The sequence below is a fragment of the Streptomyces meridianus genome (genome assembly GCF_023703325.1).
Taxonomy (GTDB): Bacteria; Actinomycetota; Actinomycetes; order Streptomycetales; family Streptomycetaceae; genus Streptomyces; species Streptomyces meridianus.
The window spans coordinates 1-57,671 of the sequence record NZ_JAMQGM010000045.1 but is presented as its reverse complement, the minus strand read 5'-3'; the positions used below and the strand labels follow the sequence as shown (position 1 = coordinate 57,671).

Sequence of the window (57,671 nt, the reverse complement as noted above, 5' to 3'; positions counted from 1 at the left end):
AGTTCACGCCGTCCGAGGAGGAGCAGCGGCAGTTCGAACGTCTGGAGCGGCTGCTGACGGAGAGTGCCCGTGCGAACGGCAAGAAGTCGGGCGGCGACATCGTCGCGATGCTGCTGAAGAAGCGCTTCCTTTCGAGCCCGTGGTCGTTCGCCCGCACGCTGGAGCTGTACGAGGGCGCCGATGGCGGCGACCGCCAGCTGCGAGTGGATGACGAGGACGAGTACTACACGGAGGTTCTTGGTAGCAGCCAGTCCGACGAGGAGGAAGGTGCGGCCGAGCACCCCGAGTTCACCGCGCTCCGCCACTCCAAGGGCTCGGACCCGCTGGTCACCGCCACGAAGAGCGAGATCGCCTCGCTCGTCGAGTGGGGGCGGGGGTACGAGCACAAGCCGGACTCCCGGTTGGAAGAGCTGCTGTCCTTCCTCAACACGGTCTGCCGCCCGGACGGCCGCCTCTGGACCAACGAACGGGTCGTGGTGTTCACCGAGTACGCCGCCACCCTGGAATGGATCGAGCGCATCCTGCGCCAGCGCGGCTACGACGGCGTTCTCGAGGTCATCCAGGGTTCGACCCCGACCGAGGAGCGGGAGAAGATCCGCGCCAGGTTCACCGAGAGCCCCGACAAGCACCCGGTGCGTGTCCTGCTCGCCACCGACTCCGCGGGCGAGGGCATCGACCTCCAGACCCACTGCCACCGCCTCGTCAACTTCGACATCCCCTTCAACCCGTCCCGCCTGGAGCAGCGCATCGGCAGAATCGACCGGTACGGGCAGACGCAGAACCCGGAGATCTTCCACTTCGTACCGGTCTCCAGCTCCACGACGTACGCCGCGGACATGAAGTTCATGGGAATCATCGCGACGAAGGTCGGGCAGGCCACCGAAGACCTCGGCAAGATCAACCAGGTCATCGACGCCGAGGTGCAGGAGCACTTCAGTCCCACTCGGACGACACGCAAGCCCCGACCGACGGCACCGGACGACGGCAACGAGGTGATCGCCCGGGCCCTGGCGGGCGGAATCGAGCTGAACCGCAAGCTGACCCAGCTGTCGGAGTCGTACGGCGCGTCCAAGGCCGCCATGCACCTCACGCCCGCCAACGCGCGCCGGGTGGTGGACACCGCACTCACCCTGACCTCCCAGCCCCCGCTGGACGAGATCGGCGACGACCGCACCGAGGCACAGGTCTTTGAGATCCCGAACCTCGGCCGCACCTGGCAGTCGGCACTGCGCGGCCTGGACACCCGCCTGGAACCGGGCGTGCTGCGTCCCATCACCTTCGACGACCAGGCCGCGCAGCAGCGCACCGACCTCGTCCACATTCACCTCGGACACGCCCTCATGCAGCGGGCCACCCGCACACTCCGCTCCGCCCTGTTCAGCACTGACTCCCCGGTGCACCGAGTCACCGCCGTCGTCACCCCCGACCTTCCCGAATCGTGTGTCGCCGCTGTCTCTCGGCTCGTCTTGGTCGGGCGTGGCGGGCTACGACTGCATGAGGAGGTCTTCCTCACCGGCGTGCGCTTGCGCGGTCAGGCGCTCGCCGAGGCCAAGGTCGAGCGGGTACTCGACGAAACGCTCGACTCTGCGGACCTGATCCTCGCTAACGATGAGGTACGCGCCCACCTCGCCGAACAGTGGAACGACGGGGCCCGACTGCGTACCCGCCTGGTGACCGCGATGGAACGCAAGAGCGCCGCTCGCCAGGAGAAGGTCACCGAGGCCCTCACACAGCGCAGGGACGCCGACATCAATCGCGCCCACGAGATCTTCGACGCGTTCCGGCTCAACCTGCGCGAGTCCCGTGACCGCCTGGAGCGGGAGATCCGCGCCGAGGAAGAGCTCCTTTTCACCGATGACCAGCAGAAACAGCGCCGCCGCGATCTGCACCACATGAACGAGCGCCTCGACAGCCTGGACGACGAGGAAGCACGCGAGATCGCCTCGATCCAGGAGCGCTACAGCGACATCCGGCCCTACGTGTCCGCCGCCGCGGTCGTGTTCGCTCTCACACCTGAAGACGCCAAGAACGGAATGGTCAAGGCATGAGCCGCAAGTACCCCCTGACCGCCGCCGAACTGCACCGCTCCTGGCTCGAACTCGTGGACACCGACGGCCCGTTCCTTGCCGTCCCCGCCCTGGAACGCGTCTACCCGCAAGGCATCCCCCAGCCCGACGCCAGCGCGCTCGACGCCATCAAGGACGCCAAACCCAGCTTCGAAAAGGCGTGGGAGAACTGGGACGAGCACCCCGATGACGAAGCCGCGCTCGCCCTGTATCGGGAAGCCCGCGACGCCTGGGTCGACCTCGTCCTGCGCCAGGGCCTACGCTGGGGCACCTCCTACACCGTGCCGGCCCCGGCCGCCGCCGATGTCCGCTCGCCCGACTACATTGTCACCGTGCGCGCTGACGGCGCTCTGATCCACGGTGACACCACCGGCGCCCTCGTCCTGGTCACCAACCCCACGGACTCCCTGCGCGACCCGCTCACCGACGGATGGTCGGCCAGCCCCATCGACCGCATGGAAGAGCTACTGCGCGCCTCTGACGTCCCCATTGGCATTGTCACCGATGGCCGTTGGTGGGCCATCGTCAGCGCGCGCCCGCAGACCATGGTCGCCTCCGGCATTGTCGACGCACAGACTTGGATCGAAGAGCCCCAGACCCGCAACGCCTACATCGAACTCCTCCAGCGCCGCCGTCTGGTCGGCGGTAAGCCGCAGGACCGACTGACGGAACTCTTCGGTGAGTCCGTCACCGCCGCCGAGAAGATCACCGAAGCGCTCGGCACCCAGGTCCGCCGTGCCGTCGAACTCGTCGTCCAGGCCCTTTCCGAAGGCGCTCTGGACGCACAACGACGCGGCGAACCCGACCCACTTCCCACGCAGCGGGGCGAGGTCTACGAGGCCGCTGTCACCGTCATGATGCGCGTCGTCTTCCTCCTCTTCGCAGAGGAGCGCGGACTGCTGCCGCAGAGCCGCCTCTTCGCCATGGGCTACGGCATCAGCGACGAACTCGACCTCCTCGATGCACGCGAGAAGGAGGAGAGCGAGCAGGCCCTTGACGCCACCTTCCTGACCTGGCACCGGCTTCTTGCCACCTCCCAGGCCCTGTACCGGGGCGCGACCTTCGAAGACCTCCGCCTGCCCGAGTACGGCGGCTCCCTCTTCGACCCCGCCCGCTTCTCCTTCCTCACCGCCTGCGACGCCCAGGACACCCTGGCCATCACAGTCAGCGACCGCGTCATGCTCGAAGTGCTGCGCGCCGTTCAGGTTGCCCAACTGCCCGGCGGTGCAAGGCGGATCTCCTTCCGCGACATCGACGTCGAGCAGATCGGCTACATCTATGAGGGTCTGCTGGGCTACTCCTGCGAACCAGTCAAAGAGACCATCGTCAGTTTGACCGGCAGCGCGGGGTCCGAACCCGAGATCCCCCTCGCCACCCTCGAAGAACTCGCCGAAGCGAACCGCACCGAGACCGCGCTGGGCGACGCAATCCTCGCCTGGGTCAAGCAGAACCAGCCGGCCGCAAAACCGTCCAGCAAGGCCGCCCTCATCAAGGCGCTGAAGGCGGGCGAGACGCTCGACGACGCCGAGATCGCCCTGCGCGACGTCACCGACGACCCCGAACTCCGCGAACGACTTCGCCCGTTCATCGGCATCATCCGCCGCGACTTGCGAGGTCGTCCCCTCGTCGTGGAACCCGGCGGCGTATTGCTGGTAGAGACTCCCTCGCGGGCCTCCGCAGGCGCCCACTACACGCCCCGGTCCCTTGCTGAGGAAGTTGTTCGGTACGCGCTGGAGCCTCTGGTCTACTCGCCCGGACCGCACCAGACTGCTGACCAGGACGAGTGGCACCCGATCGACTCCGACCAGATCCTCGACCTGCGCATCGCCGACATCGCCTGCGGCTCAGGGGCCTTTCTCGTCGCCGCGGCCCGGTACCTCGCCGACCGACTCGTTGAGGCATGGCAGCGACAAGGGCAAGCATACGGGTCGCCGCATGACATGCGCGTCCACGCCATAAGGACCGTCGTCGCCACCTGTCTGTACGGCGCCGACATCAACGGCATGGCCGTGGAAATGTGCAAGCTGTCGCTGTGGCTGGTTTCGCTCGACCCGAAGCTGCCGTTCTCCTTCGTCGACGACAAGGTGCTGCACGGCAACGCCCTGCTCGGCCTCACCGATGCCCGGCAGCTACGTGACCTCCACATCAACCCCGCAGCGGCCGGCGACCAACTCAGCGTGTTCGGCCTCAATGTGGACGACATCCTGGACAAGGCCACTCGCCTGCGCCGCCAGCTCGCCACCGAGGTCGATGACGGGGATCCACAGCGCTCGGCGGCGGCCAAGCGACGGCAGTGGCGCCGATACCAGGGACTGACGGCTCAGCTCGCTGACGTCGCGGATGGTGTGATCGCGGCTGGTCTGCGATTGGGCGGCAAGCCCGGGAAACAATTGAAGGCGGCGTACGAGGACCTGCACATCGCGGTGGAGAGGGCGTACCCCGCCGGAGGCGGGGAGCCGAACCGGACAATGCTCGACGGCATCCAGGAGGCCGGGCTCACGCCGACGGTGACGACGGATTACGAGCGGTGGAAGCCGCTGCACTGGATCCTGGCTGTGCCGGATGTGATGGAGCGGGGTGGCTTCGACGCAGTGGTCGGAAATCCGCCCTTCCTGGGCGGGCAGAAACTCACCGGCGCGTTGGGGACTAGTGTCCGTGACTGGTTCGTCAACACACTCGCGGGCGGGAAGAAGGGGAGTGCGGATCTGGTGGCGTATTTCTTCCTGCGCGCGCATGAGCTGCTGTTGCGGCGCGGCACCCTCGGGCTGATCGCGACGAATACCGTCGCTCAGGGGGACACTCGGCAGGTCGGCCTCGACCAGGTGGTCTCGAAGGGCTTCGCGATCACCCGCTCGATCCAGAGCCGGTCGTGGCCTGCAGCCAGCGCCAACCTCGAGTATGCGGCGGTGTGGGGTAGTCGGGCCGACATGAACTCGGCGGTGCCCCGAATCGTCGCCGAGATCGAGGGGGACATCGAGGTTGAGCGGATCTCCACGCTCCTCGAACCGGGAGGCCGGGTGGACGGCGATCCGAAGCGACTGGCAGAGAACATCGGGCTCTCTTTTCAGGGCTGTAACGTGCTGGGCATGGGCTTCGTGCTGGAACCCGACGAAGCCGCGGCGTGGATCGATGCCGATCCGATGAACAAGGACGTCTTGTTCCCTTACCTCAACGGTGAGGATCTCAACTCCCGCCCGGATAGCACGCCTTCACGCTGGGTCATTGACTTCAACAATAGATCGGAACAGCAGGCCCAGGAGTACGAGCTGCCGTATCAACGAGTGCTAGAACAAGTGAAGCCGGAGCGCGCTCGAAACAACCGGAAAGTCTATAGAGACTACTGGTGGCAGTTCTGCGAAAAGCGCCCTGCGATGCGGAAGGCGCTCACCCACGCTGACCTCGACGAGGTGCTGGTGATTGCGCGAGTCAGTAAGACTGTGATGCCTCTTCGTGTGCCAACACGACAGGTATTCCATGAAAAGCTAGTTGTGTTCGCCAAGGGGGCATTCGCAGATCTCGCGGTCTTGTCCAGTAGCCCGCATCAGCTGTGGACGATCAAATACGGGACCACGATGCGAGTTGACCCGACATACACACCATCGGCTGTCTTTGAAACCTTTCCACGCCCGGATGTGAGCGGACACCTTGCAGAAGTCGGCAAGATGCTCAACGCTGACCGCCGAGAGATCATGCTGCACCGCGGTCTCGGTCTCACCAAGCTCTACAATCTGGTCAACGACCCTGGCATTACCAATGCCGCCGACCCTGACGTTGCCCGCCTACGGGATATCCATGTAGAGCTCGACCGTGCCGTCATGGCCGCCTACGGGTGGGACGATGTCCCGCTGGACCACGGCTTCCACACTTACCGTCAGATGCAGCGCTGGACGGTGAGCCCTGCCGCCCGCGTGGAGATCCTCGACCGGCTCCTCGAAGAGAACCATCGTCGTGCCGCCGCGCAGGGCGTTGTCGGTTCCACCGGCAACAATGGGCCCATCGAGGAAAAGGAGGGCGACGAGTGAATACCCCCCGGCGTGATGGCGCTCAGGCCGTAGGGAGCGCAGGCACACCCGGCGCTGCTGAGGCCCCTGCCTATCGCCTTGCCCTCGAACCCGATGACCGCTCCTGGACAGTCCGCGAGAACCTCGTGGACATCCTGGAGCGTGAACTTCTCGGCCCTGCGAATGGGCCGACCGAGATCCTCGAAGGCGTGCCTGACTCGGCGTATCTGATCGGCCGGATCGCGCCCGTGCGTCTGACCACCGGCCACGACGACCCCGGCGAGGCCGGCTCTGCCGATGCCGCGACAGACGTCGGCGATGCCGTTGACGCAGCCGGGAGCCGGGGGGTGCCGCTCACGGCTGTCGATGACAGCAGCGCGAGTTCGGACGAGGACGCGGTCGAGGACCAGCCGCAGAAACGCGGCCTGATGATTCCGGCGTCGATGGGGCTGCGATTCCAGATCCCCGACGATCTGGACGAGTTCACGGTGACGGCCTCGTGGGGCACGTACGGGCCAGTCAAGGAGAAGCGCGGCGAAGCAGAAGGTGAATCCGCACAGGCTCTCCGGCGTTTCCAGCGGACCCCGCACGACATCGTCAAGACGATCAAGGTCGCCGGTCTCACACCGTCCCGTACGAGCGAGCTCGTGTTGAAGGACAAGGTCGTGCTCCGGGTGGATCGTCATGACGAGGCAGAGCGCGGCTGCCGCTTGATTGAGGTGGCGCTGTGCAATGACCGGGAGACTCCTCGGAAGATCCCGGTCGAGGCGTGGCTTTACCAGACCAAGTTGTCGGTGTCTGCCGGTGGTGCCGAGGTGTTTCTGCCGGTCAATGATGTACTCCTCGATCCGCGCGAGGAGTGGGACGACGAATTGCGCCGGCTGCGACTTCAATACCGCGACCGTCTGGAGTTCGCTCATGGCCGGACCTGCTCGGTGGACTGGAAGGTGGCCAAGGGTTCCCGTAGGGCGAGTGGGGTCTGGACGACGTGGCTGCCGGTCAGCGAGACGCCGCAGACGGCTGCCGAGGAGATCGGTACGGCTCTGCTGGACATGCGGAGCCTTCAAGAGGCGTCAATTGCCGACCTGCGGGACGGGCTTGAGCCGATCGTCAAGGGTTACGCGGCCTGGCTGGACGGCGAGGAGCGGCGGGCTGAGGCCCTACCGGAACATCTGCGCTCCGAAGGGCTGGAGGCGGTGGGTGATGCCCGTCGGGTGCAGCAGCAGCTTGAGAATGGCCTGGCGTTTCTGCTCGCGGACGCGGAGGCGTTGCGCTGCTTCCGCTTCATGAACCGGGTGATGGCCGATCAGCGTGTGCAGTCACAGGTCGTGGAGCGGCGGGCGAGTAAGCCCGAGGAGAGTATCGAGGCGGCTCGCGAGGCAGTCATCGCAGAAAAGCAGGCACGGGCGCATTCTTGGCGTACCTTCCAGCTCGCCTTTGTGCTCATGCAGCTGCCGTTGCTGTCTGATCCTGCGGCTGAGAAGCGGTCGGGGAATCTGGCCAAGGCACAGTTGCTGTTCTTCCCGACCGGTGGTGGAAAGACGGAGGCGTATCTGGGTCTTGCCGCCTTCACGTTCGCGATTCGTCGCCGGCAGGGTGTCGTGGATGCCTTCGACGGGCCGTTGGATGGACGGGCCGGCGTGGCGGTGCTCATGCGATACACGCTGCGCCTGCTCACAGCGCAGCAGTTCCAGCGTGCCACCACCCTGGTGTGCGCGGCGGAACTGGTCCGGCGCGAAGCCCCGGCGATATGGGGCGAGGAGCCTTTCCGTATCGGGCTGTGGGTTGGCACCGATGTCAGTCCGAAACGGTATGACGAGGCCGCCGAACAGCTCCAGAAGGCTCACGGCGGCCGCGGCTACCGGCTGACGGTGTTGCAGATCCAGCGCTGCCCGTGGTGCGGCACCCGGGTCGAGGCTCGTGATGTGCGCACGGAGCCCGCGCTGCGCCGGGTGTATGTGTATTGCGGTGACGAGCTGGCCGAGTGCCCGTTCTCCGACGGCGGCGAGGTCCCCGACGGACTGCCGGTCCTCACGGTCGACGAGGAGATCTACCGGCTCGCGCCGGCCTTCGTCATCGCCACGGTGGACAAGTTCGCGCGCCTGTCGCGTGAGGGCGAGGCGGCCTCGCTCTTCGGGCATGTCTCGCGACGCTGCGAGCGGCACGGCTTCGTCCACCCCGACTATCAGCAGTGCGACATCAAGGACGGCAGCAAGCACCCCAAGAAGGACCGCTATCCCGCGGCCCCCGTACATCCGGCCATGCGACTGCGGCCGCCGGATCTCGTCATCCAGGACGAACTGCACCTGATCACCGGTGCGCTTGGCACAACGGTGGGCCTGTTCGAAGTGGCCATCGATGTGATGAGCGACTGGCGGACGAAGGACGGGCGTCCGGTGCGTCCGCTGCTCGTAGCCTCCACAGCCACCGCGCGCAACGCGTCTGAACAGGTACGTGCGCTGTACGGGCGGGACGTCACCATTTTCCCGCCCCAGGTCCTGGACGCCGGGAACACTTTCTTCTCCAAGGAGATCCCCGTCTCCGAGGACAGGCCAGGCCGGCGCTACGTCGGGATCAGCACGACCGGGGTGCGTTTGACCACGGCGGAGATCCGGGTGTCCGAGGTTCTCATGGCCGGCGGGCAGCTGCTTCTTGACCTTTCCGGCAAGGCGGCGGACCCGTATATGACTCTGGTCGGCTACTTCAGCGCCACCCGTGAACTCGCGGGCATGGCCCGGTACATGAGCGACGACATTCAAACAGCGCTGGCCAAGGGCCGACCCTGGTCGAAGCTGTCCCGCCGGACCGGCACGAACTTCGGTTCCCTGAACGTCGCCGAGCTGACGTCGCGTGTGTCCAGCGCGGACATCACCGCGACACTGGACCAGATGGCGGCGTCCTTCGATCCGGGCTTCGACTCCACTGCGGGCAAGCGCAACCGGCGCGCGTTGAGGGAGGCGAAAAGGCCGGAGCCCACCCGGGAGGTCAATCCGTACGACGTGGTCCTGGCCACCTCCATGCTGCAGGTGGGTGTGGACGTGACCCGCCTGGGCCTGATGCTCGTGGTCGGGCAACCGAAGAACACCGCGGAGTACATTCAGGCCTCCTCGCGCGTCGGCCGGGATGCTGACCGGCCGGGGCTGGTGGTCGCGCTCGGGAACTGGGCGCGACCCAGGGACCTCGCCCACTTCGAGCAGTTCCGTCACTATCACGAGACGTTCTACAAGCAGGTCGAGGCATTGTCCGTGACCCCGTTCTCGGTGACATCGCTGGAGCGTGGTCTGGATGGCGTGCTGGTCAGCGCGGCCAGGGTCCTGCAGGCCGCCAAGGCCGGCCAAGGGCTGTCTCCGGAGGACGGGGCCGCCCGTATCGAGGCCGAGCAGCACTTCGCCGGCGAACTTATCGACGCCCTTGTAGAGAGGATCGTCAAGGTCGGCGACGAGGACGCTGCCAATCGGGCCCGTCTGCGCCTGGAGAACAGGCTCGACCAGTGGCTGAAGCGGCGTAAGCACCTCATGGAGGACCGCAAGTCGCTGGTGTACGAGCGGGTCAAGGACGAAAGTCGGCACGACGCGCTGATGATGAGCGCGGAGAACGCCAAGGCGGGTATCGACTCTCGAGATGCCGCACCGTTCATCGTGGCCAACTCCATGCGGGAGGTGCAGCCCGAGATCAACCTCTTGGTGAGCCCGATCAAGGAGCGACTGGTGTACCGCGCGCCCGACCATGCCCCTCAGTGGAAGCTGCCGGAGGACCAGTCGTGAGTAACGAGACACGCTTCGTCTACGACATCGCCCACGCCGTCGACCCGCTCGGTGACCTGGAGCAGGAGGCGGAGAAAGCCGCCAAGCACAACCGCGCCAAGGTCGGCTCGGCCCGACCCTCCTCACTCCTGTACACCTACGGGCCCGGCGCGATCATGGACCTGCCACAGTTCACGATCATGCCCACCGGCCTGGACGACTGGGACCGCATCTGGCGGCGCCGCGACTCCGCGCCACTACAGATCCACGCCCCACGGCTGCGTGATGTGGTCCGCATGATGCTGCGTTCCCCCGACGTGCAACTGCGGCCGTACCCCTGGCAGCCGAAGAAGCACAGCCGGTCCCCTGAGGGCAACGACCTCGGCGTCCCGTCCCGGATCTTCCCGCAGTGGCTGCGATGCACCGGCTGCGACATGCTCGGGCTACTCGCCCAGTTCGACTACCGCAACACCCACCCGTACCGCACCGACCTGGCCGTCTTCGAGCACGCCAAGTGCACGGGTCGCGCCGGCGTCGGCACGCGCAAGGCGATGCGACGCACCGCCATCCCGGCCCGTTATCTCCTGGCCTGCCCCGACGGACATCTGGACGAGTTCCCGTACGACCTGTGGGTGCACCGCGGGCAGCCATGCAGCAAGGCAGAACTGCCCGCCCTGAAGATGGTCGACCGTACAGCCGGCAAGGGCGCATCGGCCGTCATCCAGTGCGCGTCGTGCGACATGCGTCGCCCCATGAACGAGGCCCAAGGCGAAGCCGGCAAGGCGAAGCTGCCCCAATGCCGCGGACGCCACCCGCACCTGGATGCTTTCGAACCCAAGGGCTGCCCCAACGCGACCCGCCTGATGCTCGTCGGCGCCTCCAACCTGTGGTTCCCCGCCACACAGTCGATCATCGTCATGCCGGATTCCCCCGAGGAGAAGGCCAACGATCTGGCCGACCGCATCCGAACCACGCTCGGCGACAAACTCGCCAAGTACCGCGCCAACCTCGAACTCATCAGGGACTTGCTGGACGAGCGCGTCGACGTCACCCGTATCTCCGACCAAGACCTGGAACAAGTCCTCCAGGCCGCCTCCGCGCCGACCGACTCCCCGGAGGAGCAAGAGCAGAAGCTGCGCGACTGGGACCCGGTCGACCTCCTTGTGCCCGAGTGGCGCCACCTGGTGCGCGACATCTTCGGCAGCCGGGCGGAAGAACCAAAGAGCGGACTTACCCTCGCCACCCGCGAGCGAGGCAAAGACCTACGGCCGGAAATCACACGCGTTCTCGCGGTCGAACGTCTCCGCAAGGTGAACGCCCTGGTCGGCTTCACCCGGATTGACGACATGGATCGCGTCGGCGACCTGCCCCGCCGCCTGGCTCCGCTGACCCGCACGCCGCGGCCGGCCTGGACAGTCGCCACCGAGGACCGGGGCGAAGGCATCTTCCTCCAGCTCGACGAGAAGGCCGTCGCCGCATGGGAGAAGCGCGTCCTGGACGCCGACGTGTGGAAGTCTCACCGCGAGGCACACCGAAGAAACTTCGAGCGCCGCTTCTCCGAGACCGCCGGCCAGGTCGACTCCGAAAGCCGCCTGAAACCTCCGCGGTACTGGCTCGTCCACACTTTCGCCCACATCCTGATCCGCGAACTCGCCCTCACCTGTGGCTACTCGGCCGCCAGCCTCAGCGAGCGCCTCTATGCCTGGCCCGCCGCAGAAGGCCGCGACCCGTCGGCCGGCCTCCTTATCTGCACCACCGCCTCAGACAGCGACGGCACCCTCGGCGGCCTCGTACAACTCAGCGAGCCATCGCGCCTCCAAAGGGTCGTCGACAGCGCGCTACGTAAGGCCGCGCGCTGCTCCTCGGATCCCATCTGCTCCAAACGCACCCCCCAGACCCCCGAGGACTTCCTCCACGGCGCCGCCTGCCACTGCTGCGTCATGGCCTCGGAGACCTCCTGCGAGCGCGCCAACCGATTCCTGGACCGCCGGTTCCTCCTCGACCTGCCGGGCAGCAGTCTCGGGTTCTTCCAGGTCCATGAGTAACGCCGACGCGCCACGACAGCTCGGCCAGTTACTCACTGGCACCGAAGCCAAAGGCATAGCAGACCGGCTGGCCGACGGCGACACCTTGACCGCCGCGCTCAAGGTCGTCGCTGTCGGCCAGCGGGCAGAAGTCCGGAGGCTGCTGGATGCAGTGGCCGGGGGCGCCGGGGCGGCAGTCCAGCGGATTCTGGTCCTGCGTGCCATCGAAGGGGCACGTGCACTGCCGACCACACTGTCACCTCTGTGGACCATGCCTGGCCACCTCGCCCAGAGCGGGCCCCTCACCACCTCGGTGCCTCGCCTCGTGGACAGTGCACGGCACGCGATCACCTGTTCGACCTTCAATTTCCAGCGCAGTTCGGCTCTTTGGACGTCGCTACGGGAAGCTGCTCAGCGAGGCGAAGTTGTCGTCCGCATCTACATGGACAGCCGAGCAGCTGACGGCCGCGGACAGCAATGGTCCCCTTCGACCGCAGAAGTAGCCGCGCACCTGGCCCCGGCCGAGGTGTGGCGCACCAAGGAGTTCGACGGTTCATACGTCCGCAACCACGCCAAGTTCCTTGCCATCGATCACCGCCTCCTACTGGTGACCAGCGCAAACTTCTCCTGGAGCGCAGAGAACAACAACGTCGAGTTCGGTGTCCTCATCGACAACCCGAACCTCACCGAAGCCGTCGAACGCGAGCTGAGGGAGGCAGAGGGGAACCTGTACGAACGGGCCGGCTAAAGCAGACGTAGGCGCGACGCGGATCGCGGTCAGCGCCTTCTCCCTCGAGAGGCGAGGGTGTCGAGTGGTCCGCGCGTATCCGCTCAGCCCCCAGCCGGGACCTGTATCCCAGCATCGACACCGTTCGAGGGCGTTGCCCCGACGACGACAGCACACTCATTCGGGATCACGAGACCGCAACCTCGAGATGGTAGAGCTCAGGCAGTCAGGGTTGCGTCGAGGTATTCCTGCACCGGCTCGAACAACCCGTACGGCACGTACTGCGCGATCTCGCCATGGGCGACCCAAGCGAGTTCGGCCAACTCCTCGGTGTCGGCTACGTGGGCGGTGCCGCCCATCACTTCGCAGGCCGTGTACGACATCAGCCGGCCCGTCTTCGGATGGACCCGCTCGCCGAGCAGCTTCACGGCGGCCACGTACAGCCCGGTCTCCTCTTGGGTCTCCCGCACGGCGGCGTCCTCATGATGAGGATCTTTGAAAACGGCCAGCTGTGCTCTTCGTTCCTCACGTCGTCGAGTTTTTGACTAAGTGAGGAGGGTGGGGAGTGACGAGCACGTGCGAGGGCCCGGCGGCCGAAGGCCGCCGGGCCCTGATGATCGGTAACGGTGAGACGGGCTCGTTCAGGGAGTTCGTCTCAGGGGGACGACGTCGGGGCTGGTGGGCATCGAAGGGCGTGCGGCCTCGGGGGTGGCCAGTAGGGCGACGATGGTGATGGGTTCCTGGCAGTGGGGGCAGTTCCTGGTGGCGGTAGGTTCCAGCGGGTCGCGTTCTGGTGTGGTCCGGCGTGATCCGCCGCGGGGTGTCGTCCGGGGTGGTGACGGGAGTTCAGGCCGGGACGGCGGCGCTTCGCCGAGGCGGAGGGCTCGGGCCTCGTCGCGTTCGCGGTTGCGCAGTCGCTCGGCATCCCTGCGACACGCGGCGGAGCAGTAGACCTGCCGGATGCGAGGGTTGGCGGTGAACTCGCCGAAGCAGACGGGGCAGGTGTGCGTCACCGGCTCGGCGGACCTGGTCCGGTGGGCGGCGGACTTGCACCTGGGTGAGCAGTAGATCTGCCTGGCCGCAGGCGTGAACTCACCGTCACAGACTGGGCAGTTGACGTAGTTGAGGATGGCGTGGGATCGCGGTTCGGCTTCAGGAGACACGGGCGTTCACTCCCTTGCGCAGGCTCTCGGCCTGATGCTGGTGGCCGCGCAGGCGGTAGGACGGCCCGTCGATGCCGGCGACAGCGGCCCGGTGCAGGAGCCGGTCCAGCATCGCCGCCGCGACGGTGGCGTCCCCGAACGCGCCTGCCCAGTCGGCGATGCCGACGTTGGTCGTCAAGATCGTGGACGATTTTAGATACCTCTGATTGATCACCTGGAACAGCGCCGAGGCACCGTCCTCGGGCAGCGGTAGGTAGCCCAGTTCGTCGATGATCAGCAGTTTGGGTCCCGCGAAGAACCGCATGCAGGTCTTCCAGCGCCCTTCGAGGGCGGCCCGGTGGCATTTGGCCGCGAGTTCAGCGGCGGTGGTGAAGTAGACGCGATGCCCGGCATCAACCGCGGCCCGGCCCAGCGCGACCGAGAGCATGGTCTTGCCCACCCCGGGCGGGCCGACGAACAGGACGTTGGAGGCATCGTCGAGGAACCGCAGGGTGGCCAGGTCACGGATGAGTTTCTCGTCGACGCCCGGCTGGGCGGCGAAGTCGAAGTCGTTCAGCGTCCAGGGCTCGGGCAGGCAGGCGAACCGTTCGCGGGCAGCGCGTTTGCGAGCCTCGACCGCGTCGACCTCGATCTCCAGCAGCCGCTCCAGGGCGGCGGTCAGCGACATGCCCTCGGCCCGGGCCTGGTCGCAGACCCGGTTCAGGGCCTCCGCGGCGTCGTTGAGTTTCAGATAGGACAGATGGCCTCGCAGCTGCTGGAAGCGGCGCGCTTCGCTCATATGAGTCGGCGACGTACTCACTCCTTGTTCTCCTCCTTCGACGAGGGATCACTCCGCAGCCGGTCGGCCACGGCGGCATAAGTGGCCAGGTCGATGACGACCCGTTCGGCCGGGTCTCCGGCGGCAGGCCGGCCGCGCAGTTCCTCGGCCTCGGCCAGCGCGGCGGCCGACGGTGGGCGGCGGACCTTGGTCTTGCAGGGCGCCCGGTCGGTGAACGAGGCCAGCACCGCGCGCTCGAGCGCGACGACGTGCCCGTCGTCACGGACGGTCTGTCCGGCCCCGCGGGGCGCGAGCCGGTGCTGGGCGATCACCGCCCGGCCCGCCGTCGCGATCCGCACGTGGTCCTCGCCGAGCCGGTGCAGAACCCTGACCTGGGCGCCCGGGAGGCCCGGCGGCACGGAGTACTGATTGCCCTCGAAGGACACCAGCCCTTGCGGACTCACCACCCGCTCGGCCTCGAGCTCGGCCGGGAACGGCCTCACCGGAACCTTCAACAAGCCTTCAGCAAACGCGAGTTCAGCGACCGTAAAGGCGATGCCGTCGATCCTCCGGCGGCGGGCGTCCATCCGGACGGCGAGCTTGTCGACCCCGGACTGGGCCTGGACCACGCTCAGCTCGTCGGGGACCGTCCGCCACCACCGCTGGGCGGCGGAATGGTTGGCCTTCTCCACCACGCCCTTGCGATTGCCGCGACGCGGCGGACAGATATCGACCCCGGCCCCGTAGTACTTCGCAACCGCCGCGAACGCCGCGGTGACTGTCCGCTGGACGGGTAACAGACCGTCGCCATCCGGTCGAAACGCCACCGCCGCGCAGTCCCACCGAGCTTGCGCACCACCACGTCCAGCGCCTGGACGAAGTGCGGGAAATCCTCACTGTCGGCCAGCACCGCCCGCCACCGGCCCGAATGCGCGAGCGCGCCGACCAGCAGATGCGCGTGACTGCCCACGCCCCAGAATTCCGGCGGGTCGGGCAACTCCACCCAGTCGAACTGGATCTCCTCGCCCGGCGGATGCGCGATCACAGCGACGTCCCGCCCGCTCGAGGCATGACACGGCTCGCAGTGCGGACGCACCCCGTGCCGGCGCAACGCCCGCGTGAACGTGGAGTACCCGCCCTCGTATCCCAGCGCCCGCACCTCGTCCAGCAGCGTCGACGCCCACAAATGCGGATCGTCCGCGAGGCGCTGGCGGCAGTACGGCAAGAACGCAACGAAGGCATCGGGGGCCTGGCGCCGCTGCCCAGCCACCCGCTCGCTGTTCAAGTACTCGCGAATCGTCTTGCGATCCCGGCCCAGATGCCGGGCGATCGCCGAGATCGTCCATCCCTGACGACGCAGCGCATGAGCGTCCACGTCTTCCTCCCGCGTAAGCATCCAGGCCCCCGAACAGGCCGACTTGCGTACGCAGGCTCTCCCGTACACGTCGGAGTCAGTTCGACACGCCGACCAAGATCACACGAAGGATGGGGAGATCAACTGAGCAGGTTTGAGGAAGTAGAGAGCGCCGACTGAGGACTTTCAGAGAGCGCCATCACTCACGCGCCTCTCCGGGCTCAACCTCACCGGCCGGGAACTGCCAGGAGAGCTGCCCCTCGCTGACTCGGCGGCGGACCATGAGCACGCGCCCCTCATTGACGACGATGGCCGCGGCGATGGCTGCTCGTTCCTCCGCGTTCTGCTGCGTCACGTCTGCTCCTCCAGGAAAGCCAGGATGGGTGGGAAGATCGTATCGACGGGTATGAAGCGGGGCACCGAGGTTCGGGGCACCCCACATGACGTCGATGTTCTCGACTCGCACAGCACGCCGGTCACGGGATGAAGCCGATTGCCGAGGTGTTGGCGGACTGCGCAGTGGACACCGGTCTCGTCCAAGGTCTCTCGGACGGTGGTGCTCTCCGCTTTACCCCCCGGCTTGATGACCCAGGCCGGGAACTGCTACGTGATCCCGGCAACGTCGTCGTCCCGCCGACACACAAGCAGGACATCGCTGTCGCGAACCACCACCGCGACGGCCACCCGCAGTGCCTGTACGCCTGGCGGCGTCCGAGTCCGCTGGGGCCCGTTCCTTCGCCAGCAGGAGTGCGAAGCGCTGTCGCGCAGTGGCAGGGGCATGCTCATAGGCCGTGTCGAGAAGCTGCTACATCTCCCTACGAGGTACGACAGACGCGTCGGAGTGCCAGGCGGCCACAGTCCTCAGGGCGATACCCAAGTGCGCGGCGAACTGCTCGCTTCCGAGCCGGAAGGGCGGCCTGCAGCAGGCAGGCGTAGCGGCCGTTCCAGCGCCCGATCACGTCCCCACAAGACTGCCCCTCGTCGCCGCTCCGGTGCAGGAACCCGCACGCCGAAATGCACTCCCACTGCACTGGCACTTCATGGCCGCGCGAGAAGAGCCCCGGGAGAATCAGAGTCACCAAGGGCCAAAGGCACTCGCCGATCATTGAACACTCCCCATCGTGGCGCAGAAGTAGCGAAGCGCGCTCTTGCGCAATCTCGCGCATCTCCGTGGCGGTGGCGAGCGGCGATCTGATCAGCTTTGCGCGATGTGTACCGCGGCAGGAGTCCGAAGCAATCAAGACCTTGCCGCGCTGCTCTGGTTCGGCCGACACGGCGACCTCCCACAGTGCCGTACGCAGACGGCTGGCCTGAATCGGCGTGATTTGCTGGCCTCGGTAATGGGGGCCGCTGTCACCCTGATAGGAGATCCCGGCGAACCAGTTCAGGGTGTATTGGGGAAAGTAGTAGTGGGCGTGCCCGTGCTCCGACCAGAGCTTTCCACCCAGTTCAGCTGCGTTCTTGGCGAGACTCACGTCGCTACCTCTCCGCCATTGGTCGGGCTCGCTCCGCATCGACAGTTAGGGCGTCTTCGACTAGATGGAACTGCACGCGTTCTTGTTCGAGTCGCACGTTGGGGCCGAGGTCACCATCCACGAGGCTGTCGTAGACATCGGCTTCGTCCGGTGTGAGCGTGCTCAGCGGCTGGTGGGTGGGGGTGTCTTCCTTCACCCACTGTTCGCGGTGCTCCAGGAGAACACTGCGGTTCATCAGGATGGACTGCGTGTGCGGGAAGGCCCAGCGCAGCCGGTCGAGGATGGCGAACCCGTGTGTGTCCACATCGCCCCAATAGACTAGGCGTACGTCCTGCAGCCAGGAAAGGCCGGACAGCTGGGTGACGGCGTAGCCGCCGCCGTGGATCACGATGCTGTGGGGCTGCTTGGGGAAGGCCAGGTAAGTGGTTTCGTTCTCGACGACGTACACGGTCGTGATGCCGGACGGCGGCGCGGTGAACTCATCTGTGCGTACGGTGAGTTCGCTGAAGCCCGCCAGCGGCTCGCCGTCGAGCAGTCGGAATCGTAGGTAGGCGGGCTTGCGCAGGAAGCGGAAACGGGCGGCGAAATCGGTCCGCGCAGACTCGGAGTCGATACGGTCTTCGGGAAGGCACTGCTCGAGCAGGGTGGTCAAGATGGAGCGGTGGCATTCGATGAACTTGGTGTCCACGCCGGGAACGTCGAGTTGGCGCAGGTGGACAGATGGGCCGCGGTAGTCGGTGATCCAGCGGATCGTGGCCTGAAGGCGGGGCCAGTCGGCTTCCCTGTCGAGGACCTTCATGGGATGGGCGATCAGCCAGGGGATGATCTCGGGCAGCCGTTCCTGGGTGGAGGCCAGCAGGCTTTGGAAGCGGGCAACCGTAGGGGTGACGCCCAGCAGGCGCCACAGGTCGTCGCGGTCGTCGATCCAGATGCGGTCGGGCACATTGTTCACGCCGGCCAGGCGTCCGCCGAGTCGGCGGTACTCGATACGCAGGTGCGGGTGAGCGCTGGGCGCCCACGACTCGGCCCAGGCGAGGACGTCATCGTAGCGGCGGGTGATGTCGCCGGCTTTCGGGCCGCGTAGAGGAATCGCGACGGGTTCCCAGTCTGTTCCGTCGGCGAGTTGGGTGAGGTAGGCACCGGTGTTCCACCGCTTGCGGAGGCGTGCGAGGACGGCCTCCGGCGTGGTCCAGGTGGATCCTTGATGCGTCGTCATCTCAGTCTCCCTGGCCAGAGGCAGGCTGCATACCGGCGAGGGTGTGGGCGAGGCGCTCTTGGCGGTACTGGGCGATGGTCAGGGTGCGCAGGCGGGAGTGGTGTCCGTTCGGGTTGTCGACGAAGCCGACGGCGGACACGTACGGCTCGATGACATGGATTTTCTGGAGCGGGGTGACGATGAGGAGTTGCAGGCCCAGGCGTTTGAAGAGGTCGAGGGCGAAGCGGGCGGATTCCTCGGAGCCGCGCCCGAAGGCTTCGTCGATGACCACGAAGCGGAACGTGCGGCTCCTGCTGGCGGTTGCATCCAGTTTGAACTGGTAGGCGAGGGAGGCGGCCAGGATGGTGTAGGCGAGCTTCTCCTTCTGGCCACCGGACTTGCCGCCGGAGTCGGAGTACACCTCGTACTCGGAGTCGTCCTCGCGACGTCGCTCGCTTGCGCTGAAGACGAACCAGTAACGCACGTCGGTGACGCGTCTGGTCCAGGCCCGGTCGGCATCCGTGTGACCCTCGCGCCCCTTGAAGCGTTCGATCAGACGCTGGACCTGGTGGAACTTCTCTTCTGAATACAGCTCAGAGCCGTCGCCTGACAGGACGTCGTCGGTGCAGGCGCGCAGTTCCGCGGTGAAGTCGCGGATCTCCGTGTTGGGCGTCGGCTCGGGCTTGAGCATGATGTAGCGGCCCGGGTTGTAGTCGATGCCGGCCAGCGACTCGTTGATCGTGTGGATGCGTTCGCCGATCTCATCGGCCCAGATGGTCAACTGAGCGTGGAATCCGGCGATTTCACGGATCACATTGGTCTTCAGGTACGTGCGGAACTGGGCCTCGAATCGGGGCAGGTCGTCGGCGACAAGCTGCTGATGCAGGGTGCGGTAGCCGTCGGCGGAGGCGACGGAGTCGTCGAGCTCATTGGTCTCGGACGGGTAGTCGGTACGGAAAGTGCGCATCTGGGAGGCCATCGCCTGGGCCAGCCGTGTCTGTTCCTTGCTCCAGCGGTTCTTCTGTGCCGTCAGGTCCTCACGGAGCCGGGTTTCGGCCCGGGTGCACTCCTGCGGCGTGCGGCAGGCGAGGCGGGCATCCTTCAGGCGCTGTTCGAGGGCGGGGAACTGGGACTGAGCGTCGGCTGCGGCAGCCTCGGCGAGAATGGCCCGCGCCTCGTCACAGCCGCGGATGGCCGTGGTCTGCTCACCCAGCGCCTGGCCCCAGTTCTGGTTCGCTTCCTCGTAAACGGCGTCCTGCTTGCTGATCTCGTCGGCGACCTCGTTCAGCCGGCGTTCGAGTTCCTTCAGGTCCTTGGAGGCGGCTTCCAGGCGCTGCTTCTCATCGGTCAGTTCGGTGATCCGCCGTACAGCTGACGCCCAGTCGATTTCACTGTAGTCACGCAAGGCTGCCAGCCGGTTGAGGACCTTGTCGAGGCTCATGCTGTCCGCGTGAGCGGCTTCCAAGCCGCGCTTGCGTTCGGCCAGTTCGCGCTGGGCGCTGTGAACGCGGTTCGCCTGGTCAAGGAGAGCGTCCATCTTCGCCTGGTTGGTCCAGCCGAGGACGTAGGTGCTGCGGTCGTCGATGCGGGTTGTGTCGTTCTTCTCGTGGCGGCCCCGCGCTCCCTTGATCAATCCCTTTTCGGTGATGGCCAGTTCAGCCTGCCGGAACTCGTCCATGGTGGCCACGCAGGCGTGCGATGCGCGGCGCTCGAGCTCACCGGCCAGCCATTCGGCGAACGGGGAGTCGTCGCGTACTTCGAGTTTGGTGAACAGCGCGTTGGGCGGGGCTTTGTGGTGGCGCCGGGGCGGGAATTTGTCGGGTACCCGGTAGTAGACGAGCTTGGCCCCCAGGTGATGACCGTTGATCCACTCGGAGACTCGGTCGTACTGGTCGCCGGGGACGAGGAGGGACAGGGCGAAGCCGCGCAGCAGACGCTCGGCGGCGCCGGCCCACGCCTGTTCCTCTTCGCGGACCTGCATGAGTTCGCCGACGAACGGCAGTGCGCTCTCGTCAAGACCGAGCTCCTGGCACAGGCGGGCCCGTACATCCAGCTGCTTGCGGGAGATGTTGCTGCGGCGTGAGCGCAGACTGACCAGGTCATCGTTGAGATCCTGCGCCTGCTGCCTCAGTTGTGCGGCCTCGACGGCGAGCGCCTCCAGGGCCATGCGCGCCTGCTGCTCGGCTTCGGCCGCCTCGTGCTGGGCACGGGCGATGTCGTCGAGGCGACCGGTGAACTGAACTTGATCAGTGACCAGAGCCAGGTCGGCCTGTTCCAGCAGGTCGGCATGCTCGAGGGCTCGCTTGTGCCGGGCGTCGCGCTGCAGCTCCGTTTCCTTGATCTGGCGGCCGAGTTCACCCAGGCGCCCGCCACCGAGCCCTTCACGCTGCAACTCCCATCGGCTCTGCTCGGCACGGAGTTGGTCGAGTCGTTCCTTGGCGCTCTGCTTTTCGTGCGCGAGGCGAGAGAGCATCTGTTCCAGGGCGGCACACTGCTCCTCGTGCAGAGCCGCGGTGTGCTGGGCGATGAAGTAGCGCAGGGCGGCCTGCTGCGCGTCCCCTTCGTCGATGCGCGCGGTCAGGTCCTCGTAGGCGTCGCAATCGGCAAGCAGCGGAGTCAGTGCCTCGATCTGAGCCCGGGCCCTCTGAACCGAGTTGTAGGTGGTGGTCAGGGCGTCGAAGTGGGTGACGATGTTGTCGGTCATCGCGGCCGCGTCGAACGGTTCGAGCATGTGACTGCGGACGAAGTCGTCCAGGCTGCCCACCGCCTTCATCGACACCGTCTGGTGGAAGAGCTCCAGGGCCTGCTCGGAGTCAATGCCCAGACGGCGCCGCAGGTCCTTGCTGTAGGGCGGGAACGTCTTGTGGACGCGGACCTCGTCGGCTTCGAGTCGATTCTTCAACGCCCGCACCTCGGTGCCGAAGTCTGCGAAGTCGTCGGCGACGGACAGGGCCCGGTCTGCGACGAGGAACAGTCGCTCCGGGCTGGTGGCGTTGGCATCGGCCAGCCCGAACACCTGACCCAGCGTGACGGTCGACCCCAAAGCGGCGTTGTGGAACACCCCCAGGATCACGGAGTAGTTGCCGGGTTTGCGCAGCGCCACCGGCTTGGTCGCGCCGGTCTGCTCATTGCGTTCCGACTTGTAGTGGCCCAGCACATAGGAGCGCAGGCTGCGCTCGCCGCTCTCCGCGCCGGCCGCCCGGTTGTAAGCGATCTTGCGGGCAGGCATGAACAACGTGGTGATCGCGTCCACCAGGGTGGACTTGCCGGAACCAATGTCGCCGGTCAGCAGACCGTTGGCGCCGGCGAGGCCGAACGACCACACGTGTTTGTCGAACGTGCCCCAGTTGTAGACCTCCAGGCGCTCCAGCCTGAAACCGGCCACTGCCAGGTCGACGGGGGTGACCGTGCCGGCCGGGCCGGACTGTGCGGGGATCACTGCTGCTTCTCCTGAGGGGCGTGGGAGGCCACGTACTGGGCCAAGTTCGTGTCGAAGTCGGCGAGCCATTGCCCGTCGACGAAAGCCTTGATGATCCGCTGCACCTCGAACAGCTGCTCTTGGCCACGGGCACGGCGCAGGAACTGCAGATCCACGACCTTGTTGATGTGGCCGTCGATCTGGTCGATCATGCGCGCCTCGTTGCTGCCGGCCGGGAGGAACGTGCGGATCATCTCGACGATCTCGTCACGGGTGATCATGAGGCGGGTTCCGTCCGCGCCCGCGTCGAACTCCGCGAGCTTCTTGCGCAGCAGCACAACCAGCAAACTGACGGGGTAGGACAGCGAGCGGCGGGGAATCAACCGCGGCGGCGTCGTGTGCGAGTCCCAGGCTTCCTCCTCGTCGTCGGGCGTCGACTGGAGAAAGGCGTAGCCCTCCATTTCGTCGATCACCACGCGCAGGCCCATGACCTCGACGTAGTCCTTGACTCCAGCGCTGAGGTTCAGCAGCGCGTCCCAGGCCCGCTCGTGCTGGTCACGGAAGACCGGCCCCTTCAGCAGTTGATTGACCGGCAAGGACAAGGTGTACGGCTGCTGCTGTCCTGGATTGGCAGACGGGTTCATCGGTCTTCCTTCTGGCTGGTGGCCCAGGTGATGCCGCGGCCGGTGCGGGCGAAGGTGACCACGGGCACGGTGGCAACCTGCTGGACGTCGTTCTCGCCGATCCATGTGATCTCTTCTTGACGGCGGTCGTCGAACACCGTGGTGAACCCGTCGTCCGGCAGCGCGAAGTAGGCGATCAGTTCGGCGAGGCCCTGCTCCAGTGGGTGCTCGCGCAACGTCTGAGCCAACGACACCTGTGTCCGGGCACCGAGGGCGTGGTGCACTGCGGCCGTGAGCCGGGCGGGGTCCACATAAACCGCCTCGAACAGGGCATCCACGGTGAACTCCTCGTCCCCCGGCTGGATCCCGGTGCTGTCGATCGGCGTCTTGACCACCGGCGCGTACAACGGCCGCTCCATCGGCAGAGCGATCGCCGGCGCGGCCGCATCGATCTCGGCGATCAGTCCCACGCCAGACACATCACGCAGCGCCAGGGCCTTGGCCTCGATCGGGCGTACCAGTTCCAGGACACGGCGGTCTTCCGAGCGCACCTGGTCATCGAGGAATCGGCGCAACTGGTCTGACAGCTGCCGCACCGTAGCCTGGGTACGTTCGGCGGCCTCCAACCAGTCCCGGTGCATGCGCCGCATTCTCGGGTCAGGCTCGTCGATGGCCTCCATGCTCTCGACCTCGGCCAGCAGCGTCTTGAGCTCGTCCTGACGACTCGGGGCGAGCAGAAAGTCGTAGAACGCCTGGAAGGTCCTGCCCTGATCCGACTCTGCAATACTCTCCCGGCTCCCCAGCACCTCATCCAGGAGTTCGCCCTTGGCCCCATCCCATGCGGCGATTTTGCTCCGCAAATCGCGGTCCAGGTCTCGGAAGTTCGCCTCCACCTCACGGAAGTCGGCCAGCAGCCCATGCGCCGTTGAGGTCACCTGCTGATAGCGGTCCCGCAGCGCCGCACTATCAAGGACGTCCACCTCGCCAGCCTCAACCCGCGCGATTTCCTGGTCGATTTCGTGTCGGCGCCGCGTGAGCTCGGCCAGTCGTGCCTCGGGGTCGGTTTCGGTTCCGAACGTCATCTGCCGCAGCAGATCGAAGATCGTGTTCAGGCGCGACTCCGTACCGACGAACGAGCGCTCTTCCAGCGACCGGACCCACGCAAGGGCCTTCTCGACCGCGGCCGTGGCGTCAAAGTGCGGTTCGTCCGAATCCGGCGGGTAATACTTGCGCAGCCAACCGTTCTCCGGTGCCGACCAGACATCCAGGTACGCCTTCGCGGACTTGGGAAACGCGCTCCGCCCCAGCCGCTCATTGAGCGCGAACAACTCGTCGTCCAAGCGTTCGACAAGCTCCGGGCCAGCAATCGACCGCGACCCTTGCTCGACGAAAACCTTGTTGAAGAAGCTCAGCATCAGCGCCGCGTGGTCAGCTCTCAGCAACCGCCAAGCCGCGCTCTGCTTCCGCAAGGCGACCAGCCGGTCGTAGTCCAAACCCATACGCACTGCCTCTCACTACCCCAGCGGGTACGACCGCATTTCCGCCAACAGCGAAAGCGCACACCCCACCCGTTGTGGCTTGTCTGCGCAGCTGTGCACAGGCATTCCGTGCCAGTTACGCAGAACCGTAGAGCCCACCACTGACATCGGTCTCGGCAGAGCACACAGCCCAGGCCGACGAGGACTTCCCCAGAGGGAAAAGGGGTAACGAGAAGACAGAGACGTCCGGATTCTCTTTATCGAACAAAACTCCGAATGTGCTTCGTAGCCCAACCTCACTCACCGGCCGCAAGAGACGCGGCTCCGCAAGACGACAATCCGCGATCACACCGTCCGGCGATCGCGTTCACGCGCGTGGGCGCACCACCGCGGTGGCCTCCAGAAGACGCTTCCGACCGCCTGCGCCCCAGCGCTGCTCGGCCGATGCCACCAAGCAGACGAAAAGCGCGCTGGGCGTAGTAGGTACACCACTAGCGCCACAAAGCCTCAGCAGCCCGCCACAGTGTGCCTGACGCCTCATCAGAACGAGTGTCATGGGCGTCATTTCGGGCGTCAAGATATCGCCCGTACCGGTCCACGCCGCACATTATGTGCACGCACAAAACCGCAGGTCAGGAGCCCTTCGTGACCGGCTCAAGGATCGCCACGCACTCCACATGATGCGTCATCGGGAACACATCAATGGCTTTCCCAGACCTCCCAACGGAGTCGGGCGTCGAGCAAGCGCGACTCATGCAAGGACGCACTGATGCTGGTCGCCCTGCGTAATCGCCGTCCTCCTTCACAACCTGCGCACCGGGTTGGGCCTCGCAGGCCACGCAAAGAATCGGTGCCACCCGCCCGGAGTGCCGCAACTACGGGCGTCGGCACGCCGCTGCTTCAAGTGGAACGGACGTCCACGAACTGCGGAGTTCCCGGTCGTGCTTCACATGGTACAACTCCGCGTAGTGAGTGCTGCCGATTTGCTGCATTCCGGCGCGGCTGCATTGCGTTGACGACCTTCCCGGGGTGCTCCGCACCTTGATGCTGATCAACTGCGCGGCCAGCCGCGCAATGCCGGCTGCTTGGCGTGCTCGGCGATCCCATCAATCTGATTACTCATCAGTAGAGTCAGCAAAGGGTCAGCAAGTGTCTGATCAGACCTGGTCACAGGTGCCAACACCTGCAAGTGCCGACCGCCGAAGGTGCCGGCCCACGCCAGGCACAACTGTGCCCCCTCGCCGGCACGGCGAGGGGGCACAGTGAGGGCGAGCGCCGGGTCCTCACGGCGGGAACAACAACCCAGGTCAGCGCACCCGTCCCCGAGGTTTCAGCGCCACCGGCGGCAGCCCCGGAGCGGGCAGTCGATCGCCGGTGTAGCCGTGCACCTCGCCGAAGCGAGACCCCTCCATCCAGTCCGTCCGAGCCTCATCGATTTCCCGATGCGAACGCCCAATGAAGTTCCACCACATGACGATCTTCTCCTCGAACGGCTCCCCACCGAGCAGCATCACGCCCGCCCCTGCGTCCGAGCGCAGCGGCAACTCCGAGCGACCGCAGCCCAGATAGAGCATCGAGCCGGGTTCCAGCCGTACCCCGTCCGCCTCCGCCTCGCCGGACATGGCCAGCGCGGCGTACTCGAAGTCCCTTTCCAGCGGCAGCCGGACGTCGCACCCGGGCGCGAGTGCCAGGTCAGCGCCCGTGATCGGCGTGTGGACGGTTCCCGGTGAGCGCGCGCCGTCGAGGTCGCCGAGGATCACGGTGCCGGTGAGGCCGGGGCCGGTGGCGACGGGCAGAACGGGGTGGTGCTCGAAGGCGGGCGCGACCCGGCGGTGTTCCTCGGGAAGGGCGACCCACAGCTGCGCCCCGTGCAGGATCCGGGGGTGATCGGCCGGCGATTCCTCCGAATGGGCGATGGCCCGGCCGGCGGTCATGAGCCCCAGTTCGCGGGGACGGATGGTCTGCAGGCTCCCGAGGCTGTCGCGGTGCAGGACCTCGCCGTCGTGCAGCCAGCTGACGGTCTGCAGCCCCGTGTGCGGGTGGGGCGGGACCTGCATCCCGGGCTCGTCGAGGATGTCGTCGGGCCCGTAGTGGTCGACGAAGCACCACGCCCCGACCATGCGCCGGCCGAGATTGGGCAGCAGACGCCGCACCCGCGTGCTCTCACCGAGCGCCACCTGCCGTGACCGAAGGAGTTCGCGCACCGGCTCGGCGGCCACTTCGCTCCGGCCGCCGCACAGCGTGGCCGTCGCCCGTCGTTCGAGATTGCTCATGCCGTGAAGCTACTCCCGGCGTCCCGGACCTGTTGGTCCGGCCGCTCCGCGGCCGCCCCTCCCCCGGGCCCGCTCCCCGACCCCCGCGCAGCGCAGCCACCGCAGCCGGTGACCGGGGCCCCTGCGACATCGGCATACGAACTGCGCACCACGGGCCGCAGCGGTAATCTGCCGCAAGGACGGCAATCGCTCTGCCCGGAATGTTCGGGTGAGGAGAGCGTCCCGCCTGCTCGGGGCGCTCTTGAGCAACCGCCCCCCGTGCCCTTGGGTGGACGGGAGCAACACGGAGTTTCGTACGTCCGGGTTGAGACGAAGTCCTCTGCGACGGGAGGTACCGGCCATGCCCGACGAGCTCTGCACGGACCGGCGACGAGCCGTCACCGAAGCCGAGGTGGAGGCCCGGGTACAGGGCATCTGCTTCAAGACAGGTCCTCCCCGACGCATCGGTGTCGAACTCGAATGGCTCATCCACGACCTCGGCGATCCCGCACACACCGTCGCACCCCCGCGGCTCTCGGCCGCCATCGCCGCTCTGCGCGCCCTCCCGTTGCGCTCCGCGCTCACCTTCGAACCCGGCGGCCAGCTCGAACTGAGTTCCCTGCCCGCCGAGTCGCTGACCGACTGCATCGCCTGGGCGAGCGCCGACCTCGATCTCGTCCGCGCCTGTCTGCATGAACACGGCCTGACCCTGGCCGGTCACGGGCACGAGCCGTGGCACCGGCCGCGCCGCGTGCTCACCGACCCCCGATACTGCGCCATGGAGGCGTACTTCGACCGCGGCGGTACCGCCGGGCGGTCCATGATGTGCAGCAGCGCTTCCGTCCAGGTCTGTCTGGACGCCGGGCACGAGGAGCCGGGGCCCCTCGGACACGGCCGCCGCTGGCGCCTGGCGCACCTCCTGGGCGCCGTCCTCGTCGCCGCGTTCGCCAATTCACCACTGTCCCTGGGCCGGCCCACGGGCTGGCGCTCCACCCGGCAGGCCGTGTGGTCGGCCATCGACCCGGGACGCACCTCGGCGCCCTCCGACGAGTGGGATCCCCGCGCCGCCTGGACCGCGTACGTCCTCGACGCCCCGGTCATGTGCATCAGGGACGACGACGGCCCCTGGGCCGTGCCCGAGGGCCTCACCCTGCGCCGGTGGATCCGCTCCGGCATCCCCCGGCCGCCCACGGCGGAGGACCTCGACTACCACCTGACCACGCTGTTCCCGCCGGTACGGCCCCGCGGTCACCTCGAGCTGCGGATGATCGACGCGCAGCGCGGAGAGCACGGCTGGGTGGTTCCGCTGGCCGTCGCCGTCGCCCTGTTCGACGACCCCGAGGCCGCCGAGATCGTGTACCGCTCGGTGAAGCCGCTCGACGAGATCGCCGGCAGCACTCCGGCGCCCCGCAACCCCCTGTGGCGCGCCGCCGCCCGGGACGGCCTGCGCGACCCGGATCTGCACGCCGCCGCTCTCATCTGCTTCTCGGCGGCCGAGGAAGCACTCGTGCGGCTGTCCGCGCCGCCGGCCGTCCGGGCGGCCGTGGCCGCGTTCACGGACCGCTACGTGGCACGGGGCCGATGTCCCGCCGACGACGTACTCGACTCAGTGGCAGGGCTGAACCCCATACCAGGGAAGGACACCCGTACATGACCCCGCAGACACCGGACCGCACGGCTGCCGGGACCGCCGACCCCGAGACGTTCCGGCAGCGGGCGGTCGAGATGCTGACCACGGCGCGTTCCCGTACGGCCGCGCTGACCGGCTGCGTGGAGGATCCCGACCTCACGGCGCAGCACTCGCCGCTGATGTCACCGCTCGTCTGGGACCTCGCGCACATCGGCAACCAGGAGGAGCAGTGGCTGCTGCGTGCGGTCGGCGGGCACGAGGCACTGCGACCGGACATCGACAAGGTCTACGACGCCTTCGAGCATCCGCGTGCCGAGCGACCGAGCCTGCCGCTGCTGCCCCCGGACGAGGCCCGGGCCTATGTCGCCGACGTCAGGGCCCGCGTCCTCGATGTGCTGGAGACGACGCAGTTGCAGGGTCGGCGCCTGGTGGAGAACGGTTTCGCCTTCGGCATGATCGCGCAACACGAACAGCAGCACGACGAGACCATGCTGATCACCCACCAGTTGCGCCGCGGCGCCCCCGCGCTCACCGCTCCTCCGCCGCCGGCCCCGCGGGACGCCGCCGCCCTGCCGACCGAAGTCCTGGTGCCCGCAGGCCCGTTCACCATGGGCACCTCGACGGAGCCGTGGGCACTGGACAACGAGCGTCCCGCCCACGAAAAGCCGCTGGCGGGCTACTTCATCGACACGGTGCCGGTCTCCAACTCCGACTACGCGCGCTTCGTCGACTCCGGTGGGTACGACGATCCACGCTGGTGGATCCCCGAGGGCTGGGCGTACGTCCGCGAGCACGGCCTGTCCGCTCCCCTCTTCTGGCGGCGCGAGGCGGGGCAGTGGTTGCGGCGGCGGTTCGGCGTGGTCGAGCCGGTCCCGCCGCAGGAGCCCGTGCTGCACGTCAGCTGGTACGAGGCGGACGCCTATGCCCGCTGGGCCGGACGGCGGCTGCCGAGCGAGGCGGAGTGGGAGAAGGCTGCCCGGCACGACCCGTCGTCCGGGCGCTCCCTGCGCTACCCGTGGGGCGACGCCGACCCGGCTCCCGAGCACGCCAACCTCGGGCAACGCCATCTGCAGCCCGCCCCGGTGGGCAGCTATCCGGAAGGGGCCTCACCGCTCGGGGTGCACCAGCTGATCGGGGACGTGTGGGAGTGGACGTCGAGCGACTTCCTGCCCTACCCGGGATTCGCGCCGTTCCCCTACCGCGAGTACTCCGAGGTGTTCTTCGGCGACGGTCTCAAGGTGCTGCGCGGCGGTTCGTTCGCGGTGGATCCGGTGGCCTGCCGCGGTACGTTCCGCAACTGGGACCTTCCGGTGCGCCGGCAGATCTTCTCCGGGTTCCGGACCGCCCGCGACGCACATCCGGAGGCCGCGTGAACACGGCATGCACCGCGAGCGACGGAGGCGCCTGATGTGCCGCCACCTCGCCTACGCGGGCCCGGCCACGGCCCTGCGGGACGTCCTGACGGAGCCTCCGCACGCGCTGTACCGGCAGTCCTGGGCGCCACGGATGCAGCGGTACGGAACCGTCAACGCGGACGGTTTCGGCGTCGGATGGTACGCACCCGGCGACCCGGTCCCGGCCCGCTACCGCCGCCGGGGACCGATCTGGGCCGACCCGTCCTTCGCCGACCTGGCCCGGGTGGTGCGCACCGGGGCACTGCTCGCAGCCGTACGGGACGCGACCGAATCCGGCGCGGACGGGGAGGCGGCGGCCGCACCCTTCGCCTCGGGGCCGTGGCTGTTCAGCCACAACGGGGCGCTGACCGGCTGGCCGGGGTCTGCGGCCGGGCTCGCGAGCGGACTGCCCGCGCACGAACTGCTGCAGCTGGAGGCACGCTGCGACTCGGCACTGGTCTGGGCGCTGGTCCTGCACCGGCTGCGCGAGGGGGACTCCCTGGGTCAGGCGCTCGTCGACACGGTCACCGAGCTGCACGCCGCGGCCCCCGGATCCCGGCTCAACCTGCTCCTCACCGACGGCGTGTCGGTCGCTGCCACGGCTTGGGGGGACACATTGTGGTATTCCGCCGGGCCTGCCGGGGGCACCGTCGTGGCCTCCGAACCGTACGACGACGATCCGTGCTGGGCCGAGGTGCCCGACCGGACGCTCCTGTTCGCCGACCGTACCGACGTCCTGCTGACCCCGCTCAAGGAGCCTGCCCCGTGAGTACGTTCGCCGTGACCCGCACCCTCCCGTCCGATGCCACCTCCGCGGCCCTGCGTGCGGACGTCGTCGAGGGGCTGGGCAGCGACCCCAAGCACCTGCACCCGAAGTGGTTCTACGACGCACGGGGCAGTGAGCTGTTCGAGGACATCACCCGGCTGCCGGAGTACTACCCGACCCGCGCCGAACGGGGGATCCTGATCGGCCGGGCGGCGGAGATCGCCGCGGCTTCCGGTGCCCGGACGCTGGTCGAGCTGGGCTCGGGTTCGTCGGAGAAGACGCGGCACCTGATCGAGGCGCTCACAAACCTCGATGCCTATGTTCCGGTCGACGTGAGCGAGAGCGCCCTGACCCAGGCCGGGCACGTCCTGCTCGCCGACCATCCGGGACTGAACGTGCACGCCCTGATCGCCGACTTCCAGCACGGACTCCAGTTGCCGGACACCCCCGGCCCACGGCTGATCGCCTTCCTCGGGGGCACCATCGGCAATCTGCTGCCGGAGGAGCGGGCGGGGTTCCTGCGCGCGCTCCGGGACCTGATGTCGCCCGGGGACGCGCTGCTGCTGGGCACGGACCTGGTCAAGGACGAGCGGACGCTGGTGGCGGCCTATGACGACTCGGCCGGTGTCACGGCTGCCTTCAACAAGAACGTGCTGTTCGTTCTCAACCGGGAACTCGGTGCGGACTTCGACCCGGAGGACTTCGACCACGTCGCCGCGTGGGACGCGGACCGGGAGTGGATCGAGATGCGTCTGCGGGCCCGCAGACCGGTGACGGCCAAGATCCCTGCCGTCGACCTGGCCGTCACCTTCCGGCCCGGGGAGGAGATGCGCACCGAGGTCTCCGCGAAGTTCCGCCGTGAGGGCGTGCGGGACGAACTGGCGGCCGCCGGGCTCACCCTGGAGCACTGGTGGACCGATGACGCCGACCGGTTCGCGCTCTCGCTGTCCGCCCCGTCCGCCTGACCCGCCGTTCCGGGGCCGGTAGTGTCTCGCCCGGCCCCGGAGCCGCGGACGACGTTCCCGCATACGCTGCCGATGACCGGTGGACGAGGGGCGTCCCGCCGTCGACATCAACTGTGTCCCGCGTCACACTTCGGGGCTCCGATGCAACCTTCCAGCCCTCGTCGGTCATTGACTGCGGCAACCCGGAGTTGCGCTCAACACCCCTGTTCTGCGCACCGGTTGCCGGCACCACGAAATGCGCCGCCTGCTGACCCCACCAGAGCACGAGGAAGCCCCCACGCCGGTAGGCCACGCATCATCCTTCCCCGCTCATCCCCCCGAAAGGCCCTCCGTTGCGCCGCATACTGCTGCCCGTCCTGGCCGCCGTCCTCTCCGTGGTCGGCACCTCGGCGGCCTCTCCGCCGAGATCCGCTGTCATGGCGCAGCAGACCGTCGCCGCGAAATACGGCCCGCACCCCCGTCAGTCCGTGGACGTCCACTGGAATTCCTCCCCTGCGCCCCGGCCCGCGCTCGTGCTCATTCACGGCGGCTACTGGTACGAGCAGACCGACTGGTCCGCATGGGCGGACAAGTTCGCCGACGAGGGCTTCCAGGTGTTCAGCATCAAGTACCGGCTGAACTTCGAGGCGGCCTGGCCGGCGCAGCGCGAGGACGTCGCCGCCGCCGTCCAGTGGGTTCGGGACAACGGCGCGCAGTACGACGCCGACCCGGCGAACGTCGTCGTACTCGGCTCGTCGGCCGGGGGGCAGATGGCCACCGACGCGGCGACCCACGGCACCAACGCCCTCGGTCTGAAGGGTGTGGTCGCCCTGTCACCGGTGGCCTCCCCCTACCGGGCCTGGGTCGACGGCAACACCTCGACCGAGGCGAAGGTGCGCAAGGTGCGGGACAATGCCGCCATCCTCGCCCGCTGCTACCCGGACTCCACCGACAACGGCACCGAACTGCGCGACACCGGCTGCTGGGACACCTGGCGCGACATGGTCTCCAAGAACTGGGCCAACCCCGGTGACGCCCCGATGTATCTGGTGCACTCCGAGGGCGACTTCGTGCCGGCGACCCACTCGGCCGACCTCGAGGCCACGGCGGAGTCCAGGGGCGTTCCGGCCGGGGACGTCACCACGACGATCGTGGCCGGCTCGTCCACGCACGGCGGGGGCCTGCTCAGTACGGCAGGCATGTTCGACTCCGTCGTCAGCTGGCTCAAGGACCGCACGGCCCAGACGCCGTGACACCGCCGGGCGTCCCGGCGGGGCGCCGCACGCGCGCCGGCAACCCCATCCTCGAAGGAGCAGCAGTTGAGCCGACATGCCCTTGATGTGTTCTCCTGGCCGAAGCCGGGAGATTCCTGCTTACCTTGCGGTAGCCCAAGCGCAGGGCCCTGGAGGGTCTGGACACGGAAGGCGATGTGCCAGCCGAGCGGGTCCTTGATCAGCCGGGCCCCGGTGATCCGGTTCTCCGCGTTGGCGTGCTTGCCCACGGGCAGGTCCCTGGTCCACCGAAACCGGACACGGCCCACCTTGACAATATTGACCTGCCCCCACCGGCGGTGCACGCGGACGATGTTCAGGTCCCGGCCCTGCGGGATGTCCACGGACATCACGGCGCGGGCGGCATCGGCGGTGCGGCCGAGTCCGGGGACCGCATGGGCAGTTCGGTGGCGGGGGGCGACTTCACCGGCGACGGCGCCACGGGACTGGTCATCGGCGCCTCCGGTGAGAACTCCGGGGACGGCACGACCGTTCACCGCACGGCCGCCGGCACCTCGTCCTACGTGGGCCGCTCGGTCGCCGGAACCTCGAGTGGCGGCGCACTGGGCAGCGTCCTCGCGCCCTGAACCGTTCGGCCCGGACTGCCGGCCGACGTGCCGGCGGTTCCGTGGGTGCGGCGTCCTTCCCGGGTGCCGCCCCCGGGGCGTAACCCCGTGGCCTCCCCGGTCTCCGGGCCATCCGGGCCCGCCCCGGGGGGGCTGCCGCTCAGGTGACCGGGAGAACATCCGCGTTCCGGGGCACGGCTGCCTCCGCTCTCTCTGTTCCTTCACGTTCCCCGCGGGCCGCCGTCACCGCGGCGTGGGCGGCGCGGGCGAGCGCGCGCCGGTCGGGGTGAGCACCGGGCGGGATCAGCGGCAGCACCCTCACCTCGGCGATCAGCCCCCGGGCCGCGACGACCCGCCGCAGTGACGCGACCAGGGTGTCCTCGCCGACGTAGGAGGCCGCCGCGGCCGGCCTGCCGTCCGCCGACCGGTAGCGGATCAGGACCGGTTGGACGGGAACCGCGGCATCGATGGCGGCCTGGAAGGCTGCGGGACGGAACGGTCCCTGCCGGCGCCCGCACCACGTGCTGCCCTCGGGGAAGACGACGACGCTGGTTCCGCGGCCCAGGGTGCGCGTCATTTCGGCGACCGCGCCGGGCAGCGCCCGCAACCGCTCCCGTTCGAGGAACAGGGTGCCCCCGAGCGCGGCGATCCTGCCGAGGACCGGCCAGAAGGCGATGTCGCTCTTGGCGACCACACGGCCCGGCCGCACTGCGGCCACGAGTGCCACGTCCAGCCAGGAGATGTGGTTGGCGACGACCAGTGCCGGACGCCCGGCCACCGGCCCGGGGCAACCGCTCACGCGCACCCGCAGGCCGAAGGACACGGCGAGCGCCCGGGACCACGCCGCCGTGACCCGCAGGCACCGGTCCGGCGGCCACCGGCGCACCAGGGGTGCGAGCAGGATCCCGGCCGTCAGCAGGAGGCCCGCCACGGCCAGGCGCGCGTGCCGGCGCACGACTCCCGCCTGCGGTTCGGAAGCGGCCACGCACTCCCGGACCGTGCACGGCGCGGTGGGGAACCAGGCGCCCATCACTCGGGGGCGAGGGCGAGGAAGCGGCGCAGGTACCGGGCGTCCGTACGGCGCAGCGAGAGCAGCACGTACAGGTCGGCGGCGCCGAACGCCGGGTCGTGCGCGGGCTCGCCGCACACCCAGGCGCCGAGCCGCAGATAGCCGCGCAGCAGGGGTGGCAGCACGGTGCGCTCGGGCCGGGCGATGCCGTCCGCGTCCCACGGCAGCAACGGCCGCACCCGGTACTCCGGCGGGGCCAGGTGCCGGTCGATGACGGTGTCGCGGACCCCGGCGGCGAGCGTCCCGCCGTCGGAAAGGGGTAGGGAGCAGCATCCGCCGAGCCAGTTGTGGCCGCTGCGGACCAGGTAGCGGGCGATCCCGGCCCACATCAGGGCGATGACGGCCCCGTCGCGATGGTCGGGGTGCACACAGGAACGCCCCACCTCGACGAGGTCGGGACGGATGGCGTGGTGTGCGCCGAGGTCGAACTCGCTCTCGGCGTACAGGCGTCCGGCGACGGCGGCCCGACCGGGGGGCAGCAGCCGGTACGTGCCGACCACCGAACCCGTGGCCCGGTGCCGCACGAGCAGGTGGTCGCAGTAGGCGTCGAACGGATCGACGTCGAGTCCGGGCTCGGCGGAGTTCAGCACGGCACCCATCTCGGCGGCGAAAACCTCGTGGCGCAGCCGCTGGGCGGCTCGTACGCCGGCTTCGTCGTCGGCGAGGGAGACGGTGTACTCGGGCGCCGTCCGGGACGTGGCAGGTGCTGCCGGGGCGGGCGGTCCGGCGGCGGGTCCGAGGGGCTGCGGGGAGATCGAGGCGGGCAGCGGAACGGCGGGGACGAGCGAGTGCGCGGCGGTCATGGCTGTCTCCTGTGCCGGGCGAACCGGCAGGTCGTCGCGGGAGTGCGCTGTTCTCCTCCTTCTTCGCGGAGCCGGCTTGCCTCGACGTGTCCGTTGCGGGCAGTGCGGGTGTGGAGAGGTTGAACGGTCCCTTCGCCTCGCCTCGCGCGCCCCCGCGACCTGGGGCACCGTGGAGGGGAAACCGGATTCGCCCGTGTCAGCAGGGAGCCCGCCATGTCCCACCACACCTACCGGGTGACAGAGATCGTCGGTTCGTCCCATGACGGGGTGGACGCCGCCATCCGCAACGGCATCCGCCGGGCGTCGCGGACGCTGCGCAACCTCGACTGGTTCGAGGTGACCCAGGTCCGCGGCAACATCGTCGACGGAGCGGTCGAGCACTACCAAGTGGGGCTGAAGGTGGGATTCCGCCTGGAGGACGAGGACGATCTCGGGCACTGACGGCGGCCTGCCCCGGCTGCCGCGTCCGAACGGGACCTGCGGCCCGGTCCGTTCGGGTCCATCGGGAGGCGGGCCGGGCACGGTGACGTGACCCCGGCGCCCGCCTCCGGATCGCCGGCGTTCAGAAGTGCCCGGTCGGCGGTCGCCCGGACGGCCCAGCAAAGTGGGCAGATGATGTGCCCGGCGGGCACCGATAGCTGGGGCGGCAGTATCCCCCGCCCTCCCGACCGTCCCCCAGGGGAGGACCACGTGCCCGAAAGCCTTGAGCATTTGCGACGATGCTCCGTCGCGGTGGATCTCGGCGCCGCCCGGACCAGGGTGTACGTCAAGAACTCCGGCCTGGTCGTCGACGAGCCCAGCGTCGCCGCCGTCAACACGCGTACCGGCGCGCTGATCGCGGTGGGCGAGCTCGCCGAACGCATGACCGGCCGGACTCCGCAACACATCCGCGTCTGCCGGCCCGTCTCGGGCGGCACGGTCGTGGACATCGACATGGCCCAGCGGATGCTCCGGCACCTCATCGGGGACAAGCTCCGCAGGGCGTGGCGCCGCAAGCCGACACTGCGCATCGCGGCGTGCACTCCGCACGACAGCGAGCCTCTGACGCAGCGGGCGGCCGTGGAGACGCTGACGGCGCTGGGCGCGCGCCGGGTCGAGCTGGCGAACACCCTGGTGTGCGCGGCGGTCGGGGCGGGGCTTCCGGTCGAGCGGCCGGAGGCCACGATGATGGTGGTGTGCGGCGCGAGCACGACCCAGGTGGCCGTGCTGTCGCTGGGGTCCATCGTGGCGGCCGAGACGATCCCCGTCGGGGGCCACTCCATCGACCACGCCGTGGCCGAGTACCTGCGCGGCAAGCACGAGCTGGTGATGCCCCATCCGACGACCCGTCCGCTCGATCTGATCCTGGACGTCGCCCACGGCTCCGGCGAGCCGGCGGAGGTGCACGGCCGGGATGTGGCCACCGGTCTGGCGCGCTCGGTGGTCGTCGACCGGGAGAACATCCGCCGGGCGATCGGCACCCCGCTGACCGCGGTCCTGGACGGGATCCGCGCCGTGCTGCGGCAATGTCCTCCGGACCTGGTCGCCGACCTGTCCGACCGCGGCATCATGCTGGCCGGCGGCAGTGCCCTGCTGCCGGGCCTGGACACCATGCTCAGCCAGGGCACCGGGATGCCGGCCCATACCGCCGAACGGCCGGACACCTGCGCCGTACGCGGGCTGGGCGCGATGCTCGAGGGCAAGGTGCGCCCGCTGCACCTGGATCCGCTGGCCGGCTGAGCGGCCCGGGCAGTGGCCGGACGACGGGGTGCGGTGCCGGCCTCGCGGTGCGTCGCCATGTCAGCGGCCGCACGGCCACGAAGGCACGGGCACCGCCCGGCCCCGGCAGTGCGGACCGGTCAGGTGGCGTCCGCGAGGGACAGGCTGTGCAGTTGCTCGGGCGGTCCCGGGCGGGCGTAGTACCAGCCCTGTGCGGTGTCGCAGCCGAGCACGCGCAGGTGCTCGGCCTGCATCCCGGTCTCCACGCCCTCGACGGTGACATCGAGATCGAGCGTGTGGGCGAGCGAGACGATGCCTTCGACGATCTTGATGTCCACCGGGTCGGCCGGGGTGTGCTGCATCCCGCGCGTGAAGGAGCGGTCGAGCTTCAGTGTGCTCAGCGGCATGCGGCGGAGGTTGGCCAGGTTCGAGTAGCCGGTCCCGAAGTCGTCGAGTGCGATGGCCACGCCCAGATCGGCCAGTTGGCGCAGCGGCCTGAGCAGGTCCTCTTCGGCGCCGATGAGCGCACTCTCGGTCACCTCCAGGCAGAGCGCGGTCGGCTCGAGCTCGGCCTCCCGAAGCACCTGCAGGGTGTCCGTGACCAGGCCGGGGTGGTGCAGCTGTGCCGGCGAGAGGTTGACGTTGATCAGTACCGGCCGGGCGTCGCGCTGCTCCAGCTGCCAGGTGCGCGCCTGCCGGACTGCCTGCTCGAGGACCCAGCGGCCCAGGGGGACGATCAGACCGGTGTTCTCGGCCAGCGGGATGAACTGGTCGGGGCCGAGGACGCCGCGCAGCGGATGGCACCAGCGCACGAGGGCCTCGGCCCCGTGCACGCTGCCGTCGCTCAGCCGCACCAGCGGCTGGTACTCGATGAAGAACTCCCCGCGCTCCAGGGCGGTGGGAAGACTGTTCGTCAGGCTGTGCCGGCTGATGGCGCGGATGTCGGCCTCGGGGTCGGACAGCGCGTACCGGTTGCCCCCGGCGGCCTTGGCCCGGTACATGGTGATGTCCGCGCTGCGCAGCACGGCTGCGGCGCTCAGTTCCCCGGCGGTTCCGTCGACGATGCCGATGCTGCCGCGGACGGTCAGGTCGCGTCCCTCGATGCGGACCGGGGTGGACAGGGCGTCGAGGATGCGGTCGGCCAGGGCGACGACGTCCTCGTGCGAGGCCGGGTTCTCTATCAGGGCGACGAACTCGTCACCGCCGATCCGGGCCATCAGTTGGTCGGCGGAGGTGGCGCAAGCGTGCAGCCGGTCGGCGACCGCCACCAGCAACTGGTCGCCGACGGCGTGCCCGAGACTGTCGTTCACGGCCTTGAAGCCGTCCAGGTCGAGATAGCAGAGGCCGAAGCGGGCCTCCCCGTGACGGGGCGCCAGTGCGGCCTCGAGCCGTTCGAAGAACTGGGGCCGGTTCGGCAGCCCGGTCAGGGCGTCGTGGGTGGCCTGGTGGCGGAGCCGGTCGTTCAGCAGCCGCCGCTCGGTGATGTCCTCCAGCACGGCCAGGGTGTAGCGCGGTTCGCCCTCGGTGTCGCGCAGCAGGGAGACCGTCAGGTTGGTCCACAGGACCGTTGCGTCCTTGCGGTAGTACGGCTTCTCGACCTGGTAGTGGTCGCGTTCACCGCGCAGCAGCTCGTCGTGGACCTTCCAGACTCCGGGGGTGTCCTCCGGGTGCCAGAAGTCCGTCACCTTCCGGCTGCGGAGCTGGTGGTCCCAGCCTCCGAACATGCGGGAGAGCGCGTCGTTGACGTCGAGGATGTTGCCCTCGATGTCGGCGATGCCGATGCCGACGGCGGCGTCCCGGAACATCGCGCGGAACCGGGCCTCGCTGTCGTGCAGCGCTTTCTCGGCCTCGGCCTGGGCCCGCAGGGCGGCCCGTGAGATCGCCTCCTGCTCGCAGAGCGTCCGCTCACGCAGCGCCTGGGCGTAGCCGGCCGCCAGGGAGTGCTGGAGGCGTGCGCAGCGGGCGCGGCCCTCATCGGCCGGGAGCACTTTCCCGGGAGAGCAGTAGAGCAGCAGGTAGGCGTCGATGACGCCGAGGGTGCGGGGCAGGGTGTGGGCGTCCGTGCAGTGCGCCTGGACGAGTCCGGCGCCGACGCCGAGCGCGGGGCTGGGGTCGAACGGCCGCGCGAGGAGGGCGTCCCTGAGCTTTCGGCCGAGGCCGCCCAGGTGTTCCTCGAACTCCTTGGCCGTCATCGACGTTGCGGTGGCGGGATAGATGGCGCGGCTCCAGATCGCCGCGAAGCGTCTGAGTCTGTCCTCCGGCCCGTCCTGGACACTCCCCGCGACGCCGTCCGCGGTGCTCGCCGCCCCGGTTGCGGTCTGTGTGGCCGTCACGGCTTGTGTCCCACTCCGGCGAACCCGATGAAGACGCTCGGGTCCTCCTCGTTCGTGGGGGCGTCCGGGCGCCAGTCCGGCATGGGGACCACCCCGGGCTCGGCGAGCTCGAACCCGTCGAAGAAGCGCTCCACCTCGGCTCGGGAGCGCATCCGCAGGGGGGACCCCATGTTGTCGTACAGCTGCTCGACCCCGCCGCGCTGTTCCGGCGAGTGGGGTCCTCCCTCGGTGGACGCGTGGGTGAGGACGAGCAGGCTGCCCGGGGCGAGGGCGTCACGCAGGGCGGCCACTGCCTCCCGCGGGTTCTCCTCGTCGACGATGAAGTGCAGGACGGCCACCAGGAGGAGGGCGACCGGGCGGTCGAGGTCGAGGAGACGGTTGACCTCGGGACCGGCCAGGATCTTCTCCGGTTCGCGCAGGTCGGCAGCGGAGATGGCCGCGTGGTCGACGCCTTCGAGGACGGCGCGGCTGTGGGCGACGGCGACGGGGTCGTGGTCGACGTAGACCACCCGGGCCTCCGGGCATGCGGCCCGGGCGACTTCGTGGACGTTGCCGAACGTGGGTATGCCGGAGCCGATGTCGAGGAACTGGGTCACCCCCTGTTCGACGGCATGGCGCACGGCGCGGCGCATGAACGCCCGATTGGCCTGCATGATCTTCGGCAGGCCCGGCATGATCTGCATCGCCTTGCGGGCCGCCTCCCGGTCGACCTCGAAGTTGTGCGAGCCGCCCAGGTAGTAGTCGTACACGCGGGAGACGCTCGGCACGGACAGGTCGATGCCCTGCGGGGCCCAGGACGGACGCTCCATCAACAGCTCCATTTTTTCGGCCACATGAGTGCGGCCGGTGGGGGTCGGCTTCGCTCGGAAGGCTACTGATCACCCGATACCAACGGAACGGGAAACGGAAATCTTCGGTCTCTTCCGGTCACGATGCATCGGTCCACCATCCGGGCATGGGCGGGGAAATGCCGCCTTCGCCCTGCTCACGCCACGAGGGGCGGCCGACAGGCGGTCAGCAGGCCCGAACGGGTCCCTCTCCGGCAGCATCCGCCGGGCGAACCCAGCCGGACAGCGGTGGATTCGGCCGAATCGCACCGGTCGCATGCGCGGGGAACCGACGGGGATCACTTCAGCAGCCGGGAGAGCCTCCGGTCCGCCAGTGGCTTGCCGCCCGTCTGACACGTGGGGCAGTACTGGAGGGACGAGTCGGAGTACGCGACCTCGCGGATGGTGTCACCGCAGACCGGGCAGGGCTCGCCCGTGCGGCCGTGCACCCGCATGCCGCTGCGTTTGCCCGCCTTCAGCTCTCCCGCCTCCGTGCCCCGCGCCCGTTCGACGGCGGTCCGCAGGGTCGCCTGCATGACGTCGTACAGCTCCGCCGACTGCTCCTCGCTCAGGCGTGCGGCGATCCGGAAGGGCGACATCCGGGCGGCGTGCAGGATCTCGTCCGAATAGGCGTTGCCGATTCCGGCGACCACCTGCTGGTCCCGCAGAACCCCCTTGATCCGGCGGTTCTCCGACTTCAGCAGTCCGGTGAACCGCTCGCGCCCGAACGACGGGTCCAGCGGATCCGGGCCGAGGCGTGCGATCCCCGGAACGTCCCGGGGATCGCGTACGCAGTGGACGGCCAGGCTCTTGCGGGTTCCCGCCTCCGTCAGGTCGAAGCCCTCGGGACCGTCCAGGCGCACCCGCAGGGCGAGGGGCCCCTTGCCGGGCCGGGGCCGGGTGTCCGGCATGCTGTCCCGCCAGCGCAGCCACCCGGCCCTGGCCAGGTGGAAGACCAGATGGAGACCGTCCGCGGCGATGTCGAGAAACTTGCCGTGCCGGGCGACACGGGTGACGGTGCGCCCCTCGAGGGCGTCCAGGGGAGGGTCGAAGGTCTTCAGCACACTCACCGCGAGCGGGAGGACGCCGGCGATCCGCCGGCCTGTGATGCGCTCGTCGAGGAATTCCCGGAGAGCTTCTACTTCTGGCATTTCGGGCATATCGCACATTCTGCTACATGACTCGCCGAATGCCTGCAAAACTGACAAACGGCCAGAGAGCTCGACCCCCAACTCCTTGTGAATACCGTCACTTCACATCCCAAAAGGGACGGTTCGCATGCTCTACTGTCCGTTCCCCGTTGTCGTCCGGAGACCGAGCAGTGCACTCAGGAGTTGGACAGGGGCCGCCGGCCCGGAACAAGACCGCCCAGCAGCGACGCCGCATCATCGCCGGTCTCACCGCCGCCGTCGTGCTCACCAGCGGCCTCGCGGCCACCGCCGATGACGGAAGAGCCGCCCCGCAGGGAAAGGCCTCGCTCGTCGACCCCCTCATCGGCTCGCGCAACGAGGGCAACACCTTCCCCGGCGCAGCCGTGCCCTTCGGCATGGTCCAGATGTCGCCCGACACCGGCAAGAACATCGGCTACGCCTACGACGACAAGCGCATCCGCGGCTTCTCACCCGTCCACCTCTCCGGCGTCGGCTGCCGGCTCGGCGGGGACCTGCCCGTCCTGCCGACCACCGGCGACGTCGTCGAGACGGACAACGCCAAGTACGCGTCCACCTTCAGCCACGCCCAGGAGAGCGCGTCGCCCGGCTCCTACCAGGTGCGCATGGGGGACTACGGCGGCATCAAGGCCGAACTGAGCGCCACCAAGCGCACCGGCTGGCAGCGCTACACCTTTCCCCCGGCCCAGCAGGCCAACGTGCTGCTCAACTCCGGCCAGGCCCTGCACGACGTGACCGACAGCCGGATACGGGTGGTCGACGACCGGACTGTCGTCTCCGAGATCACCGGCACGGGCTTCTGCCAGGAGTCCAAGCCCTACACCGTGCACACGATCACCCGCTTCAAGGAGCCCTTCACCTCGCACGGCACCTGGTCCGGCGACAAGGTGACCGAGGGCAGCGACGCCTCCGAGGGCCCGGGACGCCGCGGCGCCTATGTGACGTTCGACACCCGGGGCCGGGACCGGCAGGTCGAAGCGGTCACCGCCATCAGCTACGTCGACGCCGCCGGCGCCGCCCGCAACCTCGCCGCCGAGGGCGAGGGGTCCTTCGACTCGACCGTGGCCAAGGCGCGCCGCGTGTGGGAGTCCCGTCTCGAGGACATCGACGTCCGGGGCGGCTCGGAAACCCGGCGGCGTGCCTTCTACTCCGCACTGTACCGGGCGCTGCTCCACCCCAACGTCGGTGAGGACGCCGACGGCCGCTACCGCGGCTGGGACAAGCGCGTGCACACCTCGGAAGGCTTCACCTACTACCAGAACTGGTCGCTGTGGGACACCTACCGGACACAGGCCCAGTTGCTGTCCCTGATCGCCCCGCAGGAGTCCCGCGACATGGCGCTGTCCCTGCTGCGCGTGGACAAGGAGGGCGGCTGGCTGCCCAAGTGGGGCTACGGCACCGTCGAGACCAACATCATGACCGGTGACCCGGTCACGCCCTTCCTCACCAACGCCTACCAGCAGGGCCTGCTGCGGGGACACGAGGAGGAGACGTACCGGGTGCTGCGCAAGAACGCCGACGGCGTGCCGCCGCTGCGCTCCCAGTACGTCGGGCGCAACGCCAACCAGGAGTACCTGGAACGCGGCTACGTTCCGCACCAGCCGGACCGACCCAAGGACAAGCAGGGCGGCACCGACTTCGGCCACGGCGGCTCGGCCACGCTCGAGTACGCGCTCGCCGACGGGGCGCTGTCGGCGATGGCCCGTGACCTCGGGCACCACGCGGACGCCCGCCGGTACGCCGCCAGGGCCGGCAACTACCGCAACATCCTCGACCCGTCGACCGGCTTCTTCCGCCCGCGCGACGCCAAAGGCCGGTTCACCGGAACCGCCGACCCGTCGAAGGGCAAGGGCTTCCAGGAGGGCACCTCGTGGCAGTACACGTGGCTGGTCCCGCAGGACGTCCCCGGGCTGATCGACCTGCTCGGCGGGACGGCGGCCACCGAGAAACGGCTCGACGCGTTCTTCGACCAGGACCGGCTGCGCAAGGACCCCGAGGGCACCGCCCGGGAGAGCTGGGTCAACGACCCGTACGACTACTACCACTCCGACCGCTACAACCCGCAGAACGAGACCGACCTGACCGCGCCGTACACGTACCTGTCCACCGGAAGCCCGTGGAAGACCACCGACGTGGTCCACGCCGCGCTGTCGCTGTACACCGACGGGCCGAACGGCGTGACCGGCAACGACGACCTGGGCACCATGTCGTCGTGGATGGTGCTCTCCTCGATGGGCGTCTTCCCGGTCTCCCCCGGCACCGACACCTGGGGACTGTCCACCCCGGCCTTCGAACGGGTCGACCTCGACCTCGACCGCCGCTGGTACCCCAAGGGAAGCTTCCGGATATCCGCGCCGGGCACGAACGGCAAGGACCGCTACGTGCAGTCGGCCGGACTCGGCGGACAGGACCTCGACCGGACCTGGATCCGCACGGACGACATCCGCAGGGGCGGCGAACTCTCCTTCCGGGTGGGCCCGGAACCTTCCGGCTGGGGCACCGACCCCGGCGACGCGCCTCCCTCCCTCAGCGGCCGGCAGACCCCACGGCGGTGATCCCCACCGGGCGGTGAACGGGCCCGGGGCGGATCCGGCCGGTCACCAGGACGACTCGCGGACCGTGGCACCCGATTGCGGCACCGCTGTGGCGGTGATCACCGATTCCTGCCGGTCGCCGGAGAAGGTGACGGTCAGTTCGGAGGGCTCGTCCTGCGAAGTGCGCACCGTGAACCCCCGGGTCGGTACCGCCGACACCAGGCACACGGTGTCGCTGCCGAAGCGGACCGACGCCTGTCCGCCGTTGGACTGGATGGTGTGCACGTTCGCACCGTCGGGGCAGTTCGGGTCCCGGGTCGTCCCGTCGCTCGGCGACGCGCTCGGCGTACGCGAAGGGCCCGGCGAGGCGGAGGGAGTCGCACTCCTCGTCACGGCGGTTCGCGGGGAGGCGCTGCTCGTGCTCGGCGAGGGAGCGGGCTTCCGGCGGCGTCTGCGGTCGGCGCCGTCGGCGGAGGGATCGGCGAACACGGTCGGCGCCGAATGGGCGACCGGCGGCGTCGGCCGGGTCGAACCCACCACGAACCGCACCGTGAGCACCACCGCGGTGACGCTGACCGCCGTGCACGAGAACCAGATGATCAGGTAGCGCAGGAACCGGGGCACGCCACCATACTGACGGACGCTAACGTGCTGAGGCATGGCCTCCGTCCTGCTCGTCGAAGACGACCCCGTGATACGTGCCGCGGTCATCGAGGTGCTGTCCGCCCACGGCCACATCGTGCACAGTTCCTCCCACGGTTTCGCGGCGCTGCGCGAGGCCACCCGGAATCCTCCCGACGCCGTGGTGCTCGATCTCGGGCTGCCCGACCTCGACGGGATGGACGTGCTGCGCATGCTGCGCGGGATATCCCAGGTGCCGGTGCTGGTCGCGACCGCCAGGGACGACGACGCCGAGGTGATCCGCCTCCTCGACGCGGGGGCCGACGACTACGTGGTCAAGCCGTTCTCCGGGGGCCAGTTGGCGGCCCGGCTGGGGGCGGTGCTGCGCCGCTCGGCAGCACCGCCCGCCGGGTACCCGCCGGCCGCGGACGGCTCCGACGCCGAACCGGGGGCCGGGTCACTCCGGAACACCACGCAGGTCGGTGAGCTGCTGGTGGACCCGCTGGCCCGGACGGCCCATCTCGCCGGCACCGAACTCAGCCTGACCAGACGTGAGTTCGACCTGCTGGCCTATCTCGTCGCCCACGCCGACCGGGTCGTGTCCCGGCGGCGGATCCTCTCCGAGGTGTGGCGGCAGCCGTACGTCGAGGACCAGACGATCGACGTCCACCTGTCCTCACTGCGCCGCAAGCTGGGCGAGCGAGCGGCCCAGCCGCGCTACCTGCACACCGTGCGCGGAGTTGGCATCAAGCTGGTGACCCCGCGGTGAGGCGCACCCTCGCCGGCGTCGCCCTGGCGGTGACGTCGATGGTGGCGCTGTCGTTCCTCATCCCGCTCGCCATGCTCGTCCAGTCCCAGGCCCGCGACCGGGCGACGACGGCGGCCGAGCAGCAGGCGGCCGCGCTCGCTCCCGTCCTGGCACTGACCACCCGGCCCTCCGACGTCCAGCAGGCGGTGGCCGGACTCGACTCGGCGGGTCAGCTGGGCGTTCATCTGCCCGGCGGACGGCTCATAGGGGCTTCGCACGCCTCTGCGGCCGCACTGCGGCAGGCGGTCCGGGACCGGGAGACGCTGGCGTTCACCACCAGGGCCGGCCGGAGCTATCTGCAGCCGGTGATACTGCCGGGCAACAAGGTCGCCGTGACCGAGGCTTTCGTTCCCCGCTCGGACCTGAATCACGGCGTGGTCATGTCCTGGTTCGTCATGTCGGCACTCGCCCTGTGCCTGGTGGCCGGCTCGGTAGCGGTCGCCGACCGGCTCGGGGCCCGTGTGGTGAGCTCCTCGCAGGGACTGTCCCGGGCCGCGAACGCCCTGGGGGCCGGAGACCTGGAGATCCGGGTCGAGCCGGCCGGGCCGCCGGAACTGAAGGAGGCGGGAGTCGCCTTCAACACGATGGCCGATCACGTCGTCCAACTCCTGGCGCTGGAACGCGAATTGGTTGCCGATCTGTCCCACCGGCTGCGGACTCCGCTGACCGCCCTGCGTCTGGAGTCCGAGCGGATGACGACGATTCCCGGAGCCGAACGCGTCACCACGGCAGTGGACCACCTCGAGGCCGAACTCGACTCGATCATCACGGCCGCCCGTACTCCGCTCGCCGTGGGCCCGATGGCCGGCGCGACGCGGCGGCCGGCGGCCGGCCCCGCGACAACGGCAGTCGGGACCGGGCCCGGCGCCCGCTGCGAGATGTCCGCAACTGTGGGCGAGCGCTGGGACTTCTGGTCCGTACTGGCCGAGCAGCAGTCCCGCCCGCACCAGTTGGAGGTGACCTCCGAGCCGACACCGGTGGCGCTGCCGGCCGACGAGGTCGCGGCGATGGTGGACGCCCTGATCGGCAACGTGTTCCGCCACACGCCGGAAGGAACCGCCGTCGGGGTGCGGGTGGGACGCACGGCCCAGGCAGTGGTGCTGACCGTGGAGGACGCCGGCCCCGGCATCGAGGACCCGCAGAGCGCCCTGGCCCGCGGGGTGAGCGTGAACGGCTCGACCGGGCTGGGGCTGGACATCGCACACCGCGCCGCACGGGCCGCCGGCGGACAGGTGCGGATCGGCCGCGGTGGGCTGGGCGGGGCACAGGTCCAGGTGACGTTGGAGCTCGCGGCCGGTGTCACCGGCCGTCAGGCCCGCGCGGATCGTCGTGAGCGGGGACGCGGTCCGGCGGGCTGAACGGTACGGTCCCGGGAGCGCCGGGCTGCCCGGACCGGCGCACACGACGACGAACGACCCCGAACGAGGACCTGCCGTGCCCCACTACGAGAAGGACCCCGCGGAGATCTACCGCCAGTCCTTTGCCACCATCCGCGCCGAGGCCGAACTCGGCGGCCTGCCCGCCGACATGGCCCGGGTCGCGGTGCGCATGATCCACGCCTGCGGCATGGTCGACCTCGTCCGGGACATCGTGCACAGCCCGGACGTGGTGGCACGGGCCCGCCGGGCGCTGCGCGCGGGTGCCCCGGTGCTGTGCGACGTGGCGATGGTGGCCAGCGGGGTGACCCGCAAGCGGCTGCCCGCCGCCAACGACGTGGTGTGCACCCTGTCCGACCCGGCCGTACCGGAGCTCGCGCACCGCATGGGGACGACGCGCAGCGCCGCGGCGGTGGAGCTGTGGCGGGACCGGCTCGAGGGGGCGGTGGTGGCGGTCGGCAACGCCCCGACGGCGCTGTTCCGGCTGTTGGAGATCGTCGAGGAGGACGGGCCGCGGCCGGCCGCGGTCATCGGAGTTCCGGTGGGTTTCGTCGGTGCGGCGGAGTCCAAGGAGGCGCTGGCCGCCCATCCGTCCGGCCTCGATCACCTCGTGGTGCGCGGCCGGCGCGGCGGCAGCGCCATGGCCGCGGCGGCGGTCAACGCACTGGCCTGCGTGACGGATTGAGGCCGGAGGCCTCGTCGGGATGCAGTCCGAGGAGTCCGCGGAGCCAGGCCGCGGCCTGCTCGGGGCCGCAGACCGCCGGCACGCCCTCGGGCACCGGGGGACGCGTGACGACGACGACCGGGACCCCGGCCTCGCGCGCGGCGACGAGCTTGGCCTCCCCGGCCGTGCCTCCGCTGTCCTTGGTGACGACGGCGTCGATCCGGTACCGGCGCAGCAGGTCCGCCTCGGCGTCGACGGTGAACGGGCCGCGCTCGAGCAGCAGATGCATGCGGGGCGGAACGGGCGGGCCGGGCGCCTCGACTGCGCGGGCGAGGAACCACAGTCCGGTCGCTCCGGCGAACGCGGCGATGCCGGTGCGCCCGACGGTCAGGAACGCCCGTTCCGCGAGGCCGGGCAGCAGCTCGGCCGCAGCGGCGGTCGAGGCGGCCGGGTGCCACCGGTCACCCGGACCGGCGACCCAGCCCGGCCTGCGCACGGCGAGCAGGGGAACATGGACGTCAGCGGCCGCCTCGGCCGCGTGGAAACCGATCGTGGCGGCGAAGGGATGGGTGGCGTCGATGACCGCGTCCACTCGGTGCTCGCGCAGCCAGCGGGCGAGGCCCGCCGGTCCGCCGAACCCGCCGATGCGGGTGCGGCCGGGAGGAAGCCGCGGCTCCCGGACGCGTCCGGCGAGCGAACTGGTCACCGTCAGCCCCTGGTCTCCGGCCAGGTCGGCGGCGAGCCGTGCGGCCTCCGCGGTGCCGCCGAGGATCAGCACGTGGCGGGCCGCGGCGCTCATGCCGCCGCCCGCGGGAAGGACCGTCCGTGGCTGAGGGGGGCGCCGGCGGCGGGCGTGAGGCACAGCTGCGGCGGACCGGGCTGCGGCAGGGCTGGACGACGGGGGCCTGCGCCACGGCCGCGGCAACGGCCGCCTACTCGGCGCTGCTGACCGGCGAGTTCCCGGATCCTGTGACGATCACCCTGCCCAAGGGACAGCGTCCGGCGTTCGCGCTGGCCGTCGAGCAGCGGGAGCGGGGCCGGGCCACGGCGGGGGTCGTCAAGGACGCGGGCGACGATCCGGACGTCACCCACGGCGCTGTGGTGCGGGCCACCGTGCGGGCCCTGCCGCCGGGCGCGGGTGTGGTGTTCCGGGCCGGGCCGGGGGTGGGGACGGTGACGCGGGCCGGGCTGCCGGTGCCCGTCGGAGAGCCGGCGATCAACCCGGTGCCCCGGCGGATGATGTGTGATCACGTCGCGGAAGTGGCCCGAACGCACGGCGCCGCGGGGGACGTCGAGATCGAGATCGGGGTGGACGAGGGGGAGGAGATCGCCCGCAGCACGTGGAACCCCCGGCTCGGGATCATCGGCGGACTGTCGGTCCTCGGCACCACCGGCATCGTGGTTCCCTACTCCTGTTCGGCGTGGATCGACAGCATCCGGCGGGGCGTCGACGTGGCGCGGGCTGCGGGCCGGACCCACGTGGCCGGCTGCACCGGCTCCACCTCGGAGCGGGTGGTGGTCGCCGAGTACGGGCTGCCGGAGGAAGCGCTGCTGGACATGGGCGACTTCGCCGGAGCGGTGCTGAAGTACCTGCGGCGCCATCCCGTCGAGCGCCTCACGATCGCCGGCGGGTTCGCGAAGCTCTCCAAGCTCGCCGCCGGCCATCTCGATCTGCATTCGTCTCGCTCCCGGGTGGACAAGCGCTTTCTGGCGGATCTCGCCCGGCAGGGCGGTGCCGACGACGAGCTGGCCGCGGCCGTGGCCGCCGCGAACACCGGCCTGGAAACCGTACAGCTGTGTGCTGCGCGGGGTGTGCCGCTGGGGTCCTTGGTGGCCGAGGCTGCCAGGGGGACGGCCCTGGGGGTGCTGCGCGGGGAGCGGGTGGCGGTCGACGTCCTGTGCATCGACCGGGCAGGGGGCGTCGTGGGCCGGGCGCAGCCGATGGGCCCGCGCGGACGCTGAAGTAGGCTCGCGCCCGTGATCGCCGTCCGGTTTCCCGCACGGCGGACGGGCTGACGAGAGGACCGACGACCTGATGGCCGCGACCCCGGACGACGACTCCGTACTCCTGCGCCGTGACGGCCGGGTCGGACGCCTGGTGCTGAACCGGCCCCGGTCGATCAACGCCCTCACCCATCCGATGGTCCGGGCTCTGGACGATGCGCTCGTCGCGTGGGAGCAGGATGCGTCGGTTGCGGCGGTGGTGCTCTCCGGCGCCGGGGAGCGCGGTCTGTGCGCGGGCGGTGACATCCGGGCCATGCGCGAGGACGTGCTCGCGGGCGGCTCGGGAGCCCAGGACTTCTGGCGGGACGAGTACCGGCTGAACGCCCGGATCGCCCGGTACCCCAAGCCTTTCGTGGCGGCGATGGACGGCATCGTGATGGGCGGCGGCGTCGGTGTCTCGGCGCACGGCGGCATCCGCGTCGTCACCGAACGCTCCACTGTGGCCATGCCCGAGGTCGCCATCGGCTTCGTCCCGGACGTCGGCGGAACCTGGCTGCTGGCCCGGGCGCCGGGCGAGCTGGGCACGCATCTGGCACTGACGGCGGGCCGGATGGGCCCGGGTGACGCGCTGCTGTGCGGATTCGCCGACCACTTCGTGCCCGCCGCACGGCTCGGACCGTTCCTGGAGGCGCTGGCGGAGATCGAGCCGCAGCAGGCGGTGGCGGAGTTCGCGGGCACGGCACCCGAATCGGCACTCGCAGCGCAGCGGGAGTGGATCGACACCTGTTACGCGGCGGACTCGGTCGAGGAGATCGTCGAGCGGCTGCGGTCGTCCGGTGTGCCGGAGGCGAAGGAGGCGGCCGATCTGATCCTGGACCACTCCCCCACCGCGCTGGAGGCGACGCTGGCGTTGCTGCGACGGGCGCGCTCCCTGTCGGGCCTGGAGCAGGCGCTCGACCAGGAGTACCGGGTGGCCTGTGCGCTCGCTGCTGCTTCGCCGGACTTCGCCGAGGGCGTGCGGGCGCTGGTGGTCGACAAGGACCGCAGTCCGCGCTGGTCGCCGCGGACGCTGGAGGACGTGGCGCAGGAGGACGTCGAGTGCCTCTTCGCTCCGCTCGGCGACGGCGAACTGGGCCTCGCGGAAGGCTGAGTTCGCCGGCAGGCGGCCGCCACCGTTCCGTCCAGGGAACGGTGGCGGAGGGGGTACCCCTTGGGCTCCTGCCCTAAGGCGTGTCGTGAAAGTCCCGTCCGGCTCGCGGTGCCCCAGGGGCGGGCGACCCACGACGCCTTTCACAACGAGCCTCAGGTCTCCTTGTTGGCTCTCATGGAAGCGAAAGCCGCCACGCAGCCGAGCAGGAACGTGACAGCGCCGATGACGACGTTGTTCCAGATCATGCCCGCGTCGGGGGCACGGGTGACCACCCACGGAGAGATGATCATCCACACGCCGATGGCTCCGAGAGTCCAGCTGAGTCCGCCCATCCGGGCGGGCGCAGCGGTGATCGCGATTCCCATCAGGGCGATGGCGAGTCCGAGCACGAGGTTGTTGATCAGGAGTTCCGGGCGGGCGGTCGAGAAGTGGACCGTCCAGGGTGAGATGGCGCAGTAGAGGCCGACGAGGAGCACCAGCCCGTCGACCACCATCGGCATCCCGCCCCTGAGTGTGCGGGCGTACCGGGCACGCATCTCGGAAACATCAGGGTGTTCCGAGATGTCGCCACGGTGTGAGAGGTCGGCCATCCGACTCGCCTCCTTCGGATCAATGCAAGTCTGACCGATTTGTTCGACATTACGTCGCATGTCCATTGTGCACTTACTTAAACCTTATGAATAGGCGAGTTGCATGCCCTGGGCGGTTTTTCCTGATGTCCACCAGGGGCCTGCCGACGGCCGGACAGGCCCCTGGCCGCGAGGAGGGCTCAGCGCTTGAGCATGAAGGTGAAGTCGCCGGAGGGCTTGCCGCTCAACCGGACCGCCGACACGAGTTTCCCCTCCGCGCTCAGTCTCTCGACCTCGGCCCGCGAAAGACCGCAACCTTCGGCGATCAGCCGCACCGGCCGGACCGGGATCCGCGCCGCAAAGCGGACGGATACGTCGATCGCCTCGCGGTGCAGGTGCTCCGACCCGCCGGTGTCGAGGCACCAGGCGTTGTCCCAGTCGAGGGCGATGCGATGACGGCGCCGCACGACCGGATCCTGGAGCAGCTCAGCCGTCAGGCCGGGGTCGTTGCCGTGCAGTCGGTCCAGCAGCTCAGGTCGTACGGAGCGCACATGCACCCGTTCCAGGACCGTGAGCTTTGCGGTCACTCCGCAAGCGGTGCAGAGCGCAAGGATCCAGGCGTCGATGAGCTTGTGGTGTGCGTTGACGCGGAATTTGCCGCTTGCCCGGAAGCGGCCGGACCCGCAGGCGTGGCAATGGCGGAGAACGAGCGGCAGGCAGGTGGGGGCGACCACCCAGTTTTCGAGCACAGAAGTACACCGGTTTCCATGAGAAGTCCGCAGCAAAAAGGAGCGCGGCGCAGATGCGCGACGCGCGACGATTCAGCACTCGGGAGGTCTCACAGGGTGTACAACGGCGGGTCCTTGACTCGACGACTTGGTCGGCCGCACGGTAACGGAGCCCAGGGACGCTGCTCCACCGGTTTTCGAGCGCCTCCGCGCCGGGTCCCGGCCGGCTGAGCACGGACGAGCCGGTGCCGGAGCGCGGCGACGGTGCCGTGGACGACGACGTGGGCCCGTCACATGACCCGCCGGACAGGCTCTAGCGCTGTGCCTCCTCGGCCGGGTTCGGGAGCCGGACGGGCGGCAGGTACTCGCGCACCAGCGTCCGCTCCCACCACGCTCCGGTCCTCCGCCGTTCCGCGGGAGTGGTGAAGCGGTAGCGGTACAGCAGCGCGCGGACGTGGACGGGCGGGGCGTCCGGGAAGGGATTGGTCCGCAGCAGGCGCAGCACCGACGGTTCGTTGCGCAGCAGGGCCTCCGCGAACGCGGTGAACCACGCACCGGCGTAGGCGGGCGAGAGGGCGGCGAACCACATCATCCAGTCGAGCCGCAGGTGGTAGGGAGCGAACTGGCGCGGGAGCCTGTGCACGTCCCCCGGTTTCCCCCTGAAGCCGTACTCCCGCCACACCCCGTCACGGGTGGGCTCCGCCTCCGCTGTCCCCTCCATCACGACCTCCAGCCGCACCCGGCTGACGCTCCCGAACGCGCCGTAGGCGTTGACCAGATGCAGCCGGTTGAAGGAGTAGTTCATCCGCTGCCCGCGGGCCAGGAGGTTGCGCGCCGGCCAGTAACTGAGCGCCACAACCAGGACGGTCGGCGCGATCACGGCAGCGATGAAGGCCGGTGGCGCGTCCGGGAGATCCGGCGCGTGGGGCAGGGGGAGCACAGCCGCGACGGCCCCGGCGTCGACCGCGGAGAATGCCAGGACGATCGTCAGCCAGTTCAGCCATGCGAAGTTGCCCGAGAGCACGAGCCAGAGCTGGGTGACAATGATCAGGCCCGCCGCCGCGCTCGCCACCGGCTGCGGAGTGAACAGCAGGAACGGCACCACGAGTTGGACGACGTGATTGGCGCCGGTCTCGATTCGGTGCAGCCGCTTGGGCAGATGGTGGAAGAACCAGCTCAGTGGTCCCGGCATCGGCTGCGTCTCGTGGTGGTGGTCGAGACAGGTCAGGTCGCGCCAGCAGCGGTCGCCGCGCATTTTGATCATCCCCGCGCCGAACTCCACCCGGAACAGCAGCCAGCGCATCAGCCACAGGACGAGCACGGGTGGCTCGGTCTCCGAGTTGCCGAGGAAGACGGCGAGGAAGCCGGCCTCGAGCAGCAGCGACTCCCAGCCGAACCCGTACCAGGTCTGGCCCACGTTGACGATCGACAGGCACAGCAGCCACAGCAGCGCCCACATCGCCATCGCCACGCCCAGCGGGACCTGGTCCGCCGCCCCGGCGGCCACTGCTGCCGCCAGCGCGGCACCCGACCAGGAGACGGCTGTGAAAAAGCCGTCCGAGTAGTGGCCGTGGAAGATGCTCGGCGACTGTCGGAAGGGCACCCGTCGCACGAAGGTGCGCACGGGGAGCAGCCCGCGGTCGCCCAGGAGTCCCCGGCCCTGGAGGGCGGCCGTCAGGAAGGCGACGAGGTAGAGCACGGCCAGCGAGCGCTGGACGACCAGCCGGCTGAGCCAGTAGTCGGGGTCGGTGAACCAGTCCATGTCTCGGTTCTCAACCGGCTTCGAGACAGACGACGTCCACCCGCTGGACCAGGTTGTTGCCGAATCCTCCCCGGTTCCACGGCTGGAGCACCGGCTGGGTCCACCCCTGCTCGTCGGTGGCCCGGGCGGTGAGCACATGGCGACCGGGGCCGGCCGTCCACGGCAGGCTCCAGCCCCGCCAGGCCCAGCGGTGCGGGCCCCCGGGCTCGAGCTCGGCGGGCCGCCAGCTGCGGCCGTCGTCCGTGCTCACCTCGACCGCCGCGAGGGCCGCCGCGCCCGACCACGCCCGCCCCTCGATCCGTTGCGGTCCGGGCCGCACGAACCGGGTGCGGGACATGAAGTCGGGGAATCCGGGCGGAACCAGCAGGGCGCGCGGAGCCATCACCGTCACCGGCTCGCCCTCCTCGCCGGGGTCCTGGCGGAACCGGTACGCCTCCGCCTGCTGGAAGCCGGTGAACGGGGAGTCCTGGACCTGCACGTCGCGCAGCCACTTCACCGAGGCCATCCCGTACCAGCCGGGGACGACGAGCCGGAGCGGGAACCCGTGCTGGGGCGGCAGCGGGGCGCCGTTCATCGTGTGCGCGACGAGCACGTCGGCGGCCGGGTCCAGGGCCGTGGCCAGCGGGAGGCTGCGGCGGTAGTCCTGCTCCACACCGCGTTCGACGCCGTGGTCGGCCCCGGTGAACACCACGTGGGCGGAACCGGGCCCGGCGCCCGCCTCCTCCAGCAGGAGCCTCAGAGGGACACCGGTCCACTCCGCCGTGCTCACCGCCTCGACCAGCCACGGCTGGCTCACCGGGCGCGGCTCGAGCCGGGCCCGTCCGTTGCCGGCGCACTCCATGGTCACCCGCAGGGTGGTGGCGGGCCGCTCGCGCAGTTCGCCGACGGTGAGGCTCAGTGGCCGCCGAACCCTCCCGCGGACCGTGAGCCGCCAACCCTCGGCCGTGGCGTACGGAATGTCGTAGTGGACCAGGACGTAGTGCAGACCGGGCGGGGTCACTTCGTGCCGCAGCGCTTCCAGCGGCATCCCGTGGTTGCGTGCGGCGAGAGCGAGTTCCTCCCGGCCGATGCCCTCCGCGGGGGCGGCCAGCCGCGCCGGAGTACTCACCTCGCCGATGCGGGCATCCATGCCCAGAATTATCCGCCCGGTGTGCGGCCGCGGCACGTCGCACGGGCCGGATCCGGACACTCACGGCAGGGGCCGCAGACCGGCCGGCGCCCCCGTCGTGTTGACTCGACGGCGCGCAACCGGACCCGGCAGCCGCAACCTGCCACCCGACGAAAGGACCGCACGCATGCCGCTGGTACGCACCGAGCTCACCGAGGGCGTGGGCGTCGTCACCCTCGCCGACCCGGAGCGCCGCAACGCGCTGTCGGCCGGGCTGCTGGCCGAACTCACCGCTGCATTCGACGCGTTGGAGGCTGCAGAGGACGTCGCGGCCGTGGTCGTCACCGGTGAGGGGCCGGCGTTCTGCGCGGGCGCCGTCCTGGACGACCTGCTGACGGCGGTCGACGGCGACACCGCCCCGGTGGAGCAGGTCTACGAGGGCTTCGACCGGGTTCGCCGTTCGCCGCTGCTCACGGTGGCCGCGGTCCAGGGGCCCGCGGTGGGCGCGGGCCTCAACCTGGCACTGGCCTGCGACATCCGGGTCGCGGGGCTCTCGGCGTGGTTCGACACCCGCTTCCTGCGGATCGGGCTGCACCCCGGCGGCGGGCACCTGCGGATGCTGGAGCAGCTGGTGGGCCCGCAGACCGCTGCGGCAATGGTCCTGTGCGGTGAACGCCTCGACGCACGGACCGCTCAGGAGCGCGGGCTGGTGCTGCGTGCCGCGCCCGACGACGAGTTGCTCGCAACGGCGCGCGGCCTCGCCGGGCGGGCTGCGGCAGCCGGACGGGATCTGGTCGTGTCGGTCAAGCAGACGCTGCGCGAGTCCCCCGCGATGACGGCCGAACAGGCCCTTGCCGTGGAGGCGGAGCGGCAGCGCCGGTCGTTCGCCCGTCCCGCGACGGCCGCCCTGCTGCGGGGCGCGGCGAGCCGGGCACCGGGCAGTGGGGTCACGGCTCGCGACCGTCAGGAGAACTGACGGTCGCCCTCCTCCGACGCGCCGTGGGTGGTGCGGATCGTTCCGGCGCACCGGGGGCTCGGCAGGCGCACGGATGTGAAAACGAACAGGCTTGTCCATGCATAACCTCACCCGCATGCGGTAGAAAGATAGCGAGCCTGCCCGGTGTGCATCCCCCGTCGCACCGGGCAGGCCCTTTTCGCGCCGTGCCGGGTGCCGTGGCGTCCGGCTGGTGCGCGCGGCCGGAGCTGCGAGGATGGGCCCATGAACAGGACCGTTCGGCTCGCACAGCAGCCCGAGGCCGACGAGTTGCTCGGTCGCAGCCCGCTCGCCGCACTGGTCGGCATGCTCCTGGACCAGCAGGTCCCGATGGAGTGGGCGTTCTCCGGCCCGCACACGATCGCGCAGCGGATGGGCACCGACGATCTCGACGCACACGCGATCGCGGCGCGCGATCCCGAAGAGTTCGCCGCGCTGCTGTCCGCCAAGCCGGCCGTGCACCGCTATCCCGGCTCGATGGCCAAGCGCATCCAGCAGCTCTGCCAGTACCTCGTCGAGCACTACGACGGCGACGCGGCCGCCATCTGGCGCGATGCCGGGACCGGCGGGGAGCTCCTGCGGCGGCTGAACGCGCTTCCCGGCTACGGAAAGCAGAAGTCGCAGATCTTCGTGGCCCTGCTGGGCAAGCAGCTCGGCGTCGCCCCCGAGGGCTGGCGCGAGGCGGCGGGCGCCTACGGCGAGGAGGGGTCCCACCGCTCGGTCGCCGACATCACGGGGCCGGAGTCGCTGGACAAGGTGCGGGCCTACAAGCAGGAGGTCAAGCGCGCCGCCAGGAAGACGTGACGCACGCGGCGGGCCCTGCCGGCACCCAGCGGGTGCCCGGGGCCACCGGCGGCGGGCGGCCGTCCCGCCCGCGTCGCATCATGGTGTCATCGGGCGCGTGAGGACCGCCCGGCCGCATCCGTTCCGGCGCGGTCGGCGTTCCGCCGCGTGCCTCCCGGACCGGAAGGACGACGGGATGCACTACGCGGTATGCGGAACCGGCATGGTCGGCCGGACACTTGCCGAGAAGCTGGTGTCCCTGGGGCACGAGGTGGTGATCGGAACACGCGATCCGGAGGCCACACTGGCCCGGACCGAGCCCGACCGGTTCGGCGGTCCCCCGTTCGCCGAGTGGCACCAGGCCCGTCCGCAGATCCGGCTCGCCCCGTTCGCCGAGGCGGCAGCGCTGGGAGGGACGCTGGTGAACGCCACGTCCGGTTCCCGGAGCCTGCCGGCGCTGGTGGCGGCCGGGGCGGAGAACATGGCGGGGAAGGTGCTGATCGACGTGGCGAACCCGTTGGACTTCTCCCGGGGCATGCCGCCGGGGCTGGACCCGGTCGGCGACGACAGCCTCGGCGAGCAGATCCAGCGGTCCTTCCCCGGGACACGGGTGGTCAAGACGCTCAACACCATGAACTGCCGGGTGATGGTCGATCCCGGCCGGGTGCCGGGCGAGCACAACGTGTTCGTCTCCGGTGACGACACCGAGGCCAAGAAGCAGGTCACCGGGCTGCTGATGTCGTTCGGCTGGCCACCGTCCGCGATCATCGACCTCGGGGACCTGAGCACCGCCCGGGGTGTGGAGATGCTGCTGCCCCTGTGGCTGCGGCTCGCTGGTGCCGTCGGCCACACCGACTTCAACTTCCACATCCAGGGGGCTCACTCGCAGGCCTGATGCCTCGGCACGACTCCGCCGGAGGAAGAGAGACCGGGGCCTGCGTCTGTCATCCGGACGGAGGGGCCGGGCAACCGGACCCGTCCGACCGCAGGACGGCGAACGTCGCAACCGCCGACCCGCCCCCGGCAGCTCGACCGGTCCGCTGCATGCCGTGCCGGCAGTGCGGTGACGACGACGTCGAACGCCCCTCGCGCCGGGCCGGCCCCGCCGGAGCCCGGGCCATGAACCCGGGCCGTCGCGAAGGGAAGCGACAATGGGGGCATGTCACGACGCCCGCCCCGCCCACAGCAGCCCGCCGAAGCCGCCGCCGCGCCCGTCTCCGACGGCGATCCCTGTCCCTGCGGGCTACCCGCCTCCTACGCCGCATGCTGCGGGGCGCTGCACCGGGGAACTGCGCGGGCGGCCGACCCGGAGCAGCTCATGCGTTCCCGGTTCAGTGCCTTCGCCGTCCGGAACGATGCCTATCTGCTGCGCAGCTGGCACTCGACGACCCGGCCGCCCCGCATCGAGTTCGATCCCGAGCTGCGGTGGGAGCGTCTGGAGATCCTCGCCACCACCGGTGGGGGTGTCTTCCACACCGAGGGCACGGTGGAGTTCCGGGCGTACTGCGTCGACCGCGGGCGGGCCGGCCATCTGCACGAGCGGAGCCGGTTCGTCCGCGAGGACGGGGCATGGGTGTACCGGGACGGCGAGGCCACCGGCTGACGGCGACGGAACCGAAGAAACCGGAAGCGATTTCCCCCCAGACCTTTTCACTCCTTTGGTGCAGAGTTATCCTGAATAGTGCCTGCGGGGCGAGCGAGGGAGCTCGAACGAGGCAGTTTCGGGGAAGGGGGCTCTGGTCCTCGCCGAAATTGCCGAAGTCGGGCTGAGAGGCCGCGAGTCGAGAGGCTGCGGCGACCTCCACGACCTGATCCGGACAATGCCGGCGAAGGGAGCCCACCTCGCAGGTCACTGATGTGCGAGCGGCAGGGGCCGGCCCCGGG

General features: G+C 69.5%; 45 protein-coding genes and 2 pseudogenes (1 of these 47 running past the window's edge). 24 read left to right on the top strand and 23 right to left on the bottom strand.

Annotation, left to right across the window (positions count from 1 at the left end; all coding sequences use genetic code 11):
* The 5 genes from drmD to drmC all read left to right on the top strand — a co-directional run.
* Positions 1-2,048: the 3' portion of a DISARM system SNF2-like helicase DrmD gene (gene drmD, locus M1E25_RS20365; protein ID WP_308290455.1), read on the top strand. It extends 1,171 nt beyond the left edge of the window; only the last 2,048 of its 3,219 coding nucleotides appear in the window; its start codon lies beyond the left edge, outside the window; its stop codon occupies positions 2,046-2,048.
* Complete coding sequence (locus M1E25_RS20360; RefSeq protein WP_251417743.1) at positions 2,045-6,088, top strand: Eco57I restriction-modification methylase domain-containing protein; 4,044 nt, start codon at positions 2,045-2,047, stop codon at positions 6,086-6,088. The genes drmD and M1E25_RS20360 overlap by 4 nt, the downstream gene beginning before the upstream one ends.
* Before the next feature lie 125 nt (positions 6,089-6,213).
* Positions 6,214-9,831: a DISARM system helicase DrmA gene (drmA, locus tag M1E25_RS20355; protein WP_251417740.1), complete on the top strand. Its 3,618-nt coding sequence runs from the start codon at positions 6,214-6,216 to the stop codon at positions 9,829-9,831.
* A complete protein-coding gene (gene drmB / locus M1E25_RS20350) occupies positions 9,828-11,855 on the top strand; it encodes a DrmB family protein (protein WP_251417738.1) in 2,028 nt (675 codons plus the stop codon). The genes drmA and drmB overlap by 4 nt, the downstream gene beginning before the upstream one ends.
* On the top strand, positions 11,848-12,582 hold the full coding sequence (drmC, locus tag M1E25_RS20345) for a DISARM system phospholipase D-like protein DrmC (protein WP_251417735.1): 735 nt from the start codon (positions 11,848-11,850) through the stop codon (positions 12,580-12,582). Before drmB ends, drmC begins: the two co-directional genes overlap by 8 nt.
* Positions 12,583-12,779: 197 nt before the next feature.
* On the opposite strand, the pseudogene M1E25_RS20340 reads toward drmC, so the two are convergent.
* From M1E25_RS20340 to M1E25_RS20285, 12 genes and pseudogenes are all read right to left on the bottom strand, one after another.
* Positions 12,780-13,043, bottom strand: a pseudogene (locus tag M1E25_RS20340) (NUDIX hydrolase); the annotation flags it as partial.
* Between the two features lie 159 nt (positions 13,044-13,202).
* Positions 13,203-13,724 carry a hypothetical protein gene (locus tag M1E25_RS20335; protein WP_251417733.1) on the bottom strand — a complete coding sequence of 174 codons (522 nt, stop codon included), beginning with the start codon at positions 13,722-13,724 and terminating at the stop codon, positions 13,203-13,205.
* Entirely contained in the window at positions 13,714-14,523 is an 810-nt protein-coding gene (gene istB / locus M1E25_RS20330) for an IS21-like element helper ATPase IstB (protein ID WP_251417730.1), read from the bottom strand. The genes M1E25_RS20335 and istB overlap by 11 nt, the downstream gene beginning before the upstream one ends.
* The gene (locus M1E25_RS20325; RefSeq protein ID WP_251417728.1) at positions 14,520-15,110 is read right to left on the bottom strand and encodes a Mu transposase domain-containing protein; all 591 of its coding nucleotides are present in this window, start codon (positions 15,108-15,110) and stop codon (positions 14,520-14,522) included. Before M1E25_RS20325 ends, istB begins: the two co-directional genes overlap by 4 nt.
* A 2-nt stretch (positions 15,111-15,112) precedes the next feature.
* Positions 15,113-15,856 (bottom strand): transcriptional regulator, encoded by a 744-nt coding sequence (locus tag M1E25_RS20320; protein ID WP_251417724.1) that lies wholly within the window; start codon positions 15,854-15,856, stop codon positions 15,113-15,115.
* 181 nt (positions 15,857-16,037) lie between these two features.
* Positions 16,038-16,190, bottom strand: a pseudogene (locus M1E25_RS20315) (NUDIX hydrolase); the annotation flags it as partial.
* 460 nt (positions 16,191-16,650) lie between these two features.
* Positions 16,651-17,310 carry a hypothetical protein gene (locus M1E25_RS25940; protein WP_372501193.1) on the bottom strand — a complete coding sequence of 220 codons (660 nt, stop codon included), beginning with the start codon at positions 17,308-17,310 and terminating at the stop codon, positions 16,651-16,653.
* A 4-nt stretch (positions 17,311-17,314) separates the two neighbouring features.
* Positions 17,315-18,526 carry a Wadjet anti-phage system protein JetD domain-containing protein gene (locus M1E25_RS20305; RefSeq protein ID WP_251417722.1) on the bottom strand — a complete coding sequence of 404 codons (1,212 nt, stop codon included), beginning with the start codon at positions 18,524-18,526 and terminating at the stop codon, positions 17,315-17,317.
* 1 nt (position 18,527) lies between these two features.
* Entirely contained in the window at positions 18,528-21,944 is a 3,417-nt protein-coding gene (locus tag M1E25_RS20300) for an ATP-binding protein (RefSeq protein ID WP_251417719.1), read from the bottom strand.
* The gene (locus M1E25_RS20295; protein WP_251417717.1) at positions 21,941-22,567 is read right to left on the bottom strand and encodes a DUF4194 domain-containing protein; all 627 of its coding nucleotides are present in this window, start codon (positions 22,565-22,567) and stop codon (positions 21,941-21,943) included. The genes M1E25_RS20300 and M1E25_RS20295 overlap by 4 nt, the downstream gene beginning before the upstream one ends.
* Positions 22,564-24,045, bottom strand: coding sequence for a DUF3375 domain-containing protein (locus tag M1E25_RS20290; protein ID WP_251417715.1), 1,482 nt, complete (start codon positions 24,043-24,045; stop codon positions 22,564-22,566). Before M1E25_RS20290 ends, M1E25_RS20295 begins: the two co-directional genes overlap by 4 nt.
* A gap of 1,286 nt (positions 24,046-25,331) precedes the next feature.
* A complete protein-coding gene (locus tag M1E25_RS20285) occupies positions 25,332-26,297 on the bottom strand; it encodes a pirin family protein (protein WP_251417713.1) in 966 nt (321 codons plus the stop codon).
* 340 nt (positions 26,298-26,637) lie between these two features.
* Here M1E25_RS20285 and egtA point away from each other — a divergent pair, with 340 nt between their 5' ends.
* From egtA to M1E25_RS20250, 6 genes are all read left to right on the top strand, one after another.
* On the top strand, positions 26,638-27,930 hold the full coding sequence (gene egtA, locus M1E25_RS20280) for an ergothioneine biosynthesis glutamate--cysteine ligase EgtA (RefSeq protein ID WP_251417711.1): 1,293 nt from the start codon (positions 26,638-26,640) through the stop codon (positions 27,928-27,930).
* Positions 27,927-29,279: an ergothioneine biosynthesis protein EgtB gene (gene egtB / locus M1E25_RS20275; protein WP_251417709.1), complete on the top strand. Its 1,353-nt coding sequence runs from the start codon at positions 27,927-27,929 to the stop codon at positions 29,277-29,279. Before egtA ends, egtB begins: the two co-directional genes overlap by 4 nt.
* A 34-nt stretch (positions 29,280-29,313) precedes the next feature.
* Positions 29,314-30,069, top strand: a complete 756-nt coding sequence (gene egtC, locus M1E25_RS20270) for an ergothioneine biosynthesis protein EgtC (protein ID WP_251417707.1) — start codon at positions 29,314-29,316, stop codon at positions 30,067-30,069.
* A complete protein-coding gene (gene egtD, locus M1E25_RS20265) occupies positions 30,066-31,031 on the top strand; it encodes an L-histidine N(alpha)-methyltransferase (protein ID WP_251417705.1) in 966 nt (321 codons plus the stop codon). Before egtC ends, egtD begins: the two co-directional genes overlap by 4 nt.
* Before the next feature lie 332 nt (positions 31,032-31,363).
* Complete coding sequence (locus tag M1E25_RS20260; RefSeq protein WP_251417703.1) at positions 31,364-32,263, top strand: alpha/beta fold hydrolase; 900 nt, start codon at positions 31,364-31,366, stop codon at positions 32,261-32,263.
* Between the two features lie 317 nt (positions 32,264-32,580).
* Positions 32,581-32,868, top strand: coding sequence for a hypothetical protein (locus M1E25_RS20250; protein WP_251417701.1), 288 nt, complete (start codon positions 32,581-32,583; stop codon positions 32,866-32,868).
* Positions 32,869-33,007: 139 nt separating this feature from the next.
* On the opposite strand, the gene M1E25_RS20245 is transcribed toward M1E25_RS20250, so the two are convergent.
* Together M1E25_RS20245 and M1E25_RS20240 are read right to left on the bottom strand one after the other, a co-directional pair.
* Positions 33,008-33,832 carry a lysophospholipid acyltransferase family protein gene (locus M1E25_RS20245; protein WP_251417700.1) on the bottom strand — a complete coding sequence of 275 codons (825 nt, stop codon included), beginning with the start codon at positions 33,830-33,832 and terminating at the stop codon, positions 33,008-33,010.
* 44 nt (positions 33,833-33,876) lie between these two features.
* Positions 33,877-34,719, bottom strand: coding sequence for a GNAT family N-acetyltransferase (locus M1E25_RS20240; protein ID WP_251417697.1), 843 nt, complete (start codon positions 34,717-34,719; stop codon positions 33,877-33,879).
* Positions 34,720-34,932: 213 nt separating this feature from the next.
* Between M1E25_RS20240 and M1E25_RS20235 the strand changes: the two genes are divergently transcribed.
* Both M1E25_RS20235 and M1E25_RS20230 read left to right on the top strand, forming a co-directional pair.
* A complete protein-coding gene (locus tag M1E25_RS20235) occupies positions 34,933-35,160 on the top strand; it encodes a dodecin (protein WP_251417696.1) in 228 nt (75 codons plus the stop codon).
* A 249-nt stretch (positions 35,161-35,409) separates the two neighbouring features.
* Complete coding sequence (locus M1E25_RS20230; protein ID WP_251417694.1) at positions 35,410-36,438, top strand: rod shape-determining protein; 1,029 nt, start codon at positions 35,410-35,412, stop codon at positions 36,436-36,438.
* 119 nt (positions 36,439-36,557) lie between these two features.
* Here M1E25_RS20230 and M1E25_RS20225 read toward each other — a convergent pair whose 3' ends face one another.
* The 3 genes from M1E25_RS20225 to M1E25_RS20215 all read right to left on the bottom strand — a co-directional run bounded on the left by M1E25_RS20225 (position 36,558) and on the right by M1E25_RS20215 (position 40,737).
* The gene (locus M1E25_RS20225; protein ID WP_251417914.1) at positions 36,558-38,648 is read right to left on the bottom strand and encodes a putative bifunctional diguanylate cyclase/phosphodiesterase; all 2,091 of its coding nucleotides are present in this window, start codon (positions 38,646-38,648) and stop codon (positions 36,558-36,560) included.
* Between the two features lie 98 nt (positions 38,649-38,746).
* Positions 38,747-39,559, bottom strand: a complete 813-nt coding sequence (locus M1E25_RS20220) for an SAM-dependent methyltransferase (RefSeq protein ID WP_251417692.1) — start codon at positions 39,557-39,559, stop codon at positions 38,747-38,749.
* Positions 39,560-39,876: 317 nt separating this feature from the next.
* Positions 39,877-40,737: an Fpg/Nei family DNA glycosylase gene (locus M1E25_RS20215; protein ID WP_251417690.1), complete on the bottom strand. Its 861-nt coding sequence runs from the start codon at positions 40,735-40,737 to the stop codon at positions 39,877-39,879.
* 161 nt (positions 40,738-40,898) lie between these two features.
* On the opposite strand from M1E25_RS20215, the gene M1E25_RS20210 reads away from it, so the two are divergent.
* On the top strand, positions 40,899-43,301 hold the full coding sequence (locus M1E25_RS20210) for a GH92 family glycosyl hydrolase (RefSeq protein ID WP_251417688.1): 2,403 nt from the start codon (positions 40,899-40,901) through the stop codon (positions 43,299-43,301).
* Between the two features lie 42 nt (positions 43,302-43,343).
* Here the strand turns inward: M1E25_RS20210 and M1E25_RS20205 are convergent, their stop codons facing one another.
* Positions 43,344-43,565 carry a hypothetical protein gene (locus M1E25_RS20205; RefSeq protein WP_251417685.1) on the bottom strand — a complete coding sequence of 74 codons (222 nt, stop codon included), beginning with the start codon at positions 43,563-43,565 and terminating at the stop codon, positions 43,344-43,346.
* Between M1E25_RS20205 and M1E25_RS20200 the strand changes: the two genes are divergently transcribed.
* From M1E25_RS20200 to M1E25_RS20185, 4 genes are all read left to right on the top strand, one after another.
* The gene (locus tag M1E25_RS20200) at positions 43,558-43,887 is read left to right on the top strand and encodes a hypothetical protein (protein ID WP_251417683.1); all 330 of its coding nucleotides are present in this window, start codon (positions 43,558-43,560) and stop codon (positions 43,885-43,887) included. The genes M1E25_RS20205 and M1E25_RS20200 overlap by 8 nt on opposite strands.
* Positions 43,888-43,938: 51 nt before the next feature.
* A complete protein-coding gene (locus M1E25_RS20195) occupies positions 43,939-44,670 on the top strand; it encodes a response regulator transcription factor (RefSeq protein ID WP_251417681.1) in 732 nt (243 codons plus the stop codon).
* Positions 44,667-46,067: a sensor histidine kinase gene (locus M1E25_RS20190; protein WP_251417678.1), complete on the top strand. Its 1,401-nt coding sequence runs from the start codon at positions 44,667-44,669 to the stop codon at positions 46,065-46,067. Before M1E25_RS20195 ends, M1E25_RS20190 begins: the two co-directional genes overlap by 4 nt.
* Before the next feature lie 76 nt (positions 46,068-46,143).
* Complete coding sequence (locus M1E25_RS20185; RefSeq protein ID WP_251417676.1) at positions 46,144-46,770, top strand: precorrin-8X methylmutase; 627 nt, start codon at positions 46,144-46,146, stop codon at positions 46,768-46,770.
* Here the strand turns inward: M1E25_RS20185 and M1E25_RS20180 are convergent.
* Complete coding sequence (locus tag M1E25_RS20180; RefSeq protein ID WP_251417674.1) at positions 46,742-47,548, bottom strand: cobalt-precorrin-6A reductase; 807 nt, start codon at positions 47,546-47,548, stop codon at positions 46,742-46,744. The genes M1E25_RS20185 and M1E25_RS20180 overlap by 29 nt on opposite strands.
* A gap of 26 nt (positions 47,549-47,574) precedes the next feature.
* Between M1E25_RS20180 and M1E25_RS20175 the strand changes: the two genes are divergently transcribed.
* Positions 47,575-48,711, top strand: a complete 1,137-nt coding sequence (locus tag M1E25_RS20175) for a cobalt-precorrin-5B (C(1))-methyltransferase (RefSeq protein WP_251417671.1) — start codon at positions 47,575-47,577, stop codon at positions 48,709-48,711.
* 73 nt (positions 48,712-48,784) lie between these two features.
* Positions 48,785-49,843, top strand: coding sequence for an enoyl-CoA hydratase/isomerase family protein (locus tag M1E25_RS20170; protein WP_251417669.1), 1,059 nt, complete (start codon positions 48,785-48,787; stop codon positions 49,841-49,843).
* Positions 49,844-49,995: 152 nt separating this feature from the next.
* Here M1E25_RS20170 and M1E25_RS20165 read toward each other — a convergent pair whose 3' ends face one another.
* The 4 genes from M1E25_RS20165 to M1E25_RS20150 form a co-directional block, all read right to left on the bottom strand.
* Complete coding sequence (locus M1E25_RS20165; protein WP_251417668.1) at positions 49,996-50,433, bottom strand: SPW repeat protein; 438 nt, start codon at positions 50,431-50,433, stop codon at positions 49,996-49,998.
* Between the two features lie 179 nt (positions 50,434-50,612).
* Positions 50,613-51,161, bottom strand: a complete 549-nt coding sequence (locus M1E25_RS20160) for a DUF1062 domain-containing protein (protein ID WP_251417665.1) — start codon at positions 51,159-51,161, stop codon at positions 50,613-50,615.
* 292 nt (positions 51,162-51,453) lie between these two features.
* Positions 51,454-52,902, bottom strand: a complete 1,449-nt coding sequence (locus M1E25_RS20155) for a lipase maturation factor family protein (RefSeq protein WP_251417663.1) — start codon at positions 52,900-52,902, stop codon at positions 51,454-51,456.
* Between the two features lie 10 nt (positions 52,903-52,912).
* A complete protein-coding gene (locus M1E25_RS20150; RefSeq protein WP_251417660.1) occupies positions 52,913-54,031 on the bottom strand; it encodes a sulfite oxidase in 1,119 nt (372 codons plus the stop codon).
* A gap of 166 nt (positions 54,032-54,197) precedes the next feature.
* Here M1E25_RS20150 and M1E25_RS20145 point away from each other — a divergent pair, with 166 nt between their 5' ends.
* The 4 genes from M1E25_RS20145 to M1E25_RS20130 all read left to right on the top strand — a co-directional run bounded on the left by M1E25_RS20145 (position 54,198) and on the right by M1E25_RS20130 (position 57,390).
* A complete protein-coding gene (locus M1E25_RS20145) occupies positions 54,198-54,986 on the top strand; it encodes an enoyl-CoA hydratase-related protein (RefSeq protein ID WP_251417658.1) in 789 nt (262 codons plus the stop codon).
* 243 nt (positions 54,987-55,229) lie between these two features.
* Positions 55,230-55,808 (top strand): HhH-GPD-type base excision DNA repair protein, encoded by a 579-nt coding sequence (locus M1E25_RS20140; protein WP_251417655.1) that lies wholly within the window; start codon positions 55,230-55,232, stop codon positions 55,806-55,808.
* 175 nt (positions 55,809-55,983) lie between these two features.
* Complete coding sequence (locus M1E25_RS20135; protein ID WP_251417653.1) at positions 55,984-56,682, top strand: NADPH-dependent F420 reductase; 699 nt, start codon at positions 55,984-55,986, stop codon at positions 56,680-56,682.
* Positions 56,683-56,946: 264 nt separating this feature from the next.
* Positions 56,947-57,390, top strand: a complete 444-nt coding sequence (locus tag M1E25_RS20130; RefSeq protein ID WP_251417650.1) for a YchJ family protein — start codon at positions 56,947-56,949, stop codon at positions 57,388-57,390.
* The last annotated feature ends 281 nt before the right edge of the window (positions 57,391-57,671 follow it).

Excerpts from the sequence above, each read along its gene's own strand:
- M1E25_RS20165 (WP_251417668.1), bottom strand. The coding sequence starts at position 50,433 with ATGGCCGACCTCTCACACCGTGGCGACATCTCGGAACACCCTGATGTT.
- M1E25_RS20145 (WP_251417658.1), top strand. The coding sequence starts at position 54,198 with ATGCCGCTGGTACGCACCGAGCTCACCGAGGGCGTGGGCGTCGTCACC.
- M1E25_RS20295 (WP_251417717.1), bottom strand. The coding sequence starts at position 22,567 with ATGAACCCGTCTGCCAATCCAGGACAGCAGCAGCCGTACACCTTGTCC.
- M1E25_RS20170 (WP_251417669.1), top strand. The coding sequence starts at position 48,785 with ATGGCCGCGACCCCGGACGACGACTCCGTACTCCTGCGCCGTGACGGC.
- M1E25_RS20305 (WP_251417722.1), bottom strand. The coding sequence starts at position 18,526 with ATGACGACGCATCAAGGATCCACCTGGACCACGCCGGAGGCCGTCCTC.
- M1E25_RS20195 (WP_251417681.1), top strand. The coding sequence starts at position 43,939 with ATGGCCTCCGTCCTGCTCGTCGAAGACGACCCCGTGATACGTGCCGCG.
- M1E25_RS20180 (WP_251417674.1), bottom strand. The coding sequence starts at position 47,548 with ATGAGCGCCGCGGCCCGCCACGTGCTGATCCTCGGCGGCACCGCGGAG.
- M1E25_RS20290 (WP_251417715.1), bottom strand. The coding sequence starts at position 24,045 with ATGGGTTTGGACTACGACCGGCTGGTCGCCTTGCGGAAGCAGAGCGCG.
- M1E25_RS20285 (WP_251417713.1), bottom strand. The coding sequence starts at position 26,297 with ATGAGCAATCTCGAACGACGGGCGACGGCCACGCTGTGCGGCGGCCGG.
- M1E25_RS20130 (WP_251417650.1), top strand. The coding sequence starts at position 56,947 with ATGTCACGACGCCCGCCCCGCCCACAGCAGCCCGCCGAAGCCGCCGCC.
- egtC (WP_251417707.1), top strand. The coding sequence starts at position 29,314 with ATGTGCCGCCACCTCGCCTACGCGGGCCCGGCCACGGCCCTGCGGGAC.
- M1E25_RS20155 (WP_251417663.1), bottom strand. The coding sequence starts at position 52,902 with ATGGACTGGTTCACCGACCCCGACTACTGGCTCAGCCGGCTGGTCGTC.
- drmC (WP_251417735.1), top strand. The coding sequence starts at position 11,848 with ATGAGTAACGCCGACGCGCCACGACAGCTCGGCCAGTTACTCACTGGC.
- M1E25_RS20150 (WP_251417660.1), bottom strand. The coding sequence starts at position 54,031 with ATGGATGCCCGCATCGGCGAGGTGAGTACTCCGGCGCGGCTGGCCGCC.
- M1E25_RS20220 (WP_251417692.1), bottom strand. The coding sequence starts at position 39,559 with ATGGAGCGTCCGTCCTGGGCCCCGCAGGGCATCGACCTGTCCGTGCCG.
- egtA (WP_251417711.1), top strand. The coding sequence starts at position 26,638 with ATGCCCGACGAGCTCTGCACGGACCGGCGACGAGCCGTCACCGAAGCC.
- M1E25_RS20215 (WP_251417690.1), bottom strand. The coding sequence starts at position 40,737 with ATGCCCGAAATGCCAGAAGTAGAAGCTCTCCGGGAATTCCTCGACGAG.
- M1E25_RS20360 (WP_251417743.1), top strand. The coding sequence starts at position 2,045 with ATGAGCCGCAAGTACCCCCTGACCGCCGCCGAACTGCACCGCTCCTGG.
- M1E25_RS20140 (WP_251417655.1), top strand. The coding sequence starts at position 55,230 with ATGAACAGGACCGTTCGGCTCGCACAGCAGCCCGAGGCCGACGAGTTG.
- M1E25_RS20240 (WP_251417697.1), bottom strand. The coding sequence starts at position 34,719 with ATGACCGCCGCGCACTCGCTCGTCCCCGCCGTTCCGCTGCCCGCCTCG.
- M1E25_RS20135 (WP_251417653.1), top strand. The coding sequence starts at position 55,984 with ATGCACTACGCGGTATGCGGAACCGGCATGGTCGGCCGGACACTTGCC.
- egtB (WP_251417709.1), top strand. The coding sequence starts at position 27,927 with ATGACCCCGCAGACACCGGACCGCACGGCTGCCGGGACCGCCGACCCC.
- M1E25_RS20235 (WP_251417696.1), top strand. The coding sequence starts at position 34,933 with ATGTCCCACCACACCTACCGGGTGACAGAGATCGTCGGTTCGTCCCAT.